The 52,880-nt window shown below is 70.2% G+C and carries 47 protein-coding genes and 1 pseudogene; 14 read left to right on the top strand and 34 right to left on the bottom strand.

The annotated features are described in order from the left end of the window. The 4 genes from ABFX54_RS23635 to ABFX54_RS23620 all read right to left on the bottom strand — a co-directional run. A partial coding sequence (locus ABFX54_RS23635) for an alpha-mannosidase (RefSeq protein WP_428834558.1) occupies positions 1-1,959 on the bottom strand: 1,959 nt, incomplete at its 3' end. Positions 1,960-1,990: 31 nt separating this feature from the next. Next, positions 1,991-2,767 carry a carbohydrate ABC transporter permease gene (locus tag ABFX54_RS23630; protein ID WP_346108087.1) on the bottom strand — a complete coding sequence of 259 codons (777 nt, stop codon included), beginning with the start codon at positions 2,765-2,767 and terminating at the stop codon, positions 1,991-1,993. A 55-nt stretch (positions 2,768-2,822) separates the two neighbouring features. Continuing rightward, positions 2,823-3,695 carry a carbohydrate ABC transporter permease gene (locus ABFX54_RS23625; RefSeq protein WP_346108085.1) on the bottom strand — a complete coding sequence of 291 codons (873 nt, stop codon included), beginning with the start codon at positions 3,693-3,695 and terminating at the stop codon, positions 2,823-2,825. Next, a complete protein-coding gene (locus ABFX54_RS23620) occupies positions 3,695-4,966 on the bottom strand; it encodes an ABC transporter substrate-binding protein (RefSeq protein WP_346108083.1) in 1,272 nt (423 codons plus the stop codon). Before ABFX54_RS23620 ends, ABFX54_RS23625 begins: the two co-directional genes overlap by 1 nt. 97 nt (positions 4,967-5,063) lie before the next feature. Here ABFX54_RS23620 and ABFX54_RS23615 point away from each other — a divergent pair, with 97 nt between their 5' ends. Beyond that, the gene (locus ABFX54_RS23615; protein ID WP_346108081.1) at positions 5,064-6,128 is read left to right on the top strand and encodes a LacI family DNA-binding transcriptional regulator; all 1,065 of its coding nucleotides are present in this window, start codon (positions 5,064-5,066) and stop codon (positions 6,126-6,128) included. Between the two features lie 62 nt (positions 6,129-6,190). Next, complete coding sequence (locus tag ABFX54_RS23610; protein WP_346108079.1) at positions 6,191-6,796, top strand: VOC family protein; 606 nt, start codon at positions 6,191-6,193, stop codon at positions 6,794-6,796. A 101-nt stretch (positions 6,797-6,897) separates the two neighbouring features. Here ABFX54_RS23610 and ABFX54_RS23605 read toward each other — a convergent pair whose 3' ends face one another. Then, positions 6,898-8,511 (bottom strand): endo-1,4-beta-xylanase, encoded by a 1,614-nt coding sequence (locus ABFX54_RS23605; RefSeq protein ID WP_346108077.1) that lies wholly within the window; start codon positions 8,509-8,511, stop codon positions 6,898-6,900. 307 nt (positions 8,512-8,818) lie between these two features. Between ABFX54_RS23605 and ABFX54_RS23600 the strand changes: the two genes are divergently transcribed. From ABFX54_RS23600 to ABFX54_RS23590, 3 genes are all read left to right on the top strand, one after another. After that, on the top strand, positions 8,819-10,480 hold the full coding sequence (locus ABFX54_RS23600) for a class I adenylate-forming enzyme family protein (RefSeq protein WP_346108075.1): 1,662 nt from the start codon (positions 8,819-8,821) through the stop codon (positions 10,478-10,480). A gap of 634 nt (positions 10,481-11,114) precedes the next feature. Then, the gene (locus ABFX54_RS23595) at positions 11,115-11,522 is read left to right on the top strand and encodes a hypothetical protein (protein WP_346108073.1); all 408 of its coding nucleotides are present in this window, start codon (positions 11,115-11,117) and stop codon (positions 11,520-11,522) included. Between the two features lie 15 nt (positions 11,523-11,537). Continuing rightward, positions 11,538-11,888: a nuclear transport factor 2 family protein gene (locus ABFX54_RS23590; RefSeq protein ID WP_346108071.1), complete on the top strand. Its 351-nt coding sequence runs from the start codon at positions 11,538-11,540 to the stop codon at positions 11,886-11,888. Positions 11,889-12,039: 151 nt separating this feature from the next. Here the strand turns inward: ABFX54_RS23590 and ABFX54_RS23585 are convergent, their stop codons facing one another. Next, on the bottom strand, positions 12,040-12,210 hold the full coding sequence (locus ABFX54_RS23585; protein ID WP_346108070.1) for a hypothetical protein: 171 nt from the start codon (positions 12,208-12,210) through the stop codon (positions 12,040-12,042). Positions 12,211-12,789: 579 nt separating this feature from the next. On the opposite strand from ABFX54_RS23585, the gene ABFX54_RS23580 reads away from it, so the two are divergent. Both ABFX54_RS23580 and ABFX54_RS23575 read left to right on the top strand, forming a co-directional pair. Continuing rightward, positions 12,790-13,728, top strand: coding sequence for a cyclase family protein (locus ABFX54_RS23580; protein ID WP_346108068.1), 939 nt, complete (start codon positions 12,790-12,792; stop codon positions 13,726-13,728). A 290-nt stretch (positions 13,729-14,018) separates the two neighbouring features. Further along, on the top strand, positions 14,019-15,341 hold the full coding sequence (locus ABFX54_RS23575) for an MFS transporter (RefSeq protein WP_346108066.1): 1,323 nt from the start codon (positions 14,019-14,021) through the stop codon (positions 15,339-15,341). Positions 15,342-15,569: 228 nt separating this feature from the next. On the opposite strand, the gene ABFX54_RS23570 is transcribed toward ABFX54_RS23575, so the two are convergent. Both ABFX54_RS23570 and ABFX54_RS23565 read right to left on the bottom strand, forming a co-directional pair. Then, entirely contained in the window at positions 15,570-16,310 is a 741-nt protein-coding gene (locus tag ABFX54_RS23570) for a metallophosphoesterase family protein (protein WP_346108064.1), read from the bottom strand. 84 nt (positions 16,311-16,394) lie between these two features. Then, entirely contained in the window at positions 16,395-16,628 is a 234-nt protein-coding gene (locus tag ABFX54_RS23565; RefSeq protein WP_346108062.1) for a hypothetical protein, read from the bottom strand. 120 nt (positions 16,629-16,748) lie between these two features. On the opposite strand from ABFX54_RS23565, the gene ABFX54_RS23560 reads away from it, so the two are divergent. After that, complete coding sequence (locus ABFX54_RS23560) at positions 16,749-17,321, top strand: Uma2 family endonuclease (RefSeq protein ID WP_346108102.1); 573 nt, start codon at positions 16,749-16,751, stop codon at positions 17,319-17,321. Between the two features lie 44 nt (positions 17,322-17,365). On the opposite strand, the gene ABFX54_RS23555 is transcribed toward ABFX54_RS23560, so the two are convergent. The 17 genes from ABFX54_RS23555 to ABFX54_RS23475 all read right to left on the bottom strand — a co-directional run bounded on the left by ABFX54_RS23555 (position 17,366) and on the right by ABFX54_RS23475 (position 35,702). After that, the gene (locus tag ABFX54_RS23555) at positions 17,366-19,918 is read right to left on the bottom strand and encodes a phenylalanine--tRNA ligase subunit beta (RefSeq protein ID WP_346108061.1); all 2,553 of its coding nucleotides are present in this window, start codon (positions 19,916-19,918) and stop codon (positions 17,366-17,368) included. Then, the gene (gene pheS / locus ABFX54_RS23550) at positions 19,918-20,958 is read right to left on the bottom strand and encodes a phenylalanine--tRNA ligase subunit alpha (protein WP_346108100.1); all 1,041 of its coding nucleotides are present in this window, start codon (positions 20,956-20,958) and stop codon (positions 19,918-19,920) included. Before pheS ends, ABFX54_RS23555 begins: the two co-directional genes overlap by 1 nt. Before the next feature lie 130 nt (positions 20,959-21,088). Further along, a complete protein-coding gene (locus ABFX54_RS23545; RefSeq protein WP_346108059.1) occupies positions 21,089-22,180 on the bottom strand; it encodes a sensor histidine kinase in 1,092 nt (363 codons plus the stop codon). Positions 22,181-22,230: 50 nt separating this feature from the next. After that, complete coding sequence (locus tag ABFX54_RS23540) at positions 22,231-23,034, bottom strand: TrmH family RNA methyltransferase (RefSeq protein WP_346108098.1); 804 nt, start codon at positions 23,032-23,034, stop codon at positions 22,231-22,233. A 97-nt stretch (positions 23,035-23,131) separates the two neighbouring features. Continuing rightward, positions 23,132-23,515, bottom strand: a complete 384-nt coding sequence (rplT, locus tag ABFX54_RS23535) for a 50S ribosomal protein L20 (RefSeq protein ID WP_346108058.1) — start codon at positions 23,513-23,515, stop codon at positions 23,132-23,134. Between the two features lie 24 nt (positions 23,516-23,539). Next, positions 23,540-23,734, bottom strand: a complete 195-nt coding sequence (rpmI, locus tag ABFX54_RS23530; RefSeq protein ID WP_090761693.1) for a 50S ribosomal protein L35 — start codon at positions 23,732-23,734, stop codon at positions 23,540-23,542. A 120-nt stretch (positions 23,735-23,854) separates the two neighbouring features. After that, complete coding sequence (infC, locus tag ABFX54_RS23525; protein WP_326639456.1) at positions 23,855-24,532, bottom strand: translation initiation factor IF-3; 678 nt, start codon at positions 24,530-24,532, stop codon at positions 23,855-23,857. A 237-nt stretch (positions 24,533-24,769) separates the two neighbouring features. Further along, positions 24,770-25,627 carry a shikimate dehydrogenase gene (locus ABFX54_RS23520; protein WP_346108056.1) on the bottom strand — a complete coding sequence of 286 codons (858 nt, stop codon included), beginning with the start codon at positions 25,625-25,627 and terminating at the stop codon, positions 24,770-24,772. 152 nt (positions 25,628-25,779) lie between these two features. Beyond that, positions 25,780-26,931, bottom strand: coding sequence for an endolytic transglycosylase MltG (gene mltG / locus ABFX54_RS23515; protein ID WP_346108054.1), 1,152 nt, complete (start codon positions 26,929-26,931; stop codon positions 25,780-25,782). 211 nt (positions 26,932-27,142) lie between these two features. Then, positions 27,143-28,534 (bottom strand): endolytic transglycosylase MltG, encoded by a 1,392-nt coding sequence (mltG, locus tag ABFX54_RS23510; RefSeq protein WP_346108052.1) that lies wholly within the window; start codon positions 28,532-28,534, stop codon positions 27,143-27,145. A gap of 298 nt (positions 28,535-28,832) precedes the next feature. Beyond that, positions 28,833-29,312 carry a Holliday junction resolvase RuvX gene (ruvX, locus tag ABFX54_RS23505; protein WP_346108050.1) on the bottom strand — a complete coding sequence of 160 codons (480 nt, stop codon included), beginning with the start codon at positions 29,310-29,312 and terminating at the stop codon, positions 28,833-28,835. A gap of 1 nt (position 29,313) precedes the next feature. Beyond that, positions 29,314-31,986 (bottom strand): alanine--tRNA ligase, encoded by a 2,673-nt coding sequence (gene alaS, locus ABFX54_RS23500; RefSeq protein WP_346108048.1) that lies wholly within the window; start codon positions 31,984-31,986, stop codon positions 29,314-29,316. 22 nt (positions 31,987-32,008) lie between these two features. Beyond that, positions 32,009-32,239: a hypothetical protein gene (locus ABFX54_RS23495; RefSeq protein WP_346108046.1), complete on the bottom strand. Its 231-nt coding sequence runs from the start codon at positions 32,237-32,239 to the stop codon at positions 32,009-32,011. After that, on the bottom strand, positions 32,236-32,625 hold the full coding sequence (locus tag ABFX54_RS23490; RefSeq protein ID WP_346108044.1) for a DUF948 domain-containing protein: 390 nt from the start codon (positions 32,623-32,625) through the stop codon (positions 32,236-32,238). The genes ABFX54_RS23495 and ABFX54_RS23490 overlap by 4 nt, the downstream gene beginning before the upstream one ends. Positions 32,626-32,710: 85 nt before the next feature. Then, entirely contained in the window at positions 32,711-33,685 is a 975-nt protein-coding gene (locus ABFX54_RS23485) for an oxygenase MpaB family protein (RefSeq protein ID WP_346108042.1), read from the bottom strand. A 179-nt stretch (positions 33,686-33,864) separates the two neighbouring features. Beyond that, entirely contained in the window at positions 33,865-35,106 is a 1,242-nt protein-coding gene (locus ABFX54_RS23480) for a replication-associated recombination protein A (protein WP_487047320.1), read from the bottom strand. A gap of 116 nt (positions 35,107-35,222) precedes the next feature. Then, complete coding sequence (locus tag ABFX54_RS23475; RefSeq protein WP_346108038.1) at positions 35,223-35,702, bottom strand: DUF2231 domain-containing protein; 480 nt, start codon at positions 35,700-35,702, stop codon at positions 35,223-35,225. Positions 35,703-35,870: 168 nt separating this feature from the next. Between ABFX54_RS23475 and ABFX54_RS23470 the strand changes: the two genes are divergently transcribed. Then, complete coding sequence (locus ABFX54_RS23470) at positions 35,871-36,785, top strand: peptidylprolyl isomerase (RefSeq protein ID WP_346108037.1); 915 nt, start codon at positions 35,871-35,873, stop codon at positions 36,783-36,785. Positions 36,786-36,922: 137 nt separating this feature from the next. On the opposite strand, the gene aspS is transcribed toward ABFX54_RS23470, so the two are convergent. Genes aspS through ABFX54_RS23455 form a run of 3 tightly spaced genes read right to left on the bottom strand, consistent with a single transcriptional unit; the run spans position 36,923 to position 40,663 of the window. Further along, positions 36,923-38,665: an aspartate--tRNA ligase gene (gene aspS / locus ABFX54_RS23465; RefSeq protein ID WP_346108036.1), complete on the bottom strand. Its 1,743-nt coding sequence runs from the start codon at positions 38,663-38,665 to the stop codon at positions 36,923-36,925. Between the two features lie 55 nt (positions 38,666-38,720). Further along, a complete protein-coding gene (gene hisS / locus ABFX54_RS23460) occupies positions 38,721-39,983 on the bottom strand; it encodes a histidine--tRNA ligase (protein ID WP_346108034.1) in 1,263 nt (420 codons plus the stop codon). After that, positions 39,983-40,663, bottom strand: a complete 681-nt coding sequence (locus ABFX54_RS23455; RefSeq protein ID WP_346108032.1) for an MBL fold metallo-hydrolase — start codon at positions 40,661-40,663, stop codon at positions 39,983-39,985. The genes hisS and ABFX54_RS23455 overlap by 1 nt, the downstream gene beginning before the upstream one ends. Positions 40,664-40,801: 138 nt before the next feature. Here ABFX54_RS23455 and ABFX54_RS23450 point away from each other — a divergent pair, with 138 nt between their 5' ends. The 4 genes from ABFX54_RS23450 (at position 40,802) to ABFX54_RS23435 (ending at position 44,190) form a co-directional block, all read left to right on the top strand. After that, positions 40,802-41,671: a peptidylprolyl isomerase gene (locus ABFX54_RS23450; protein ID WP_346108031.1), complete on the top strand. Its 870-nt coding sequence runs from the start codon at positions 40,802-40,804 to the stop codon at positions 41,669-41,671. 62 nt (positions 41,672-41,733) lie between these two features. Next, on the top strand, positions 41,734-42,963 hold the full coding sequence (locus tag ABFX54_RS23445) for a DUF349 domain-containing protein (protein ID WP_346108029.1): 1,230 nt from the start codon (positions 41,734-41,736) through the stop codon (positions 42,961-42,963). Positions 42,964-43,117: 154 nt separating this feature from the next. Further along, positions 43,118-43,600: a nucleotidyltransferase domain-containing protein gene (locus ABFX54_RS23440; protein WP_346108028.1), complete on the top strand. Its 483-nt coding sequence runs from the start codon at positions 43,118-43,120 to the stop codon at positions 43,598-43,600. Further along, positions 43,498-44,190: a cupin domain-containing protein gene (locus ABFX54_RS23435; protein ID WP_346108027.1), complete on the top strand. Its 693-nt coding sequence runs from the start codon at positions 43,498-43,500 to the stop codon at positions 44,188-44,190. The genes ABFX54_RS23440 and ABFX54_RS23435 overlap by 103 nt, the downstream gene beginning before the upstream one ends. Positions 44,191-44,334: 144 nt before the next feature. Here the strand turns inward: ABFX54_RS23435 and ABFX54_RS23430 are convergent, their stop codons facing one another. From ABFX54_RS23430 to ruvB, 6 genes are all read right to left on the bottom strand, one after another. Continuing rightward, positions 44,335-46,527 carry a RelA/SpoT family protein gene (locus tag ABFX54_RS23430; protein WP_346108096.1) on the bottom strand — a complete coding sequence of 731 codons (2,193 nt, stop codon included), beginning with the start codon at positions 46,525-46,527 and terminating at the stop codon, positions 44,335-44,337. 187 nt (positions 46,528-46,714) lie between these two features. Further along, positions 46,715-47,233 carry an adenine phosphoribosyltransferase gene (locus ABFX54_RS23425; protein ID WP_346108025.1) on the bottom strand — a complete coding sequence of 173 codons (519 nt, stop codon included), beginning with the start codon at positions 47,231-47,233 and terminating at the stop codon, positions 46,715-46,717. Positions 47,234-47,576: 343 nt separating this feature from the next. Next, positions 47,577-48,572: a protein translocase subunit SecF gene (gene secF, locus ABFX54_RS23420; RefSeq protein WP_346108024.1), complete on the bottom strand. Its 996-nt coding sequence runs from the start codon at positions 48,570-48,572 to the stop codon at positions 47,577-47,579. Between the two features lies 1 nt (position 48,573). Further along, positions 48,574-50,421, bottom strand: a complete 1,848-nt coding sequence (gene secD / locus ABFX54_RS23415) for a protein translocase subunit SecD (RefSeq protein WP_346108022.1) — start codon at positions 50,419-50,421, stop codon at positions 48,574-48,576. Between the two features lie 43 nt (positions 50,422-50,464). Beyond that, the gene (gene yajC, locus ABFX54_RS23410) at positions 50,465-50,851 is read right to left on the bottom strand and encodes a preprotein translocase subunit YajC (RefSeq protein WP_346108020.1); all 387 of its coding nucleotides are present in this window, start codon (positions 50,849-50,851) and stop codon (positions 50,465-50,467) included. A gap of 217 nt (positions 50,852-51,068) precedes the next feature. Next, a complete protein-coding gene (ruvB, locus tag ABFX54_RS23405) occupies positions 51,069-52,100 on the bottom strand; it encodes a Holliday junction branch migration DNA helicase RuvB (protein WP_326639418.1) in 1,032 nt (343 codons plus the stop codon). A 559-nt stretch (positions 52,101-52,659) separates the two neighbouring features. Between ruvB and ABFX54_RS23400 the strand changes: the two are divergent. After that, positions 52,660-52,880 (top strand): annotated as a pseudogene (locus ABFX54_RS23400) (hypothetical protein); the annotation flags it as partial.

The following is a 52,880-nucleotide window of genomic DNA, read 5'->3' as shown; positions in this document are numbered from 1 at the left end:
CTCCGCCCGGGTGCCCGCGCCGGTGACCGCCGGCGCGGCGCCGCCCGCGGGCACGCCGCCGCGGGTGTGCGGGGCGCCGTTGAAGACCAGGGTGCCGCCGGCCGAGCCGCCCGCCAGGGCCCGCTGGGCGCCGTCGATGATCGCGTCGAGCTCTTCGGCCACCAGCTCGTACGTCCTGCGCGCCTCCCGGTGCACCCACGCGATCGACGAGCCCGGCAGGATGTCGTGGAACTGGTGCAGCAGCACCGTCTTCCAGAGCCGGTCCAGCGCCTGGTAGGGATACTCGGCCCCGCCGCGCACGGCCGCCGTGGCCGCCCACAGCTCGGCCTCGCGCAGCAGCGCCTCACTGCGCCGGTTGCCCTGCTTGGTCTTGGCCTGGCTGGTCAGCGTGGCCCGGTGCAGCTCCAGGTAGAGCTCGCCCACCCACACCGGCGGGTTCGGGTACTCGGCCTCGGCCGCGGCGAAGAAGTGGTCGGGCGTGTTCCACTCGACCTGGGGCGAGCCCTCCAGGTCGCGGACCCTGGCCGCCTTGGCCACCATCTCCCGCGTCGTGCCGCCGCCGCCGTCGCCGTACCCGGTCGGGGCCAGGGAGTGGCGCGCCACGCCCTTGTCCTTGAAGTTGCGCGCGGCGTGCGCGAGCTCGTGGCCGGTCATCGAGCAGTTGTAGGAGTCGACCGGCGGGAAGTGGGTGAAGACGCGGCTGCCGTCGATGCCCTCCCACAGGAACGTGTGGTGCGGGAACGTGTTCGTCTGGCTCCACGAGATCTTCTGCGTGAGCAGCCGCTTGGCCCCCGCGGCCCTGATGATCTGCGGCAGCCCGGCGGCGAACCCGAACGTGTCCGGCAGCCACACCTCCTCGTTGTCGACCCCGAACTCGTCGATGAAGAAGCGCTTGCCGTGCACGAACTGCCTGGCCATGGCCTCGGAGCCGGGCATGTTGGTGTCGGACTCCACCCACATGCCGCCCGTCGGGACGAACCGCCCGGCCGCCACCGCCTTGGTCACCTTCGCCCACACCTCGGGCCGGTGCTCCTTGATCCACGCCCACTGCTGCGCCTGCGACATGGCGAAGACGAAGTCCGGCTCGTCCTCCAGCAGCGCGGTCATGTTGGAGGCGGTGCGGGCCACCTTGCGCACGGTCTCGCGCAGCGGCCACAGCCAGGCCGAGTCGATGTGGGCGTGCCCGACGGCGGTGACCCGGTGCGCGGATGGCACGGCGGGCGACGACAGCACCCCGGTCAGCTCGGCCCTGGCGGCCGCCGCGCTGCCGCCCACGTCCTGGAGGTCGACCGCGTCCAGCGCCCGGTTCACCGCGCGCAGGATCTCGTGCCGCCTGCCGCTGTCGGCGGGCAGCTCCAGCATGAGCTCGCCGAGCACCTCCAGGTCCATGACCAGCTCCCACACCGTCTTGTCGAAGACGGCCAGCTCCATCCGGCCCAGCCGGTAGAGCGGGTCGGAGCCGGCCGTCTCCTTGTCGCCGAGCTGGGTCGGCAGGAAGGGGTGGTAGTCGAGGATGACCGGGTTGGAGGCGGCCTCGATGTGCAGGCGTACCTCCTCGCCGCCCCCGGCCGGGGAGCCGATCCGCACCCACGGCGTGCGCGGGTTGAGCGACTTCACCGGCGTGCCGTCGGGGCGATAGACCAGGCCCTCACACTGGAAGCCGACCTTCCCCGGATCGAAGCCCAGGTCGAGGATGGCCTCCACGATCTTCCCGCTCCACTCACGCGGCACGGTGCCGGTCACGGTGAACCAGCTCGTGCTCCACGGCGGGCCCCACGGGTCTCCGACCGCGATCGGGCCGGGCGTCGCGGCCAGGCCCTCCGCCACCGGTACGGGCTCGCCGGGCGCGTGCCACACGGAGATCTCCAGCGGTATGGACTCGGGGTAGATCGCCGGGCGGATCCGCTCGTCAAGGACACGCTTCAGACGGGCTTCGACCAGGTCACGGTCGTCATGCATCAGGAAAAACCTCTCCGCAGATGGTGATTTATCAGCCTTTAATGGCGCCTTCCTCCACGCCCTTGAAGAAGAAGCGCTGGAGGACGGCGAACACGATCACGATCGGCAGGAACGAGATCATCGTCCCCGCGGCGATCAGGCGCGGGTTGGCGCTGAACGTGCCGTTCAAATACTGCAGGCCGACGGTGAGTGTGTAGTTGTCGGGGTCGGTCAGGACGATCAGCGGCCACAGGAAGTCGTCCCATGCGCCGATGAACGCGAAGATCGTGACCACGCTGAGCATGCCACGCACGTTCGGCAGGCCGACGTGGCGCAGCCGCTGCCACGCCGTCGCCCCATCGATGATCGCGGCTTCGTCCATTTCGGGAGGAATCGCCTGAAACGCGGTACGCATCAACAGCACGTTAAGCATCCCGATCGCGCCGGGCAACGCCACCCCCAGGAGGGTGTCGGCCAGACCGAGTGAGCGGACGGTCACGTACTGGGAGATGATCGTCACCTCGGCGGGCAGCACGAGCGTCGCCAGGAACAGCCCGAGCAGCAGCTTCACGCCCCTGAAGCGGAGCTTGGCCAGGGCGAAACCGGCGAGCGTGGCCCCGGCGGCGTTGCCCGCCACCACGATGGCGGCCACCATCAGCGAGTTGACCGCGTACGACCAGACCGGGATCGTCTCGGCGACCTCGGCGTAGTTGGACAGCGTCGGCTGCTCCGGCCAGAAGCTGGGCGTGCCGGTGTAGATGTCCTCCTGGAGGCTCTTCAGCGAGGTGGACAGCTGCCACAGGAACGGCGAGACGGTGATGACCAGCACGAGCAGGAGCAGGACGTAGCGGAGAGCCTTCTCACGGGCGCTGACTCTGGTGATGTCAGGCCGCCTTCCTGTTGAGCCGCAGCAGCGCCAGCATCGGCCCGATCGTGACGACGAGCAGCAGCAGGCTGAGCGCCGAGGCGTAGCCGAGATGGCCGGTGAAGCCGCGGCCGTAGAGCTGGATGAGCATCACCAGCGACATGTCCCGGCCGCCAGGGCCGCCGGTGCCGTTCGAGAGCACGTACAGCTCGGAGAACACGCGCAGCGCCGAGACCGAAACCAGCACCGAGACCAGCAGCATCGTGTTGCGCACGCCGGGCACGGTGACGCTCCAGAAGCGGCGCACCGGGCCCGCGCCGTCCACGGCGGCGGCCTCGTGCAGCTCGCGCCGGACGTTCCCGAGCGCCGACAGGTAGATGATCATGTAGTAGCCGAGGCCCTTCCAGACGGTCAGGCTGATCGCGCTGAACAGCAGCAGCCACCGCTCGGTCAGGAACGGCACCGGCGCCGCCACCACCCCCAGCCACTGCGCCAGGCCGTTCACCAGGCCCCGGTCGTCCAGCAGCCAGCCCCAGATCAGCGCCACCACCACCGCCGAGGCCACCACGGGGGTGTAGAAGGCCGTGCGGAAGAACGTGATGCCGGGCAGCTTCTTCTCCACCAGGATCGCGATCAGCAGCGGCAGCATGGTCAGCAACGGCAGGCAGACCAGCATGAACACGATGCTGTTGATCAGCGCGTCCACGAGCTGGGCGTCGCTCAGCGCGCGCTCGAAGTTGGCCAGGCCGGTGAAGTGGCCGCCGCCCAGCGGCTTGGCGTTGGTGAACGCCAGCACCACCGTGTTGATCGCCGGCCACACAGAGAACACGAACAACCAGACCGCCGCGGGCGCCACCAGCACCCACGGCGTGAACCAGCGGTGATGGGTCATCAGCTCTTGAGCAGCTCGTCGCACTTGGCCACGGCGGCGTCCAGCGCCTCCCGCGACGTGGCCTCGCCGCTGATCGCCAGCGAGAACTGCTGCCTGACCAGCTTCTTCATCGCCTCGGTGACCTGGACGGGCTCCAGCACCTTCGCCCGCGCCAGCGACTCGAACGCGATCACCTTCGCGTCGCCGGAGTTGCTGCCGTCGCTCTTGCTGAAGAACGGGTCGTTCGCCGAGGCCGTGGTGCTGGGGAAGATGTTCACCAGATGGGCGAACGCGGCCTGGTTCTCGGCGCTGGTCACCCAGCGGGCCAGGGCGAGCGCGGCGGGCGCGTTCTTCGTCGCCTTGGAGATCGACAGGCCCTGCACGTAGAGGGGCGGCGTGCCCATCGCCTTCGACGGCACGACCTTGGGCGCCAGGCTCGGGTTGTCGGTGGCCAGGCTCGTGATGTAGTTGCCGCCGCCGGTCGTCCAGGCGACCGTGCCCTCGTTGAAGAGCTTGGCGTTGCCCGCGTAGGTGTCGGTGAGCACGTCGCGGGGCAGCAGCCCCTCCTTGAACGCGTCGCGGTACTTGTCGAGCAGCGCCACCGCCTCGGGGGTGTTGAAGGTGAACCGGGTGCCGTCGGGCGACATGATCGGCACGCCCGCGTTCGTCAGGTCGCCCAGCTCGGGGCGGCGGCTCATCAGATAGACCTTGCCGCCCGACTTCTCCTTGAGCGTCCTGGCCTGGGCGATGAGCTCGTCCAGTGTCGCCGGCAGTTTCTCCGGGTCGAGCCCGTTCTTCGTGAGCAACTCGGTGTTCCAGTAGTTGACGTCGGTGTTGAGGTACCAGGGGTAGCCGTAGGCGCCCTGGACTCCCGGGTAGCGGTAGGCGTCGAGGGCGCCGGGGACGTATTCGGCGGCCAGCTTCTGGTCGGCCTGGGCGACGTCGAGCAGGATGCCCTGCCGGATGAGCGGGACGGCGAAGTCGGGCGGCAGGTTGACGACGTCGGGCAGGGTGCCGCCGGCCGCCTGGCTGAGGACCTTGTCGGAGTAGCCCTCCGCCGGCTGGTCGAGCCATTCGACCTCGGTGCCCGGATACCGCTTCTCGAAGCCGTCGATGACGCCCTGGACGTAGTCGGTGAACTTCGGCTTCAGCGCCCACGTCTGCAGGCTCACCTTGCCCTTCACCTCGCCGCCCGCGCTCGGGGCCGGCGCCGCCTCCTCCGCGGTCCCGCCGAGCCCGCAGCCCGCGATCGTGACGACCAGTAAGGCCAGTCCTGCCCAGTACCTTCGCATCGCGCTCTCCTTAGGGCACTAAACCGCTCTAGTTGCCGGACTATTACCGGGCTAGACTCCGCTGTCAATAGGTGCCAGGAGACCGAGGGAGCGCGCGTTGGCCCGACCCACGATCGCCGACATCGCCCAGCGGGTGGGGGTGTCCAAGGGCGCGGTGTCGTTCGCGCTGAACGGCCGCCCCGGGGTCAGCGAGGCGACCAGGGCGCGCATCCTGGAGGCGGCCAGGGAGATGAACTGGCGGCCCCACAGCGCCGCCAGGGCGCTCGGCGGGGCCAGGGCGGAGGCCGTCGGGCTGGTGATCGCCCGGCCGGCCAGCACACTGGGCGTGGAGCCGTTCTTCGCCCAGCTCCTGTCGGGGCTGCAGGCCCGGCTCTCGCGCCAGCAGGTGGCCATGCACCTGCTCGTCGTCGAGGACTCCGCGGCCGAGATCGAGGTCTACCGCGAGTGGACGTCGGCGCACCGGGTGGACGGGTTCATCCTGGTCGACCCGCAGGTCCGCGATCCGCGCCCGGCGGCATTGGAGGAGCTGGGGGCGCCGGCCGTGGTGCTCGGCGGGTCGGGCGGGCCAGGGCCGCTGTCCAGCGTATGGGCCGACGACAGGGAGGCGATGCTGTCGGTCGTCGACTACCTGGCCGCGCTCGGGCACCGGCGGATCGCGCACGTCGCGGGCCTGCCCGGGTTCCGGCACACCCAGCGGCGCATCCGCGCGCTGCGCGACTCGGCCAGGCGGCTCGGCCTGACCGGCGCGGTGTCGCTGCCCACCGACTACAGCGACGCCGAGGGCGCGGCGGCGACGCGGACGCTGCTCTCACGCGGACGGGCCGGGGCCTCTCGGCCGAACCCCCGTCCGGCCGCCCGTCCGGCCGCCCGTCCGACCGCGATCGTGTACGACAGCGACGTGATGGCCCTGGCCGGCCTCGGGGTCGCGATGGAGATGGGCGTGCGCGTGCCGGACGAGCTGTCCGTCGTGGCCTTCGACGACTCCGTGCTGACCCGGGTGACCCATCCGGCCATCACCTCCCTGTCGCGCGACACGTTCGCGCTCGGCGGGCAGGTGGCCGAGGTCGTGCTGGAGGTGATCGCCGACCCCGGCACCCGGCGGAACGTCAAGACCGCCACGCCCCGCCTCGTCATCAGGGGGAGCACGGCCGCACCTCACTAAAGCGGTTTAGATGCTCTGAGCCGCCTCTTACCGGGAGTAGTTGAAAGGCGTACGTTTGAGGCATGGCTGCGACCCCGGAAACGGTGCACTGGCGCGGTGTGCACCATCTCGCCCTCGTGACCTCGGACATGGACGCCACCGTGCGCTTCTGGCACGGCGTGCTCGACGCCCGGCTCGTCACCACCCTCGCCGTCCCCGCGTTCAAGCACTACTTCTTCGAGGTCGGCACGGGCAACACCGTCGCCTTCTTCGAGTACACCGGCCAGGACCTCGACAGCTTCGCCAAGCCGGCCGGCGTCCCGTACGCGAAGGCGGCCCAGTTCGACCACCTCTCGCTGCACCTGCCGGACGAGGACGCGCTCAACCGGCTGCGCGACCGGCTCAAGGAGCACGGCTGCGAGGTCACCGACGTCATCGACCACGGATTCCTGCGCTCGATCTACTTCAGCGACCCCAACGGCATCGCGATGGAGGCGTCCTGGTGGACCGTCGACCCGACGGGGCGCCCGGTGGACTACGCCGACGAGCGGCTCTTCGCCGACCCCGACCCCGTTCCGGCCGTGCGTGAGCTGCGCGAGGAGGGACGCCTGCGCCACACGGTCGCCACCCGCCTGGTGGACGGCATCGTGGAGGACCTCCGCCGCGAGGGGATCACCCTGGAGCGGTGACACCTCCTCGGGGAGGCTGTCCGGACGCCGAGAGGATCCCCCGGGGTGGTCACCACATGCCGGGCGGGCAGGCGGGCAGGTCCACCCCGGGGGATCCCCGCTCATGCGCAGGCGTAGCCGGAGGGCGTCTGCGTGTCGCCGTTCGGCCGGCTGACCTGGAAGCCGAAGCTGGTGCTCGCCCCCGCGCCCAGGTTGCCGTTGTAGTTCGCGTTCCTGGCCGTGACGTTCTGGCCGCTGACGGTCACGGCGGCGTTCCACGAGCCGGTCAGGGTGTGGCCGGCGGGCAGGGTGAAGGTGACGGTCCAGCCGGTGATCGCGGACGAGCCGCTGTTGGTGACCGTCACGGGCTGCACGACGTAGCCGGTGCTCCACTGGGTCTGCACGGTCGCCGCGGCCGTGCAGCCGCCGCCGACGGGCCCGGTCGTGGTGGTGAACGTGGCCGCCGCCGAGTTGCCGGAGAGGTTCCCCGCCCCGTCCCGCGCCCGTACGTAGACCTGGTACTGCGTGCTCGGGGTCAGCCCGGTCAGGTTGATCGACGCGGTGGTGCTGCGCCCGAGCAGCGTGTCCGTCGCCCCCTGCTCGCGGTAGACGTCGTACCCGGCCAGCCCGCTGCCGCCGCTGTCGGTCGAGGCGGACCAGGTCAGGGTGGCGGAGTTGGAGGTGACGTTGCTCGACGCGGGCGTGCCCGGCGTGGTCGGCGGCGTGGTGTCGGTGGAGGTGCCGCCGGAGAGCGCGTCGTGCACGGCGGTGTACGAGGGCTTCTGCTGGTAGCTCTCGTCGTAGATCAGCGCGGCGCCCTCACCGGAGAACGTGTCCGGCACCCACGAGTACTTGTCGGTGAAGCCCCAGATCGTCACCCCGGCGCAGGCGGTGACCGCGTTGCAGGCGTTGACGACGTTGCGGTAGTAGGTGGCCTGGGTGGTGTCCTTGCTGCTGTTCCTGGGCATCTGCATGCGGACGTCCAGTTCGGTGATCCGCACCTGCACGCCGAGGTCGGCGAAGCGCTGCAGGTTCTGCTGCAGGTCGTTCGGGAAGCCGTACTGGATGGCGAGGTGACCCTGGAAGCCCACGCAGTCGACCGGGACGCCCTGCTGGCGCAGCGACGAGACCAGGTTGTACATCGCGGTGCTCTTGGCGTTGATCCCCTCGACGTTGTAGTCGTTGATGCACAGACGCGCGTTGGAGTCGGCGGCGCGGGCGGCGCGGAAGGCGTCGGCGATGTAGCTCTGGCCCAGCGTGTTGTACCAGAACGAGGTGCGCATGTTGCCGTTGTCGTCGAAGACCTCGTTCACCACGTCCCACGACACCACGGCCGGATTGTCGGCGTAGCGGCCGACGACCTGGCTGATGTGGTTCTGGATCGCCGTGCGCATGGCACTGGCGCCGAGGCCCTGCACCCAGCCGGGCGTCTGCTGGTGCCAGATCAGCGTGTGGCCGTGGACCTGCTGGTTGTTCTGCGTGGCGAAGTTGACGATGGCGTCGGCGCCGGAGAAGTTGAACTGGCCCTGGCTGGGCTGGGTGGAGTCCCACTTCATCGCGTTCTCGGCGGTCACCTGGCTGAACTCGGTAGCCGCGATGTTGCGGTAGGAGGTCTCGCCGGACAGCGGGCTGGTGGCGAGCGCCGCGCCGATGAACTTGCCGCGCGCGGCGGCGTGCGTGCGCAGGGGACCCGACGCTTCGGCCGCGGTAGCGGGCAGGAGGAAGGCTGCGAGCATCCCCACCAGCGTGAGGACTCTGAGGAGCGAGGACGAATGCACGGGCATCTACCTCCGGAGGCAGGCACTCGGTTCCGAAAGTTTCGGCCTGAGTCAGACCGCATCGCCGACGGTATTGATCTGCCCATGGGTGGTCAACAGCGCGCTGACCACCGCGCCAAAGCAGCAGATGACCGTCAGAAACTATCGGCCTGTTTATGAAACTTTCATGCCGGGTTGGGCGCGACACGCGTATCTAGCGCCACGTACCTACCGGTCGGTACTGTGAATTTATCCGGAATTAACGTCCACTGCGGGAGTTCGCGGTATGTCTCTTTCGCACGCCCAGGTCCAGGCTCAGCTCACCGGTCCCGGCCAGCTGTTCGAGATGCAGGAGATCGGCGACACCGGCGTACGCACCTGGAAGCACGCGCCGGCGCACTTCCGGGCGCTGCTGGAGATGAGCAGGTTCCACGGCGAGAAGGTCTTCCTCGTGTACGAGGACGAGCACATCACGTTCGAGGACCACTTCCGCCGCGCCGCCACCCTGGCCAACCGCCTGGTCGAGGAGTACGGCGTGGGCAAGGGCGATCGGGTGGCCGTGGCGATGCGCAACTATCCGGAGTGGGTGATCTCGTTCTCGGCCGTGCTGGCGACGGGGGCGATCGCCGTACCGCTCAACGCCTGGTGGACGGAGGCCGAGCTGGCCTACGGCGTGAGCGACTCCGGCGCCAAGGTGCTGATCGCGGACGGTGAGCGGGCGCTCAAGCTGGCCTCGACGGGCGTGCCGCTGATCGTCACCCGCGGCGAGGCCCCGGCGGGGGCGCGCACGTTCGAGGACGTGCTGGGCGAGGTCGTCGCCGACGTGAAGCTTCCCGACGTCGAACTCCTCCCCGACGACCCGGCCACGATCTTCTACACCTCGGGCACGACCGGCCACCCCAAGGGCGCCCTGGGCAGCCACCGCAACCTCGGACAGTCGCCGATGACGGTCGCGTACGGGCTGATGCGCGCGGTCGCCCTGGCCGGCAAGGACGTCGCGGCGGCGGCCGGCAGCCGCAGGATCACCCTGCTGACCGTCCCGCTCTTCCACGTCACCGGCTGCTTCTCCGCCATGACCACCACCATGTTCAGCGGCGGCGGCCTGGTGCTGATGTACAAGTGGGATCCCGAGCAGGCGCTGCGCCTCATCGAGCGTGAGCGCGTTTCCGCGATGATCGGCGTGCCCACCAACGCCTGGCAGCTCATGTCCCACCCCGACTTCGGCAAGTACGACCTGTCGTCCCTGACCACCCTCGGCTACGGTGGCGCGCCCGCCCCGCCCAAGCTCCTGGAACGCATCACCACGAACCTCCCCGACCGCGCCCCCTCCAACGGCTACGGCATGACCGAGACCACCGCCCTGGCCGTCGGCAACGGCGGCGCCGACTACCAGGCCAGACCCGACAGCATCGGCCGTCCCTCGCCCGTCGTGGACGTACGCGTGGTCGACCCGCTGGGCGCCGAACTCCCGCCCGGCGAGGTCGGCGAACTGTGCGTCCGCGGCCCGAACGTCATCCTCGGCTACTGGAACAAGCCGGAGGCGACCGCGCAGACGTTCGTCGACGGCTGGCTGCACACGGGCGACCTGGCCAAGATCGACGAAGAGGGCTTCGTCTACATCGTGGACCGGGCCAAGGACATGGTGATCAGGGGCGGCGAGAACGTCTACTGCGCCGAGGTGGAGGCCGCCCTGTTCGAACACCCGGCGGTGGACGACGCCGCCGTGATCGGCGTACCGCATGACGAGCTGGGCGAGGAGGTCGGGGCGGTCATCCGCACGGCACCCGGGGCGTCGGTCACGGGGGACGAACTGCGCACGTTCCTGACGGACCGGATCGCCAAGTTCAAGATCCCCGCGCACTTCTGGTTCCGGGACGGCGAACTCCCCCGCAACCCCGGCGGCAAGATCCTCAAAACCCATCTCCGTCGCGAAGTCCTGGGCCTCTGACCCACCCGCAAAGCCCCGGCCTCCGACCCAGCCCACGAAGCCCTGGGCTCTGACCCGCCCCGCACGACCTCGACCCCGCCGCACCCGGCGCCCCCCGCCCACCCCGCCGTGGCGCGCGGGCCCACCCACCCCACCCTGGCACCACCACACCCATCACCGGCGACGCTGAGCCCCAGCCGACAGCACTGAGCCCGATACCGAGCCCTTGGCCCGGCACGCCACCCTCAACACCGGACGCACCACCCACGTACGGCACCAGCGGGCCCCGCCACCCGGCGCGCTTGCGACACCCAGCCCACCCTCCGCCCGGCACGCGCTACCCGGGCTTCCGGCGCGCTCGATCCAACGCTCCCGGCCCCAATCCGCGCCACACCAGCGGCCGCAACCCTTCCGAGCCCCCGCGCGAAGAACTCTGCCGGAAAGCCCCCGAGCCCCGAGCCCCGAGCCCCGAGCCCCGACGGCAGACTCGTGCCGCGGGCCGCAGCCCTTGTGACGACGGCCACAATCTTCGCCGCGTCTCCCCTGGTCAACGCGGGTGCAGACACCATCACTTACCTGGCGCGTAATCGCGGCCCCTACCCCCGGCCTGACATCTTTCAGGTGTTCGCACTGAGGCCCGACGAAGGAGCCCGAGATGACCGCCGTACCCGTCACCACCGACCGGATGAAGTTCCTGCGCCTGGCGCTGGCCACCGATGCCGTCGTCACCGGCGGCAACGGGCTGATCTACCTCGCGTTCGCCGGCCCGGTGAGCACCCTGCTCGGCCCGGACGCCGGCCTGCTGCGCGCGATCGGCGGCTTCCTGCTCGCGTACGGCGCCGCCGTCGCCCTCGTGGCCGGCCACCGCACGATCAGCCCCGCCGCCACCAAGGCGGTGATCGCCGCGAACGTCATCTGGACCCTGGGCAGCGTCGCGTCCGTCGTCACGGGCGCGATCGGGTTCACCACGATGGGCGCCGTCTGGGCCATCGCCCAGGCCCTGGTGGTGGCCGGGTTCGCCGAGCTCCAGATCATCGGCCTGCGCAGAAGCCGCACCAACTAGGACAGGAGACACCCCATGACCCTCATCGACCGCTACATCGACTGCTGGAACCAGACCGACCCCGAAGCCCGCGCCAAGGCCGTGGCCGACCTCTGGACCGAGGACGCCACCTACACCGACCCCCTCGCGGACGTCACCGGCCACGCCGGGATCGCCGCGGTGATCGAGGCCGCACAGGGCATGTTCCCCGGCCTGGTCTTCTCCGCGGGCGAGGTGTACGACGCCCACCACCACATCGCCCGCTTCACCTGGCACCTGGGCCCCGAGGGCGGAGAGCCGGTCGCCATCGGCTTCGACGTAGCCGAACTGACCGAGGACGGCCGCATCCGCAAGGTCCTCGGCTTCCTGGACAAGGTCCCGTCCTGACCCCAGAAGAAGCCACCCCGGGCCGAGCTCCCGGACACTCTGAACGAAGAGCGCCCGGGACAACCCCCCGGGCGCTCTGGAGGAAGCTCCTCCGGGACAACCTCCCGGGCGCCCTGGAGGAAGCTCCTCCGGGACAACCCGCCCGGGGCCTCTAAGGGCCGGGCCGGGGCTTGCGGCATCTCGCGCGTCCGGGGATCGGCCACAGCGCAGGCACGATCATCGGCACGACCGCGCCGATGACCACCACCGTCAGGACCACCGGCCACATGCCCACCGTCCCGCCGATCAGCCTGGCCACCAGCACGCCGATCGGCGCGGGCACCAGAACGAGCTCTTCCGGAACAGCTTCCCGGCGCTCTGGACGGAGCCCCCGAAGAGACCCACCCTCCCAAAGAGACCCCCGAAGACCCGCCCCCGGAAAAGAGGGCCACTCTCCAGAAGAACCCCACTCCCTGGAAGAAGCCCGCCCCTGGAAGGGGCCCACCGCGAAAAGGCCGACCCCAGGAAGGAAACAGCTACCCGGCAAGGACCGGTCCCAGGCGACGCCCCCCGGAAAGAACGGCCTCGAAAGAGGGCTACCTCCCGGAAACGGACATCCTCGGAAAGAGGACGGCCACCCGGACGAGAACGATCGTCGGACGAGAACGAGGACGATCCACCTGACAAGAACGATCGCCCGGACGAGACCGATCCCCTGAAGGACCTCGGGATCCGGATCTCCCCCGGAAGACCTCGGGATCCGGACCGAGGTCCCCCGCGCCATCTCTCCAGGCTCGACCACCTCTCCAGCCCGTACACGCAAGCTCCTCTCGAAGGAGAGAGATCGGGATACCCTGCCTGCGGTGCCTAGAACCACGTGACCGGAGGAGTCGACGCTGAGATGACGACGACAGGGCGACCGATGCCAACCCAGGACGACATACTCGGCTACTTCGACACGCTGTCGAACTGGGGCCGGTGGGGCGAAGCCGACGAACTCGGCACGCTGAACCACGTCACCGACGACGTCCGGCTGGCGGCGGCACGCGCCGTACGCCACGGCAGGAGCGTGTCGTGCGCGTGGGAGATCGCCGTACCGGAGGACATGGAGCGATCGACGACGTCGTGCCCGTGCGCCGCCGACATGCCGGGGGCCGAGAACATGCCGGTGGCCGCGTTCCACAAGGACCGGCGCTGGGGCTTCTCCTCCGAACGGCTCGGCATCACGTTCCACGGCAACACCGTCACCCATATCGACTCGCCGTGCCACATCTTCTGGGACGGCGAGATGTACAACGGCCGGCCGCACTCGCTGGTCGACCCCGCGACGGGATCGGCGTGGGCGACCGTCACGGCGGCGGCGAACGGGATCGTCACGCGCGGCGTCCTGCTGGACATCGCGGCCGCGCGGGGCGTGCCGTGGCTCGAACCGGGCGAAGGAGTCTTTCCGGACGACCTCGAGGAGGCCGAACGCCGTCAGGGCGTACGGGTGCGCTCCGGCGACGCGGTGCTCCTGCGGACCGGCTACGGCCGCGCCCGGCACGAGGCCGCCGCGACCGCCGGTTTCACGCAGACCGGCTGGCACGCGTCGTGCCTGCCGTGGCTGCGTGAGCGCGAGGTCGCACTGATCGGCGCCGACTCGCCGCAGGAGGTTCTGCCGTCGGGGTACGACGACGTGCTGATGCCGGTTCACGCCGTGGGCCTGGTCGCGATGGGTCTGTGGCTGCTCGACAACTGCGACCTGGAGGCGTGCGCGGCGACGGCCACCGAGCTCGGCCAGTGGGACTTCCAGCTCGCGATCGCACCGATCCGCCTCGCCGGCACCTCCGGCAGCCCCGTCAACCCGATCGCCACCTTCTGACCCCGCTTCGCGAGGCGCCCGCCGCCTGACTGCGGCCCGTGAGATGAGCCCAATCCGCCCACTGCCGCAAAGTGCCCGCCGCCCGACCCGCAGCTCCCGCGATGCCCGCCAGGCTGCGAAACACCCGTTCCGTACGGGAAGTTCGGCACCTGAAGTTCCAAACCCTGGAACACGGTCGCGAGCGGCGAGGGCACACCGTCTCCCGTGTACAACACATCAGCCAGGACCCAGCCGCCACGCACAAGAATCCATTTGCCCCGGCCAGCACCTTGGCCGGACAATCTAGACTCGTGCTTGCCGCTGTCAGACGTCTTCTCCGTCACCTTTCGCTGGATCTGAGCCCGCTACGCGATTCGCGCGACTACCGGCTGCTCTTCGGGTCCGGCGTCATCACGATGTTCGGCACGATGATCTCCATGGTCGCGGTGCCGTACCAGATGAAGGAGCTGACGGACTCCTACCTGGCGGTCGGGCTGGTGAGCCTGGCGGAGTTCGTGCCGATGGTGGTGTGCGGCCTGTGGGGCGGCGCCATCGCCGACGCGCTCGATCGCCGCCGGATCATCTGGCTGAGCGAGCTGGGGCTGCTGGTCACCTCCGCGGCGCTCATGATCAACGCGATGCTGCCCGACCCGCAGGTCTGGGTCCTGTACGTGATGGGCGCGCTGGCCACCGGCGTGGGCTCGTTGCAGCGGCCCAGCCTGGAGGCGGTGATCCAGCAGGTGGTCAAGCACGAGCAGCAGAGCGCGGCCGCGGTGCTGTCGAGCCTGCGCTGGAACTTCGGCGCCATCGTGGCCCCGGCGCTGGGCGGCCTGATGCTGACGGCCTGGGGCACGGCCTCCGCCTACGCCCTCGACACGCTGACGTTCGTGCTCTCCCTGGTGCTGCTGTGGCGGGTCAGGGCCATCCCGCCCGCCGACGACGCCGCCCCTGCCTCGATCAGGTCGCTGATCGAGGGCGTCCGTTACGCCGTGAGCCGCAAGGATCTGATGGGCACCTACCTGGTGGACATCGCCGCCATGGTGTTCGCGATGTCGACGGCGCTCTACCCGTTCCTGGCCGAGGAGCTGAGGGCGCCCGAGGCGCTCGGGTTGCTCTACTCGGCGGCCGCGGTGGGCGCTCTGATCGCCTCGCTCACCGGCCGCTGGACGGCCCGCGTCCAGCGGCAGGGTGTGGGCGTGATCGTCGCCGCCGCGGCCTGGGGCGTGGCCGTGACCCTGACCGCTTTCGCGCCGGACGTTTGGATGATCTTCGTCTGCCTCGCCTTGGCCGGCGCGGCAGACATGATCAGCGGCATCTTCCGCCTGACGATGTGGAACCAGACCATCCCGCCGGAGCTGCGCGGCCGCCTGGCCGGCATCGAACTGCTCTCCTACGCCAGCGGGCCGATGCTGGGCAACGCGCGGGCCGGCCTCATGGCCAACTTCGGCGGCACCCGCTTCTCCCTCGGCGCGGGCGGCGCGCTGTGCGTGGCCGCCGTCCTCGCGCTGGCCGCCGCCCTGCCGAGATTCCGCGCGTACGACGCCAGGACCGACGAGCACGCCCTGGCGGAGAAGGCCCGCAGGCAGGCCACGACCGACCAGGCTCCCACCGACCCGGCCCAGGCCCCCGCCTGACAACCACCTCGTGATCTCCTCAAGGAGCCACCACCCCACAAACCAGCCGCCGACAAGCCACCACCGCTCAAGCCCTCCACCCGCGAACCGTTACCCCACCACCCACCTGCCGGCGAGCCATCACCTCGCCAGCCACCGATCACTCGCCCAGCAGCCCCAGAGCGCCTGACCAACCGCCAGGGCGCACCACCGAGCCGTGACCCTGCCAATCACTCCTGTCACCGCTCATCACCGGCCCTCGGCGGCGGCGAATGTCGTCAGGGCCTCGGCGTCGGAGTAGACGCTGGTGACGTATTCGTCCACCCACTCCCTGATGCCCTCGTATCCGCTCTCGGCGAGCAGCCGCTCCCGCACCGTCCGCGCGTCCAGCGGCGTGGTCCGCAACGTCACCGCCCCGCTCTTCCCGTCGAGCAGCGCCCACTGCGCGCCGTAGCGCCCGTACGGCATGCCGACCGACCCCGGGTTGACCACCAGCACCCGATCCGCCAGCCGGACGAACGGCATGTGCGTGTTGCCCAGCACCACGGTGTCGGCCTTCTCCCCGGCCAGCACCTCGCCCCATCGCGCCAGGGAGCTGTCCACGAGGATCGTCTCCTCGTCGCTGCGCGGCGTGGCGTGCACGAACAGCGTCCGCCCCAGCCGCCCCAGCTCGATCTCCTGCCGGGCGGGAAGGCCGGCCAGGAACTCGACCTGCTCCTCCCTGAGCTGACCCGCCGCCCACACCGACGACGGGTAGGGGCAGTCCTTGCCCGCCGCCACCTCCACGAGCTCACGGTCGGCGTTGCCGTTAACCCAGGACGCGCGCTCTCCCAGCGAGGTGAGCAGGTCGAGCGTCTCCACGGGCATCGGCCCCGCGGCCACGTCACCGGTGAGCACGATCCGGTCGGCGGACTTCACCTCGGGCTCGGCCAGCACGGCCTCCAGCGCGGGCAGCACACCATGGATGTCGGAGAGAACGGCGATTCGCATAGGGCAACTCTGCCGTGTCGCACGACCGCCGGAGCCGATGTTCGCTACCCGGCGAACGACTCAGCCGATCGCGAACCGTACGGCTCACTCCGCCTCGCGCCACCCGTCGTACCGGTCGATCAGCTCGTCGACCTTGGCCAGGTGACCGGCGTCCAGTCCCTCAACGACGACCAGCCACTGCGCGTCCTCGGCGTCGTCCTCGCCGGCGAGGGTCTCCCGTACGACGCGCGGCACCCCCAGCTCGGGAAACCACTCCCCCAGCGTCTCGGCGACCTCCTCGGCGTCGTCCCGCTCCGCGAACACCAGCAAGTACTTCATGGACCAATCTTCTTATCTTCCGCTTCCGTGTCTTGACGTTCACCGGGCGTGAGCGCAATAGATCGGTAGCGTTGAGCCATGACTGCCGAAGCGATGATCACCAGGATGACGTCTCCATAGCTGCCCGACTGGATCTTCCCGCCCCCCGAGGGCTTCGTAGCGGAAGATCTCGATCACATTCCGGATTTGCCTGCGCACACAGAGTTGATCGATGGAAGCTTGGTCTTCGTGAGCCCGCAGAGACACTTCCGTCACGTAGTCATCCGCGAGTTGGAACACGCGCTGATGCAGTTCTTGCCCGCGGACCACGAAGTGGTGGGGCAGATGACCGTGAAGCTGGGTGCGCGTCAGCGACCGGAGCCCGACATCATCGTGGTCGGTCCCGACGCGCCCCACGGCCCCGACGTCGCCTGCTACGATGCCGCGGACGTCGTGCTCGCCGTCGAAGCGGTCTCCAAAGAGTCCGAAGTGCGAGACAGGCAGCGCAAGCCGGTCCTCTACGCCGAGGCCGGGATCCCCCGCTTCTGGCTGGTCGAAGAGATCAACGGCCGGCCCGCCGTCTATGTCTACGAACTCGACCCCACCACGCGCTCCTACGTCGCCACCGGCGTCCACCATGACCGGCTCAAGCTCGCGGTCCCCTTCGACCTCGACATCGACCTCACCACGCTCCACCCGAGCCGCACCCGCTAGACGCCAGAAGGGGCCGGCGTACCGGCCCCTCCATGACGACGAGTTCAGCCGCGCAGTTGCGCGCCCACCCGGTCGGCCGCCATCGCCACCGCCGCGTCACGGGCCGCCGTGGTCTCCTCGACCGTCAGCGTACGGTCGGCCGCGCGGAAGCGCATCGAGTAGGCCAGCGACTTGTTCCCCTCGCCCACCTGCTCCCCTGCGTACACGTCGAACAGCCGGATCGACTCCAGCAGCGCCCCGGCCCCGTCACGCAGCGCCGCCTCCACGTCGGCCACCGGCGTGAAGTCGGGCACGATCAGCGCGACGTCCTGCGTGGCCACCGGATAGGCGGACACCGAGGGCGCCTGCACCGGCCCGGGCATGGCCGCCTCAAGGCGCGACAGCTCCAGCTCCATCGCCACCGTACGCGGCGGCAGGCCGTAAGCCTCGACCACCCGCGGGTGCAGCTCACCGGCGTGGCCGACCAGCGTGTCGCCCGCGTAGAGGGCGGCGCACCGGCCGGGGTGCCAGGGCTCGTGCTGGTCGGCGCTGATGGACAGCTCGACCCGCGCCTCCGCCGCGACGAGCCGGGCAGCCTGCACCGCGTCGGCCCAGGTCGCGGGGCGGCCCGCGCCCCACCAGCCGGATGGTTCGAACTCGCCGGCCAGCACCACCGCGACCCGCAGCGGCTGGTCGGGCAGCGCCGACTCGATCGAGGCCAGCTCTTCGGCGGTGGGCCGGCGCTCGACGCCGAGCACGGGGGCCACGCCTGGCGCTCCCGCGCGCGGGCGGTAGACCGAGCCGGTCTCGAACAGGGCCACGTCGGTGAAGCCGCGGCCGACGTTGCGTACGAGGGTCTTGAGCAGGCCCGGCAGCAGCGTCGTCCGCATCAGCGGCTCGTCCTCCGACAGCGGGTTGGCCAGTCGCGCGGCCACCCGGCGGGCGTCGTCGGCGGGCAGCTGCAGCCGGTCGAAGTCGTCGGGGCTGATGAACGGGTAGCTGAGCACCTCGACATGGCCGCCCTCGGCCAGGGCCCGGCCGACCCGCCGCCGTAGCCGCTGCGCCTCGGTGAGCCCGGCGCCGGCCGGGGCGGAGGGCAGCACCGACGGGAGGTCCTCGTAGCCCTCCAGCCGGATGACCTCCTCGGCCAGGTCGTTGGGGTCGGTGAGGTCGGGCCGCCACGACGGCGGCGTGACCGTGATCATGTCGTCGCCGGTGACGGCCAGCCTGGCGGCCAGCGCGCCGCCGGTCACCACCCCGGTCGGATCGACGCCGCCCCGGCGCACGGCCGGGTCGTCGCCGTCGGTGACGACGCAGCCGACCTGCTCCAGCCGGGCGATCACGGTGTCTCTGGAGTAGGTCATGCCGGCGACCCGGCCCGGGTAGCCGGACGGGATCGCGATGCGCGCGGGCGACACCTCGACCTCGGCGTGCGTGACGCCGGGCTGGACGCTCGCGCCACCCAGCTCGGCCAGCATCTGGACCGCCCGCCACGAGGCGACCAGCGGCAGCTCGCGGTCGACGCCGCGTTCGAACCGCTTGGACGCCTCCGACACCAGCCCGTGCCTGCGCGACTCGCGGGAGATGCCGGTCGCGGAGAAGTGGGCGGCCTCGATGACGATGTCGGTGGAGGCGTCGGAGATCTCGGTCTCCAGGCCGCCCATCGTGCCGGCCATCGAGATCGGCCCCGACTGGTCGGTGATGAGGATGTCGTCGGGGTCGAGGTCGCGTACGACGTGGTCGAGCGTCTCCAGCCGCTCGCCCGCCGCGGCCCTGCGGACGACGATCTCGCCCTGCAGCTTGGCCCGGTCGAACGCGTGCAGCGGCTGCCCGAGCTCCAGCATCAGGTAGTTGGTGACGTCGACGGCCAGCGACACGGGACGCACGCCCGCACGTGTGAGGCGTACCCGCATCCACAGCGGGCTCTCGGCGGCCGGGTCGAAGCCCCGCACCTCGCGCAGCACGAACCGGTCGCACGCCGTCGGGTCGGCGATGGAGGCCGGCCACGACGTGCCGCTCTCAGCGGGCAGCTCGACGTCGGCGGGGTCGCGGAAGGCCACCCCGAACGCCGTCGCCGCCTCGCGCGCCACGCCCCTGATCGACAGGGCGTAGCCGATGTCGGGCGTGATCTCCAGCTCGATCACGTCGTCGCGCAGCCCGAGCAGCTCGACCACGTCGGTGCCGATGGGCGTGCCGGCGGCCAGGACCATGATGCCGTTGTGGTCGTCGCCCAGCCCGAGCTCACGCTCGGAGCAGATCATGCCCTCGGACATGCGCCCGTACGTCTTGCGCGCGCCGACCTCGAACCCGCCGGGCAGCACGCCGCCGGGCAGCACGACCGGCACCCGGTCGCCGACGGCGAAGTTGGTGGCGCCGCAGACGATCTCGCGCGGGGTCGCCTCGCCGACCTCGACCTTGCAGTGCCTGATCGGCTTCTTGAAACCGGTCAGCTCCTCGATCTCGAGCACCTCGCCGACCACGACGTTCTTGACGTCGTGCCCGTGGGAGGCGATCGCCTCGAGCTTGAGACCGGCCGCGGTCAGCTTGTCGGCCACCTCGTGGGCGGTGACCGCCGGGAGATCGACATACTCCCGCAGCCAGGAAAGCGGGACCTTCATCAGATCTCCATTCCGAACGGGAGGGTGAAGCGCACGTCTCCCTCGACCATGTCACGCATGTCCTCGGCGTTGTGGCGGAACATCAGCGTCCGCTCGATGCCCATGCCGAAGGCGAACCCGGAGTAGCGCGCCGGGTCGACCCCGCACGCGATGAGCACGCGCGGGTTGACCATGCCGCAGCCGCCCCACTCGATCCAGCCCTCCGACTTGCAGGTGCGGCAGGGCGGGTTGCCGGGGACCGCCGAGGCGCCGCGGCAGACGAAGCACTTGAGGTCCATCTCGGCGGACGGCTCGGTGAACGGGAAGTAGTTGGGCCGGAACCGGGTCGTGATGCCCTTGCCGAACATGACCTCGGCGAACCGGTCGAGCGTGCCCTTGAGGTGGGCCATCGTCAGGCCCTCGTCGACGGCCAGGCCCTCGGTCTGGTGGAAGACCGGGGTGTGGGTGGCGTCGAGCTCGTCGGTGCGGAACGTCTTGCCCGGCGAGATCACGTAGACCGGCAGCTCGCGCTGGAGCAGCGCGCGGACCTGCACCGGCGAGGTCTGCGTGCGCAGCACCATGCCGGAGTCGGTGGAGCCGACGAAGAACGTGTCGTGGTCGGACCTGGCCGGATGGTCCTTGGCGATGTTGAGCGCGTCGAAGTTGAACCATTCGCCTTCGAGCTCGGGGCCTTCTGCCACTTCGTAGCCCATGGCGACGAAGGCGTCGGCGATGCGCTCCTGCAGCGTGGTCATCGGGTGGCGGGCGCCGCGGGGCCGCCGGTCCCAGGGCAGGGAGACGTCGACGGCCTCCTCGACGAGCACCCGCGCGTCGCGCTCGGCCTCCAGCTCGGCCTGGCGGGCTGCCAGCGCCTCGTTGATCGCCTTGCGGGCGCCGCCGACGCGCTTGCCGGCCTCGGCGCGGGCGGCCGGCGGCAGGGCGCCGATCTCGCGGTTGGCCAGGGCGACGGGCGAGCGGTCACCCGCGTGCGCCAGCCTGGCCTGCTTGAGTGCGTCGAGGTCGGCGGCGGCCTTGATCGCCTCGATGGCGTCGGCCTCCATGCGGGACACCTCGTCGGCATGCAACGGTGTCACCTCGACGGGGTCGTAGTCAGACAAGAGTGAGCTCCGTATCCAGGGCTTGAGCGGAAATGAGTCTAGTGGGAGCCGCCCACCGGGCCCGAATTCCGCCTCAGACGGCGGCGAAGTCGGGTGTGCCGGTGGGCAGGGTAAATCGGAACTCCGCCCCGCCCTCGGGCGCCCGCTGCACGATGATCGTGCCGCCGTGTGCTTCGACCAGGCCCTTGACGATGAAGAGCCCGAGCCCGGTGCCACCGCGGCGGCGGCTGTTGCCGCCCCGCCAGAACTGCCTGAAGACGCGCGGAGCCAGCTCGGGCTCGACGCCCTCGCCCTCGTCGCGCACCGACACGGCAACTCCCCATTCGACGGACTCGATCTCTATGGTGACGGTGCCGCGTCCGTGGCGCACCGCGTTTTCCACCAGGTTACCCAGGATCTGGTCGATCTTGTCCTGGTCGAGCCACATCTCGGGCAGGTGCTCGTCCACCACGAGCCGGTAGCGGTTTTCGCTGTCGCCCGCCGCCACCCGGCCCGCGATGAGCCGGCGCGCCCTGGCGGGCAGATCGACGACCTGGCGGCGCACCTCCAGCCGCCCCGACTCGATCCGCGAGACGTCGAGCAGCTCGGTGATGAGCCGGGTGACGCGGTCGGCGTCGTTGTTGACGGTCTCCAGCATGACGCGCTTCTGCTCGTCGGTGAACCGGGTCCACTTGGCCAGCAGTGTCGCGGTGAACCCCTTGACGCTGGTCAGCGGCGAGCGCAGCTCGTGGGCCACGGTGGAGACCAGGTCGGCCCGGCTGCGCTCCAGGCGTGCGCGGGCGCCGCCGTCGCGCAGGGTGATCGCCACCCGGTCGACCTCGCCGCCGCGCTCCGGCTCGCGGACGAGCCTCGCGGCTACGTAGAGTTCCTGCCCGCCGGGCAGGTGCAGCGGACGCTCGGGCACCCGCGTCCTGATGCGCAGGCCGCCCTCGGGGTCGAGCGCCTTCCACCAGTCGCGCCCGTCATGGTCGCGGAAGGGGAACACGTCGTTCATGTGCCGGCCGACGGCGCGCTCCATGGCGACGCCGGTGAGGCGGGAGGCGGCCCGGTTGACGGCCCGCACGCACCCGTATCGGTCGGTCACGATGAGGCCGTCAGGAAGATCGTCGATGGCTATCGTGCACGCGGCGGCCACAACTCGCCCGTCGGTGTCTGCGCCGTGCACGACCTCGCCTCCTCCGCCTACAACGCCGACAATAGCGGGTTTCCAGCCACCTAGGGCACTCGCTGCGCCCTGGCGGAGGAGTAAAGGCATACCGCCGCGGCAGTGGCCAGGTTGAGACTTTCAGCCTGTCCGTAGATGGGCACTCTGACCACATCGTCCGCCTCGGCGAGTATCTCCTCCGGTAGTCCCCATGCCTCGTTGCCGAAGATCCACGCGGTGGGTCCCGCGAGATCGACATCGTCGAGCGTGTGCTTGCCCGCGCCGTCGGCCGCCAGCACGCGCAGGCCCCGCTCCCTTAGGTGACGCACGGCGGCGCCGACCGGTGCACCGATGGTGACGGGAAGATGGAACAGGCTACCGGCGCTGGCGCGCACGCACTTGCCGTTGTACGGATCCACGGAGGCGTCGGTGAGCACCACCGCGTCGGCCCCTGCGGCGTCGGCCGCCCGCATGACGGTCCCGGCGTTGCCCGGGTCACGCACGTGCGCGAGCACCGCGACCAGGCGCGGCTGCCCGCTCAGGGCGCGCTCCAGCGGCACGTGCACGAGCCCGCAGACGGCCACCAGCCCCTGCGGCGTCACGGTCTGGGACAGCTCCGACATGACCTCGCCGCTGGCCCGGTGCACGGGTATGCCCTGCAACATGGCCTGGGTGATGAGCTCGGGGTGACGCAACTCGGCCTCCGCCGTGCTGAACAGTTCCAGCGTCACGCCGTCGAGCTTGAGGGCCTCGCGGACCGCCTGCGGCCCCTCGGCCAGGAACTTCCTGTCCTGCTCCCTGAAGGCCCGCTTGGTGAGCCGCCTGGCGGCCTTCACCCGCGGCGACCTCACGTTGGTCAGCTCGGACCCGCCCATCCACATCCCCCAGTCGTGCGAGCAACGGCCGTACGGATGACAGCCCTTGAACAACAAAGGGCCCACCGTCATCGGTGGGCCCCTCAGAACAATTGCCTCAGCTCGCGGCCGGAGCGTTCACGTTGGCCGGAAGGGCCTTCTTGGCGGCTTCGACGAGCGTGGCGAAGGTCTGGCTGTCGTTGACCGCGAGGTCAGCGAGGATCTTACGGTCGACCTCGATGTTCGCCAGACGCAGACCCTGGATCAGGCGGTTGTAGGTCATGCCGTTCTGTCGAGCCGCGGCGTTGATGCGCTGGATCCACAGACGACGGAAGGTGCCCTTGCGGTCCTTGCGGTCCCGGTAGGCGTACGTCATCGAGTGGAGCATCTGCTCCTTGGCCTTGCGGTACAGCCGTGACCGCTGGCCACGGTAACCGCTCGCCCTGTCGAGGACGACCTTGCGCTTCTTCTTGGCGTTGAGCGCCCGCTTCACGCGTGCCATGTTGTATCTCCCCGGGGGTTCGCGCTACTTGGCGAGCAGCTTCTTGATCTTCTTGGAGTCGGCGTCGGAAAGGACGACCTCGTTCTTGAGACGGCGCGTCAGCGTGGACGACTTCCACTCGTTGTAGTGCGCGCGGTTGGCACGGCGACGCTTGATCTTGCCGGTGCCGGTGACCCGGAACCGCTTCTTCGCACCGCTGTGCGTCTTCATCTTCGGCATGTCGCCGTCTCTCCTCGTTTCGGTCGTGCCGGTGGCCGGGCCGGTGCTGGCCGGCCCGGTCGTGGCGTCTTCTTCTGCCGGTGGCTGCTGGGGTGCTGTAAGGCTAACCCCAACCGCGGGTCACTCTTCCGGTGGGGAAGGCTCCTCGCCGCCACGCTGTGCCTTGGCTGCGGCCTTCTCCGCCTTCGCCTCGGCCTTCTTCTTGTGCGGACCGATCACCATGATCATGTTACGGCCGTCCTGCTTGGCGTGGGACTCGACGAATCCCAGCTCCTGAACGTCGTCCGCCAGCCGCTGCAGCAGCCGGAAGCCGAGCTCCGGGCGGGACTGCTCGCGTCCGCGGAACATGATCGTGACTTTGACCTTGTCTCCCGCCTTGAGGAACCGCACCACGTGACCCTTCTTGGTCTCGTAGTCGTGCGGGTCGATCTTCGGCCGGAGCTTGATCTCCTTGATGATCGTGTGCGCCTGATTCTTGCGCGCCTCGCGCGCCTTCATCGCGGACTCGTACTTGAACTTGCCGTAGTCCATGAGCTTGCACACGGGCGGTCGAGCCGTGGCCGCGACCTCGACAAGGTCGAGGTCGGCCTCCTGGGCGAGCTTCAGCGCGTCATGTATGGAGACGATGCCGACCTGCTCGCCGTTCGGGCCCACGAGGCGAACCTCGGGAACTCGGATACGCTCGTTGATGCGGGGCTCAGTGCTGATGGGGCCTCCTAGGTTTGCGATCCCTACGTGCTCGTCGTGACGGGAGCTCAACGCGCTCGCAGAACGCGAAAAGCCCCGCACGTCGCGCATGCGGGGCCACTGAGCTCTGTGGCTTCGTGGCCTTGAGCTCCCCGGAGTAGTCCGGCGTGATCCTGGACCCGGCCACCTCGCGGTGACTCAGGTGGGAGGGAGACCTCCGCTTGCGCGTCCAGCAAGGCATGCCGGACCGATCAGAGAGCTACACTACCACAACGACGAGACGTTCTCGATTCATCCCACCGGCGCATCCCGACGCACCGGCGCGGTACGTGGATCGGGGCGGCCGGTTCAGCGTGCTCGTGCGGCCGTGCGGCGGAGGATCTCGGACTCCCCCGCGGCGCGCATCGCCTCGACCGGCACGTCCGCGACGCCCGTCATCAGCCGCACCTGCCGCACCGCCTGGTGCAGCAGCATCTCGAAGCCGCCGATCACGGTGCCGCCCGCCGCCTGGACCGCCGCCGCCGCGCCGGTCGGCCACGGCGAGTAGACCACGTCGAACAGCGCGGGCACGCGCGCCAGCCGGTCGGCGAAGACGTCGGCCGCGCCGCCCGGCAGCGTGGAGACCACCAGGTCCACCTGTGTGCGCGCGTCGAGCTTGTCGAACGTCTCCACCGCCAGCGCCACGCCCAGCCGCTCGGCCACCGCCACCGTCTCCCCCGCCCGCGCGGGATCGCGCACCAGCAGGGTCGCCGAGTGGAGCCCGAGGTTGCGCAGCGCCGCCAGCGTCGAGGCCGCCGTGGCCCCGCCGCCCAGCACGGTCGCCGACCGTGGGGCGGGCACCCCCGCCTCGGCCAGGGCCCGCTCGATGCCGTAGACGTCGGTGTTGTCTCCGTGGCGCCGCCCGTCCTGGAAGATCACGGTGTTGGCCCCGCCCACCTCGACGGCCGTCTCGGAGACCGTGTCGAGCAGGGGCAGCACGGCCCGCTTGAGCGGCATCGTCAGTGACAGCCCGGCCCAGGTGTCGTCGCCGGCGCCCGCCTGGCCGCGTACGGGCCCGAGCCCGGCCAGCAGCTCGGGCAGGCGCGCCTCGTCGCACTCGAACGCCTCGTAGCTCCACCCGCCGAGCCCCATCGCCTGATAGGCGGCCCGGTGCAGGTACGGCGAGAGCGAATGGCCGATGGGCGAACCCATCACCGCAGCCCGCATCCCCCACTCCTTCCGAACAGCACGACCCTACCGTCAACGCGGCACGTGACCATCCAAGGCGGCACAGGAGCGGCACAGGAAACGCGCACGGCCGCCCGGAGTGGTCCGGGCGGCCGTGGCGAGATGCTTCGGCGAGCGTGCGTACGTGCGGGTCAGCCGCCGTTGCGCTTGAACTCCGCAAGCAGTTCGTTGAACTCCGCCTCCGTGGTGGCGAACTTGGTGACGCTGCTCTTGGGGTCGGTGGCGACGAAGTAGCGCCACGTGCCCTTGGCCGGGTTGAGCGCCGCCTCGATGGCGTGGTCGCCGGGGTTGGTGATGGCTCCGGGCGGCAGGCCCAGGTTCGCGTACGTGTTGTACGGGTGCTTGATCTTCGTCTCGGCGAAGGTGGCGGTGGTGCGGTACTTCTTGAGCGCGTACATCACCGTGCTGTCCATCTGCAGCTTCATCGGCGGGTTGAGCTCAAGCCGGTTGTAGATGACGCGCGCGATCTTCGCCATGTCCTCCTGCCGGCCCGCTTCGGCCTGCACGATGCTGGCGATGACGACGATCTCGTGCGGCGTGCGGCCGAGGGCCTTGGCGCCGCCCTCGATGTCCATCTGCTCGGCCGTCTGGTTGAACCGGTCGACCATCGCCGTCAGCATCTGCTTCGGCGTGGTCTTGGGCTGGAACTCGTACGTGGCCGGGAAGGCGTACCCTTCGAGCCTGCCCTTCGCGTACGACGGCAGGTCCAGGTCCTTGGTGTTCTTCGCCGCGGCGGTGAACTCCTTGACCGGCTTGCCGGTCTCCTTCGCGAGGGTGGAGAGGGTGTCGGACAGCCGCAGCCCCTCCTTGATCGTCACCTTGGCGAGCAGCCGGTTGTCCGCGCCGAGGCGCTGGACCGCGGCGGCCGCGGACATCTTCTTGGCCATCTTGTACTCGCCCGGCTGCAGCTTGTCGCTCATCCCGGCGTTGGCGATGGCGTTGGTGAACGCCCTGGCGCTGGCGACGACCCCCTGCTTCTCCAGCTCCGTGGCCACTTCTGACGCGCTCTGGCCGCTCTTGATCTCGATGACGACCTCGCCACTGCCCTGACCGGTGTAGTCGTCGGGCACGAGGGCGTCGCTGAGCCACAGGTAGCCGTAGTAGCCTCCGCCGCCGATGATGCCCGCCAGGACGATGAAGGCGAGCAGCGGCGCGATGAAGCCACCCCGATTGCGGCGACGGCGGCGCCTGCGGCCGCGTCTGGCGGCGCCGCGGCCTCCACGGCGGCCGGAACCTTCGTCGTCCTCGGGGCCGAGCAGAGTGTTCAGATCGAGATCGTTCATAGGTGCGCTGGCCAATCTCCCGGTACTGCCTGCCGGGCGTCAAGCGGAAGTGCCCAACCGGCTGGAGTCACCGAGCGAAACTGGGGGACCCGCCGCACGTGCTGCCACGGACGGCGGAGATCACTCTGGGTAGCCATGCTAAGGGACGGAAAGAGGGCGCATGCCCCGTTTTGGGGCTTTTGCGCGGAGAGAGCGGCGGCCCTGGCGAACATCAGCTCGTCCCGAGGTTCTTGTTCAACTCTTCCCGGTATCTCACGAACTCGCTCTCTTTGTTGGTGAATTTGGTGATTCTATGGCCCGGATCCGTCGTGACAAACCAGTGCCAATCACCTTCGGCAGGGTTCAGGGCTGCCATCAGCGCCTTCTCGCCCGGATTGGCGATGGGCCCCGGCGGCAGTCCCTTGTGGCGGTACGTGTTGTAGGGAGAGTTCACCTTGGTGTCACTCTCCGTTACTTTGAGTGTCCGCCGGTTCTGGGCGTAGAGCACGGTGCTGTCGATCTCCAGCGGGGTGCCCTTCTGGAGCCGGTTGTAGATCACCCGGGAGATCTTCGGGTAATCCTCGTCCGTCCCGCCCTCCGCCTGGATCATGCTGGCCACCGTGACGACCTGCAGCGGGGTGAGGTTCACCTTCGCCGCCTGCTCCTCCAGGCCCACGTGCCTGGCCGCGGTGGCGAACCGCTCGGCCATCGCGGCCAGCACGTCCACGGCTGTGTCGCCGGGCTCGATCTCGTACGTGGCGGGGAACAGGAAGCCTTCGAGCCCGTTGGCGTACTCGGGGAGCCCGACGAGGTCCTTGTCCACGCCGCGCAGCTCCTCCAGCGGCAGCCCGGACAGCTTGGCCACGCGGGTCAGCACCTCCGACACCCGCATGCCCTCGGGCACGGTCACCCGCCGCACGATCCTGGACGCCGGGGCGAGGAGCAGGTCGAGCGCCGCCGTCGCCGCCATGCCCTTGCGCAGCCGGTAGTGGCCGGGCCGCAGCCGGTCGCTCATCGCGCGGTCCTCCGTCACGTTCACGAACGACTGCACGCTCGCCACCACCCCGGCGTCGGCCAGCGCCGAGCCGATGTCCGCCGCGCTGGAGCCGGGCGGGATGCGCACCGTCACGGCGCCGCTGCCCGTCCCCTCGAAGTCGTCGGGGCTGAGGTACGGCTTGAGCATCACGATCGCGCCGAGCCCGACGGCCAGCACGCCCGCCAGCAGCCCGGCGGACAGGAGCCCGACCTTCCGCATCGCCTGCCCCCGCCCGGCCGGCACCTCTTCCTCAGCCCCAGGGCCAGGCTCGTCCCGCCCGCCAGTGGCCCCGGAATCATCCCGCTCAACCCCAGGCTCAGGGCTGTCCAACCCGGTGGAGTGCTCAGGCTCGCTCTGCCCGGTCCGGCGCTCAGGATCGCCCTGCGCGGCCCGAAGCCCGGGGTCGTCGTGTCCGGCCCGAAGCTCGGGATCATCCTGCGCGACCCCGAATTCGGGGTCGCCCTGTCCGGCGCGGTGCTCGGCGTCGTCCTGCTCCGCCCGCGGTTCCGGCTCTTCGGCCGGGCTCTGCGCGGGCTGGAACGGGATCACGTCGTCGGCGTCGTCCTCGTTCTCAGGCGTCCTGTTCACGCGATCACCTCACCGGCGACCGTCGTTCCCAGACCTGCATCCGATGCCTCGGGCACACCTGTTGTACGCGCCGAAGACCGGCCAGGATCACATCCTCCCGGCAAGAACCCCATCACCCCGGGCGAGGAACCAGCCGTGAGCCGAAGACATGCTCGCCGCTGCGGATGAAGCGCCGCACAAGAGCCGTGGCCCACCCTCAAACGGACAGGCCGCGGCCCGGCGTGCCCGCACCATGAGCGGACGAGCAGCCGGGCGGACGGGTGAATCGTGGCAGGCCGAAGAGCCGGAGCGCGGCCGTTCATGAGGCAGGTCCGTCGGCCGCGGATGGCGGTTCGACGGGCCTGCCTGGTGGTCTTTCCGTGGCGCGCTCGGAGTCGAGCGCGTCTTGCAGCAGCACCACGGCCGCCGCCTGATCGACGACGCCGCGCTGCTTCTTGGCGCGTACGCCGCTGGCCCGCAGGCCCTGCTGCGCCGCGACCGTGGTCAGCCGCTCGTCGAACAGCCGCACAGGTGTGGGCGCCAGCCGGGCCGCGAGCTTGGCGGCGAACTCGCGGGCGAGCCCGGCCGCCTGTCCTTCGCGCCCCGACAGCGAGGTGGGCAACCCCACCACGACCTCGATCGCCTCGTGCTCCGCGACGATCGCCGCGATGCGGGCGAGGTCGCCCTTGCCTCGTCTGACAGTCTCCACCGGCGTGGCCAGCATCCCCGAGGGGTCACTGCGGGCCACGCCGATACGTACGGAGCCGACGTCCACGCCGATCCGTGCACCGAACCTCATGTCAGCCGAGCTGCCCAGAAATCGCCTCTTCGACCAGGCGCAGCGCGTCGCCGATCGCCTCCGGTCGCGTGCCGCCGCCTTGCGCGACATCGTCCTTGCCGCCACCGCCACCCCCAAGAGCCTTGGCGGCGACGCCGACCAGCCGTCCGGCCTTGAGCCCCAGCTCGCGCCCCGCCTCGTTGACCGTGGCAACCACCACCGGCCGGTCGGAGGGGGCACCGGCGATCACGACGACCGCCGGCCTGTCGGCCGGGAACCTGCCACGCACATCAAGCGCGAGCTTACGCAGGTCATCGGCGCCGGTGCCATCAGGCGCGCGGTGCGTCACGACGGAGACGCCGTGCAGGTCACGAGCCTGGGCGGTCAGGTCGCCCGCGACCTGGAGCACCTGAGCCGAGCGGACCTTCTCCAGCTCCTTCTCCGCCGCGCGCAGGCGGGTGACGATGCCGTCGATGCGCTCGGGCAGCTCTTCCCTGCGCGCCTTGAGCTGCTCGGTGAGCTGCGCGACCAGCACGCTCTCGCGCGCCAGGAAGCGGAAGGCGTCGATGCCGACGAGCGCCTCGACCCGGCGCACGCCCGCGCCGACCGATTGCTCGCCCAGCACCTTGACCAGGCCGAGCTGGCCGGAGCTGTGGACGTGGGTGCCGCCGCACAGCTCGCGCGAGTAGTCGCCGATCTCGACCACACGGACCTCGTCGCCGTATTTCTCGCCGAACATCGCCAGCGCGCCCATCGCCCTGGCCTCCGCCTGCGAGGTGTAGAAGGCGTTGACCTTGAGGTCGTTGATGAGCACGGCGTTGACCTCGTCCTCGACGTCACGCAGCACGCTGGGCGGGACCGCGCCCGCCGCGGTGAAGTCGAAGCGGAAGCGGCCGGGCGAGTTCTCCGAGCCGGCCTGCGCCGCCGTCTCGCCGAGCGCGTTCTTGAAGCCGCGGTGGACGAGGTGGGTGGCGCTGTGGCTGCGTGAGATCGCGCGCCGGCGCTCCAGGTCGATCTTCGCCTGCGCCTCGTCGCCGACCTTGAGCTCGCCGCTGCGGACCTTGCCGCGGTGCACGACGAGCCCGGCCAGCGGCGTCTGCACGTCGGTGATCTCGACCTCGGCCCCGCTGGTGCGGATCACGCCCTGGTCGGCGAGCTGACCGCCGCCCTCGGCGTAGAACGGGGTGCGCTGGAGCACGACCTCGACCGTGTCGCCCTCGCTCGCCGTGGGGACGGACACGCCGTCCACGAGGATGCCGACCACGCTGGTGTCGGCCTGGTTGTGGTCGTAGCCGAGGAACTCGACCTTGCCGCCCGCCTCCAGCAGCTGCCCGAAGACGGAGATGTCGGCGTTGCCGGTCTTCTTCGCCGCCGCGTCGGCCTTGGCGCGCTGCCGCTGCTCCTTCATGAGGCGGCGGAAGCCCTCTTCGTCGACCTTGAGCCCGTGCTCGGCCGCCATCTCCAGGGTCAGGTCGATCGGGAAGCCGTAGGTGTCGTGCAACTGGAACGCCTGGTCGCCGCTGATCGACTTGCCGGACTTGCGCTTGGTCTCCTCGACGGCCACGTCGAAGATCGCGGTGCCGGTGCGGAGCGTGCCGAGGAAGCTCGCCTCCTCGGCGTCGACGACCGCGTGGATCTGCGGCGCGTCGACCTTGAGCTCGGGATACTGCTCGCCCATGACGTTGATCGCCACGTCGGTCAGCTCGTGCATGTAGCGCTGGTCGCCCGAGCCGAGCAGGCGCAGGTTGCGGATCGAGCGGCGCAGGATGCGGCGCAGCACGTAGCCGCGGCCCTCGTTGCCGGGCATGACGCCGTCGGCGACCAGCATGGTGCCGGTGCGCACGTGGTCGGCGATGACGCGCAGGCTGACGTCGGAACGCGCGTCGCGGCCGTAGCGGGTCCTGGTGAGCTCGGCCGCCCGGTCGAGGATCTTGTACGTGGTGTCGATCTCGTAGATGTTGTCGACGCCCTGCAGGATCGCCGCCATGCGCTCCAGGCCCATGCCGGTGTCGATGTTCTTGCTCGGCAGCTCGCCGGAGACGTCGAAGTCGACCTTGGAGCGGACCTGGCTCAGCTGGTACTGCATGAACACCAGGTTCCAGACTTCGAGGTAGCGGTCCTCGTCGGCGACGGGCCCGCCCTCCCTGCCGTATTCGGGGCCGCGGTCGTAGTAGATCTCCGAGCAGGGGCCGCCGGGGCCTGGCACGCCCATGTGCCAGTAGTTGTCCTCCAGGCCGCGGCGCTGGATGCGGTGCTCGGGCAGGCCGACCTTGTTGCGCCAGAGGTCGTAGGCCTCGTCGTCCTCCAGGTAGACCGTCGCCCACAGCTTGTCTTCTGGGAAGCCGAAGCCGCCGTCGGACTCGGACTTCGTCAGCAGCTCCCACGCGAACGGGATCACTTCCGCCTTGAAGTAGTCGCCGACGGAGAAGTTGCCCAGCATCTGGAAGAACGTCGCGTGCCGGGTGGTCTTGCCCACCTCGTCGATGTCGGGGGTGCGCACGCACTTCTGCGCGGTGGCCAGCCGTGGCGCCGGAGGCTTGCGCTGCCCCAGGAAGTACGGCTTGAACGGCACCATACCCGCGTTGACCAGGAGAAGCGTCGGGTCCTCAGCGATCAGGCTGGCCGAGGGCACGACCTTGTGCCCACGCTCCTCGAAGAAGCGCAGGAAGCGGCGGGCGATCTCTGCCGACTCCATGGTGGCCATCCTTTACTTTGAGTCAGTTGTTGTCTTCAGCGTTGTCGAGCCCGAAGCGGGCTCGCAACCGGGTTTCGCGCTCCGCGGCCTCGCCGAGTGCGTCAGTAGTAAAGTCTCTCACCTGCCGGAGCATGCCCGCCGCGTTGTCGGCCGTCCTGCGGGCGACGTGGTCGGGGCGCAGCGCCTGCAGCCTGCGCATCACCCAGAACGCGAGGAACGCGCCGAGCGACAGGTAGAACAGCCGCCTGATCATCGCGAACGCCCTCCGGCACGGGCTCGCGAGCCGGGCCGGCGGCGGGCCTCGATGGCGCGGCGCACGCCGTAGCCGATCGAGGAGACCTTGATCAGCGGCCCGGTGAAGATGGTCTGGGTCACCGCGCTGAGTTTTGCGGCGTGCCCGCTGACCTGTTGCACGTCCTTGGTGATGGCCTCGACCGCGATCAGCTGCCTGTTGGTCTCGTTGACCGTGACGCTCATGTCGTCGAGCAGCGGCGCGAGGCGGTTGTTCAGGTCGGAGACCGCCTTGGTGGTCTCCTTGAGCAGTCTGGCGAGCTTGACGAGCACCATGACCATGACGCAGACCAGGACGATCCAGCCCGTGGCGGCGATCAGCCCGGCGACCTCTCCAGCGGTAAGCATCCGCGCATCTCCCTCGTACGCTGGGCCGGAACGGCAAGACCCTATCGCGTTCGAGTGACAACGTTAGTGCGGAAGCCCTCCGCGATCAGGCAGCCGCGTCGGCCCCTGACGCTTCCGTGACCGCGCGCATGAGGCCGCGGGCGGCGCTGATCTCCGGCGCCACCAGGCGTTCCGGCAGCGCCAGCAACGCCGCGCGCAAGGCTTTGAGCGCCGTGCCGGCAGCGTATCCGGCCGCGTGATCCGCCGCCGGGCCGCCGTGGCAGCCGTACATCCGCCGGGCCCAGCCGGGCAGCGTGGCGAAGGCCAGCGCGCCGGCGGCGGGCAGCGAGCCGAGCGCGAGCGACGACTCGCGAAGGGCGAGCCCGAGCACGAGCGACGGCTCCTGGAATGCGAGCCCGAGCGCGACGGACGGAGTCCGCAAGGCGAGCCTGAGCGCGAGGGCCGGGGTCCGTGAGGCGAGCTTGAGCGACAGCGGCGGGCTGACGCTGCGGCGCACGGCCTGGCGGGCCTCCTCGGTGGCGGCCAGGAGCGGGCGTGTCTCTTCGATGCGGGCCTCCAGCTCGGCCGTGTCTCCGGGCGCGTCGGCGAGCCCGGCGAGCAGGGCGGTGTGCCGCTGCTCGGCCACGTACGCGTCGCGCTCGGCCGCGGAGAGCCGCACGCCGGAGCGGCGGGCCAGCTCCAGGTGGGAGGAGACCTCGGCACAGTGGGCCCAGCACAGGTTCTCCCGCTCGTCCAGGCGGAACAGGGTGCCGGTGTCGGGGTCGAGGCCGACGAGGCGGGCGCGCACCCGGCGTACCCGCTCGTAGGCGTGCTCGGCCTGCTCACGAGTGCCGAACGTGCGTACGGCGAGGAGGTCGAGGTGGTGCCGCAGCCGGGCGTGGGCCACCTCGGGGTCGTCGAGGAGGCAGTTCTGGGCGAGGCCGCGGATCGTGCGGGGGTGCAGGGCCTGGAGCTGGAAGGCGCGCAGGGCGGCGGGCCAGGCCGGGGTCTCGGTGTGGACGCGCCAGGTGATCGACTGAGGGCCGAAGAGGCCGCCGCCGGGGGTAACGGTCGCCTTCACACGATGGTGATGCCCCAAGATCGGAAACTTAGTACGGCTTCACACGATTCGCCGGCGAACATCTCCCCGCCGTGCCCTGCCGAAAGCCGCAGCCACCAGCCGCAGTCGCCAGCCGCAGTCGCCGTGCCCGTACGAACGCCGCCGTCGTCCGCCCGCTCACCCCCTCCGGCACCCCGCGCTTACGAGCCCCGGAGGAAGTCGCGGATCTTGGCCCAGCGTTCGGCGATCGGCGCCTCGGCCCCGTGCCGGGTCGGCTCGTAGTAGCGCCGCTCCCGCACCTGCTCCGGCGCGTATTCCTGGCGGACGAGCCCGTGGTCGAAGTCGTGCGGGTAGCGGTAGCCCTCGCCGTGGCCGAGCTTGGCCGCGCCGGAGTAGTGGGCGTCGCGCAAATGGCCGGGCACCTGCCCGATCAGCCCCTTGCGCACGTCGCCGACGGCCGCCCCGATGGCCTTGACCACGGCGTTGGACTTGGGCGCGGTCGCACAGTGGATGACCGCGTGGGCCAGGTTGATCTGCCCCTCGGGCAGCCCGATCAGCTGCACGGCCTGGGCGGCGGCGACGGCGGTCTGCAGGCAGGTGGGGTCGGCCAGGCCGACGTCCTCGGAGGCGAAGATGACGATGCGGCGGGCGATGAAGCGCGGGTCCTCGCCCGCCTCGATCATGCGGGCCAGGTAGTGGAGCGCGGCGTCGGCGTCGGATCCGCGCATCGACTTGATGAACGCGCTGATCACGTCGTAGTGCTGGTCGCCCTGCCGGTCGTAGCGTACGGCGGCCTTGTCGACGGCCTTCTCCACCACCTCGACCGTGATGTCGTCGGCCAGCAGCGCCGCCGCTTCCAGGTAGGTCAGCGACCTGCGCGCGTCGCCGCCCGCGAGGCGTACGAGATGCTCCAGGGCCTCGTCGGCGAGCGTGGCGCGCCCGCCGAGGCCGCGCGGATCGGCCACGGCCCGCCTGAGCACGGCGCGCACGTCGTCCTCCGACAGCGACTCCAGCGTGAGCAGCAGCGAGCGGGACAGCAGCGGGGAGATGACCGAGAAGAACGGGTTTTCCGTGGTGGCGCCGATGAAGGTGACCCAGCGGTTTTCCACCGCGGGCAGCAGGGCGTCCTGCTGGGCCTTGTTGAAGCGGTGCACCTCGTCGACGAACAGCACGGTCTGGCGCCCGCTCATGCCCAGCTCGCGGCGGGCGTTGTCGATGGCGGCGCGCACGTCCTTCACGCCCGCCGAGACGGCGGAGACCTCGACGAAGCGGCGCTTGGTGACGTTGGAGACCACGTAGGCGAGCGTGGTCTTGCCGGTGCCCGGCGGCCCCCACAGGAACAGCGACATGGGCGCCTCGCTCTCGACCAGGCGCCGCAGCGGGGTGCCGGAACCGAGCAGGTGCCGCTGGCCGATCACCTCGTCGAGCGTGCGCGGGCGCATCCGCACCGCGAGGGGCTGCGGGGTGGCCTCCTCAGCCGCCGAGTCGAACAGGCTATCCACAACGCGAGATTACACGGTGAAACAGGCCCTCCGGGCCACACCGGACGGCTCTCGGGCTACGACCAGACGGCCCTGGCGCCGGAGTCGCCGGCCTGGAAGACGAACCAGCCGGCCACCGCGGCCAGCAGCACGGTCAGCGCCGACAGGAGCAGCGTGACGGAGCGGCCGAAGCGGTCGCGGCCGACGGAGTCGCGGGCCGGGCGGGTGGCGTACACGAGCAGCAGCGCGGCGACGCCCAGGCCGAGCACCGACAGCAGCAGCGGGTTGGCGAAGCTCTGATGGGTGGAGATGCGGGCGGCCATCTCGCCCTCCGCCGAGCCGAATCTGGCCGCCTTGAGGCTCTCGCCGCTCTGCCTGGCCGCGGCGACCGCCGCGGGCGCGGCCAGCGAGAGCAGCACCACCGCCCACGCCGTGGGAACCCGCCAGCGCGGCACGAGCGCGTACGCGACCGCGACGACGGCGAGCAGCGGGGTCAGGACGACGGCGAAGTGGATGACCAGCGGATGAGCCGGCAGGCCCAGGATCTCGTCGAACATGGGGGGCTCCTTAGTTCTCATTTCAACTACGAATCCCGACACCATATGGTTCGCGACCACAGCAGTCGCACATGCGGCTTTGGTCACTTACATCCGTCACATATCGGAGGCCGGTAGCATGCGCGGAGTTGTTTGGTCATCCGTTGGCAAAGACGAGAGGACATAGCGGTGAGCGGCGACGACCGCCAGAACGAAGAGGACCGCCAGAAAGAGCTGGCGCGGGAGCACAAGGAACGGCAGGCCCAGCGCGCTGCCGCGCAGACCGCCAAGGCAAGGCGGAACACCTTCATCGGCGCGGCGGTGGCCGTTGTCGTGGTCGCCGGCGGCATCTTCGCGGCGACCACCCTGGTCGACAAGGACGGCGCGACGGCCGCCGGGGCGCAGACCTCGGCCTCGCCCTCCGCCCCGGCCTCCCCCTCCGCCGGGCCGACCGAGCTGCCGACCACCACGCCGCCGAAGAAAGCGAGCGACATCACGTGCACGTACAAGCGGGACACCTCGGTGCCGCACAAGTACGTGGGCATGCCGGGCAAGCGGCCGAACCTGAAGCTCACGACGATGACGGTCCGCACCAACCGCGGCGACATCGTGATCGAGGTGGACCCCAACATCTCGCCGTGCTCGGTCAACTCGATGGCGTTCCTGGCGAAGAAGCGCTTCTACGAGAACACCAAGTGCCACCGGCTGGCCAAGCCGGAGACGTCGGGGGTGTTCCTGCTGCAGTGCGGCGACCCGCAGGCCAAGGCGGACGGCAAGAACCCGACCGACGGCCAGGGCAACGCCGGGTACGTCTTCGGTGACGAGGCTGTGGGCGTCGTCCCCTACACCAGGGGCGTGGTGTTCCTGACGCAGCCGGCGGACGCCGCCGGGCAGAACAGCAGCCAGTTCGCCATCTCGCTGTCGGACGAGAACTCCCAGATCGAGCCGGCCTACTCGGTCCTCGGCATGGTGAAGTCCGGCCTGGAGATCATCGACAAGGTCGCCGAGGAAGGCGTGATCGTCAACCCCGACGACGTCACGGGCGACGGCGGCTCGACCGCGCCGAAGAACCCGCTGATCATCAAGCGCGTCATCCTCAAGTAGCGGACGCGCGAAAAGCGGCAGGCCCCCGGAAAGGGGTGCCTGCCGCTTTCGTTGTCAGCCGCGGGGTGCCCGACGCCTGCGCAGAAGACTCAGAAGAGCGGCAGGCGCCGGCGCCTGCCGCTTCTGTGTCACCGGTGTCAGGCCGGCGCGTCGGCCTTGGGCTGGGCGTCCACGCCGGCCTCCTTGCGCTGGACCGCCGTGATCGGCGTGGGCGCGGAGGTCAGCGGGTCGAAGCCCGAGGCCGTCTTCGGGAACGCGATCACGTCACGGATCGAGTCGCCGCCGGACAGCAGCATGCAGATCCGGTCCCAGCCGTAGGCGATGCCGCCGTGCGGGGGCGGGCCGTACTTGAACGCCTCCAGCAGGAAGCCGAACTTGCTCTCCGCCTCCTCCTTGGAGATGCCGAGCACGTCGAAGACGCGCTGCTGCATCTCGGCCCGGTGGATACGGATCGAGCCGCCGCCGATCTCCATGCCGTTGCAGACCATGTCGTAGGCGTAGGCGAGGGCCTCGCCCGGGTGGTCCTGGAAGTTGTCGGCCCACTCCGGCTTCGGCCCGGTGAACGGGTGGTGCACGGCCGTCCAGCCGCCCTCACCGTCCTCCTCGAACATGGGCGCGTCGACGACCCACAGGAACGACCACTGCGACTCGTCGATGAGGTCGCAGCGCCGCCCGATCTCCAGGCGGGCCGCGCCGAGCAGGTCGCGCGAGGCGGACCTGGCCCCGGCGGCGAAGAAGATCGCGTCGCCCGGCCTGGCGCCGACCTTCTCGGCCAGCCCGGACAGCTCCGCCTCCGACAGGTTCTTGGCGACCGGGCCGCCGAGCGTGCCGTCGTCCTGCACGAGCACGTAGGCCAGGCCCTTGGCGCCGCGCGAGCGGGCCCACTCCTGCCAGCCGTCGAGCTCCTTGCGGGTCTGCGAGGCGCCGCCCGGCATGACCACCGCGCCCACGTAGTCGGCCTGGAAGACGCGGAACGTGGTGCCGGCGAAGTAGTCGGTCATCTCGACCAGCTCCTGGCCGAAGCGCAGGTCGGGCTTGTCGGAGCCGTAGCGGGCCATGGCGTCGGCGTACGTCATGCGCGGCAGCGGCAGCGGCAGCTCGTAGCCGGCGATCTCCCGCCACAGCCGGCTGATCAGCTTCTCGCCGACCTCGATGACGTCTTCCTGGTCCACGAACGACATCTCGACGTCGATCTGGGTGAACTCCGGCTGACGGTCGGCCCGCAGGTCCTCGTCGCGGTAGCACTTGGCGAGCTGGTAGTAGCGCTCAAGACCGGCCACCTGGAGCAGCTGCTTGAACAGCTGCGGCGACTGCGGCAGCGCGTACCAGTTGCCGGGCTGCAGCCGCACCGGCACCAGGAAGTCACGCGCGCCCTCGGGCGTGGAGCGGGTCAGCGTGGGCGTCTCGACGTAGACGAAGCCGAGCTCGTGCATCACCTCGTTGGCCAGGTAGGTGGCCTTGGAACGGGTGCGCATGGCGTTGGCCACCTGCTGGCGGCGGATGTCGAGGTAGCGGTATTTGAGCCTGGCCTCCTCCGACACCCCGACGTTGCCCTCGATCGGGAACGGCAGCGGCGCGGACTCGCTCAGCACCTCGACCCGGTCGGCCACGACCTCGATGGCGCCGGTGGGCAGGTCGGGGTTCTCGTTGCCCTCGGGGCGCACCCTGACCTGGCCGACGACCTGCACGCAGTATTCGGCGCGCAGGTCGTGGGCGTGGTCCTCCTCGCGGAAGACCACCTGCGCCGAGCCCGAGGCGTCGCGCAGGTCGATGAAGACGACGCCGCCGTGGTCACGGCGGCGCGCCACCCATCCTGCGAGCGTCACCTGATGCCCGGCGTGCTCCTCGCGGAGCGACCCGGCGGTATGCGTGCGGATCACTGCACTTTCCCTTCTTGCGGAGAGGAGAGGGGCGGCAGCGGCCCTGGCTCGCCGGTCACTGCACCTTCCCCTTCAAGACGTCGACGACCTTGGCCAGCGGCACCTCAGTCTGCTCGGCGGTGGCCAGGTCCTTCACTTGCACGGCCTCGGCCGCGAGGTCACGCTCGCCCAGGATCAGCGCGAACTCGGCGCCCGAGCGGCCGGCGCCCTTCATCGCGCCCTTGAGCCCCTTGCCGCCGAAAGCCATGTCGGCGCTGAGGCCCGCCTCGCGAAGCTCGTCCACGAGCAGGAACATGCGGCGGCGGGCGTCGTCACCCAGCGGGACACCGTACACCTGCACGCGCCTGTGCGTGGTGTCGTCGCCGAGCAGCCCCTCGGCCTCCATGGCCAGGAACGTGCGGTCGACGCCGAGCGCCCAGCCGACGCTGGGCAGCGCCGGCCCGTCGAGCATCTCGCTGAGGCCGTCGTAGCGGCCCCCGCCGCCCACCGCGGACTGCGAGCCCAGCCCGTCGTGGACGAACTCGAACGTGGTGCGCGTGTAGTAGTCGAGCCCGCGCACCAGCCGCGGATCGTCCACGAACGCGACGCCCGAGGCGGTCAGCAGGGCGCGGACCTCCTCGTGGTAGGCCCGGCAGTCGTCGCACAGGTGGTCGACGACCAGTGGCGCCCCTTCGAGCTGGGCCCGCACCTCCGGCCGGTTGTCGTCGAGCACCCGGAGCGGGTTGATCTCGATCCGGGCGCGGGTCTCCTCGTCGAGGTCGAGCCCGCGCAGGAAGTCCTGCAGGGCGGCGCGGTAGGCGGGCCGGCAGTTCTTGTCGCCGAGCGAGTTGAGCAGGAGCGTGACGTTCTTCAGCCCGAGCGAGGCGAAACCGCGCACCCCCAGCACGATCAGCTCGGCGTCGAGCGCCGGGTCCTCCGAGCCGAGCGCCTCGGCCCCGACCTGCCAGAAGTGCCGGTAGCGGCCGCGCTGGGCACGCTCGTAGCGGAACTGGCTGCCGGAATACCACAGCTTCACCGGGAGCTGGCCGGTGTGCAGGTTGTGCTGGAGCACGGCGCGCACGACCGAGGCGGTGCCCTCGGGACGCAGCGTCAGGGAGCGGCCCGCCTTGTCGGGGAAGGTGTACATCTCCTTGGAGACGATGTCCGTGGACTCGCCCACGCCCCTGGCGAACAGCTGGGTGTCCTCGAAGACGGGCGTCTCGATGTAGCCGTAGCCCGCCCGGCGCAGCGGCGCGGCCAGCGCCTCGCGTACGGCGAGCACCCGCTCGGAGCGGGGTGGCAGCCAGTCGAAGGTGCCCTTCGGTGCTTGGAAGCTCATTAGATCCCTCGTGTGGGACCGGCGTGCGGCGCTGCTTCCTTGAGGTAGGCGTTGGTCGCGCGCTCGCGGCCGATCGTGGTCTGTGGTCCGTGGCCCGGCAGGACGACCGTATCGTCAGGCAGCGGCAGACACTTGGCAGCCAGGCTGCGCAGAATCGTCGGATAGTCGCCGCCGGGAAGATCGGTGCGGCCGATGGAGCCGGCGAACAGCAGGTCGCCCGAGAACATGATCTCGTCATCGGGCAGCCGGAAGCTCACCGACCCCCTGGTATGGCCCGGGGTGTGGTCGACCACGAGCTCCAGCCCCGCGAGCGGCAGCACGGCGCCGTCGGACAGCTCGCGCACGTCGTCGGGCTCGCTCAGCGTCAGCCCGCCGAACAGCGACGCGCTGGTCTCCGACCAGCCGGCGGCGGGATCGCTCAGCAGATGGCGGTCGTCGGGGTGGATCCACGCGGGCACGTCGCGCGCGCCGCACACGGGGGCCACGGACCAGACGTGGTCGAGATGACCATGGGTGAGCAGGACCGCGACGGGCTTGAGCCGGTGCTCGCGCAGCAGCTCCTCGACGCCTTCGGTCGCGTCCTGGCCCGGGTCGACGATCACGCACTCCTCGCCGGCGGCGGGCGCGACGACGTAACAATTGGTCTGGAAGGCCCCTGCGGGGAAGCCGGCGATGAGCATCTGCCTCAGGTGATCTCGTCGAAAAGCCAATGGGAATGTAACCGAAGGGTACCGGTGCGGGTCGCCGGGCTGCGAATCATTACCCGTTGGCCGATACGATTCGCCCACCTCAGTTGATTGACTATGGGAGGCAAAGCGGTGGCCACGGGGAAGGACCGGCAGAAGCAGCTGGCGCGCGAGCACTACGAGCGGCAGATGCAACGCCGCATCGAGCGCGAGCAGAAGGCCAAGCGCACGGCGATCATCGGCTCCACCGTGGGCGTGGTGATCGTGGTGGGCGGCATCGTGGCCGCGGTCGCGCTGCTCGGCGGCGGCGACACGGGCACGGAGGCGGCCGCCTCGCCCTCGGCCTCGCCCGCCGACACCGCCCAGGCGTCGGCGGCCACGGGGCCCAAGCCGTACGACGCGGCGACGGGCACGTGCGACTACGTCAAGGACGCGGGGGGCGGTCAGGTCAAGGACGTCGGCATGCCGCCGGCGAAGGTCAAGACCGAGCCCGCCACGAAGAAGATGACGTTCAAGACGAACCTGGGCGACATCGTGGTCGAGCTGAACAACGCCAAGGCTCCGTGCGCGACCAACTCGCTGGAGTTCCTGGCGAAGAAGAAGTACTACGACGGCAGCAAGTGCCACCGGCTCGGCAGCGACAAGTTCCCCATGCTGCAGTGCGGCGACCCGAGCGCCAAGGCCGACGGCAAGAGCCAGGACGGCTCCGGCGGCCCCGGCTACGTCATGGCCGAGGAGAACCTGACCGGCGCCCAGTACAAGCGCGGGGTGATGGCCATGGCCAAGACCTCCGCGCCGGGCAGCACGGGCAGCCAGTTCTTCCTCGTTTACGGCGACATCGGACTCACCCCGGATTACACGCCGGTGGGTACGATCACCAAGGGGCTCGACATCCTGGACAAGGTGAACAAAGCAGGCGTCATCGCCGACATGGGAGATGGGACCGGAGCACCGAAGCAAACCGTCGAAATCAAAGACGTGACAATCGCCGGCAAGAGCTGACGTAATACAAACTAGGGACGAAGTAGTCCCGAAGGGTCTGATGGATAGTGCGGGAGGACACGGTGAGCACCGACCCGTGGGGCCGGGTAGACGACGACGGCACCGTCTACGTGCGTACGGCTGAGGGAGAGCGGGCCGTCGGCTCCTGGCAGGCCGGTGAACCTGAAGAGGCACTGGCCTACTTCCATCGCAAGTACGACGAGCTGGCCGGCCAGGTGCAGCTCCTCGAGCAGCGCGTCAGGGGCACCGACCTGGCTCCGGCCCAGGCCGAGGCCAGCATCGGCAAGCTGCGCGAGGCCGTCGCCGACGCGCACGCCATCGGTGACCTGGCGGCGCTGACGGCCAGGCTCGACGGCCTGACGGAGCTGGTCGCCCAGCGCCGCGAGGAGGTCAAGGCCGCTCGCGAGCAGGCGCGGGTAGAGGCCAGGGGGGTCAAGGAGCGCATCGTCGCCGAGGCCGAGCGCATCGCGGAGGAGACCACCCACTGGAAGTCGGGTGGCGAGCGGCTGCGCGAGCTCGTCGAGGAGTGGAAGGCCGCCGATCGCATCGACCGGGTCACCGAGGCCGCGCTGTGGAAGCGGCTGTCGGCCGCGCGCACGGCGTTCGCCAAGCGGCGCAAGCAGTACTTCGCGGGGCTCGACGAGCAGCGCGAGGGCGTGCGGGCGGCCAAGGAGCGCATCGTCGCCGAGGCCGAGGCCATCGCCGGCTCGACCGACTGGGGCCAGACCGCGGCCGTCTACCGCGACCTGATGCAGCAGTGGAAGAACGCCGGGCGCGCCTCACGCGAGGCCGAGGACGAGCTGTGGGCCCGCTTCAAGGGCGCCCAGGACCAGTTCTTCCAGGCCCGTTCGGCGGTCTTCGCCGAGCGTGACGCCTCGCTGGCGGCCAACGCCGAGGTCAAGGAGGTGCTGCTGGCCGAGGCGGAGAAGATCCTGCCGGTCACCGACGTACGCACCGCCAGGGCCGCGCTGCGGCACATCCTGGAGCGGTGGGAGGCTGCCGGGCCGGTGCCGCGCGAGCAGCGCGACCGGCTGGAGGGCGGGCTGCGCAAGGTCGACGAGGCCGTGCGCAAGGCCGAGGACGCGGAGTGGAAGCGCTCCAACCCCGAGGCCAGGGCCCGCGCCCAGAGCACCGTCGACCAGCTGCGCACCTCGATCGAGCAGCTGGAGAAGCGGCTGGCCAAGGCGCAGGCGGCCGGGCGCGCCAAGGACGTCAAGGAGGCCGAGGAGGCCCTGACCGCCCGCCGTTCGTGGCTGGCGGAGGCCGAGCGCACGCTCACCGAGTTCAGTTAGTCCGGCGCGGGGCGGCGCACTCCCCTGCCCTCGCCCTCGCCGGATCACTCGGGCCTTTCTCCGCTTTCCCGCTGTTCACGGGCCTTTTACGGCCTTCCGGGGGCCGTCGCCGAATCGGGCGGCGAGCGACGGCTCCTGATCTAGGCTGTGCGGCATGGACCCCGTCGCCGCCGCGCGCGCCCTCGTCGAAGAGATGTTCCCCGGCGCCCTGTACGCCTTCGTCGGCGGCAGCGTGCTCACCGAGCGCCGCACCAGCACCTCCGATCTCGACATCGTGGTGGTGCTCGACGGCCTCGACCGCCCCTACCGCGAGGCGTTGCGCTGGCACGGATGGCCGGTCGAGCTGTTCGCGCACAGCGAGACGAGCCTCGCCGCCTACATCGAGCGGGGCTTCGAGTCGCGTCAGCCCACGCTGGCGCGCATCTGCGCCGAGGGCGCCGTGCTGACCGACAGGACCGGCGGGCGGGCCAGCGACCTGCAGAGCGTGCTGGGCGAGCGCGTCTCGGCCGGTCCCGGCGGGCAGAAGCCCGCTACGTGCTCTCCGACCTGCTCGACGACCTGGCCGGGGCGAGCGATCCCGGCGAGCTGGCGTTCATCGGCTGGGAGGTCGTGCAGGCCACCGCCAGGGCGGCGCTGAGCGTGGGCGGCAGGTGGCAGGGCAGCGGCAAGTGGCTGCTGCGCGAGCTGCGCGCGCACGATCCGGCACTGGCCGACGCGCTGCTTTCCGCTCACGACGATCCCGTACGGCTGACCGCCGTCGCCACGGATGTGCTCGAGCGGGCCGGAGGACGCCTCTGGGAGGGTTACCGGTCCCAGGGTGACCCCTTCCACCAGAGCCTGCGTCACGTCGCCGCAGGAGAGCTCTCGGGAGAGACGGCGCAGAGCTCCGGCATGCGCCGGCTGGCGGCCGTGAGCGGCGCCACCACCGGGTCGTCGCGGCTGTGGATGGGGCAGACCCACGTCGCGCCCTCCACCCGCTCCTCCGATCACCATCACGGGGCGTCGGAGACGGCGATCTACGTGGTCAGCGGGCGGCCGGCGTTCGTGTTCATGGAGGACGACGAGGAGGTGCGGATCGAGGCGGGGCCGGGCGACTACGTGTTCGTGCCGCCGTACGTGCCTCACCGCGAGGAGAACCCCGACCCTGCGCAGGAGGCGGTGGTGGTGATCTCCCGCAGCACCCAGGAGGCGATCGTGGTCAACCTCCCGGACCTGCGGCAACGCTGACCCCCGCCTCCGGCCCGCTCCTGGCGCGGCCTGACGCGCCCTGAACGCCGCCTGACGGGCTCTGAGCGCCGCCTGACAGGCTCAGAGCGGCGCCGCCCGCCGCCCATCGGCCGGGGGCTGATGGCGGCCGGCCGGGCGCGCGTGTCAGCCGCCGGCGCCGCTCACGCGGTAGACGTCGAAGACGCCCTGGATGCTGCGCACGGCCTTGAGCACGTGGCCCAGGTGCTTGGGGTCGCCCATCTCGAAGGTGAACTTGCTGATCGCCACCCGGTCGCGCGAGGTCGTCACCGACGCGCTCAGGATGTTGACGTGCTGGTCGGACAGCGTACGGGTGACGTCGGAGAGCAGGCGCGGCCGGTCGAGCGCCTCCACCTGGATGGCCACCAGGAACACGCTGTCGTCGCTCGGCGACCAGCTCACCTCCACCAGCCGGTCGGGCTGGGTCTTGAGCTGCTCGATGTTGGTGCAGTCGGCCCGGTGGACGGACACGCCGTGCCCCCGGGTGACGAAGCCGACGATGTCGTCGCCGGGCACCGGGGTGCAGCACTTCGACAGGCGCACCCAAACGTCGGCGTCGCCCGCCACCACCACGCCCGCGCCGCCACCGCCACGGGGGCGGCCGCGCAGCCGGGTCGGTAGCGAGGTCTCGGCGATGTCCTCCTCGGCGCTGTCGACGCCGCCGATCGAGGAGACGAGCTTCTGCACGACGGTCTGCGCCGCGACGTGCCCCTCGCCCACGGCCGCGTAAAGCGCGGACACGTCGGGGTAGCGCAGGTCGCGGGCCAGCGCCAGCAGCGCCTCGCCGGACATGAGCCGCTGCAGCGGCAGGCCCTGCTTGCGCATGGCCCGGCCGATGGCCTCCTTGCCCGCCTCGATCGCGGTCTCGCGGCGCTCCTTGGAGAACCACTGCCGGATCTTGTTACGGGCCCGGCCCGACTTGACGAACTTCAGCCAGTCGCGCGACGGCCCGGCGTCCGGCGACTTGGAGGTGAAGATCTCGACCGTGTCGCCGTTGCCGAGCCGCGACTCCAGCGGCACCAGCCGCCCGTTGACCCGGGCGCCGATGCAGCGGTGGCCCACCTCGGTGTGCACCGCGTACGCGAAGTCGACCGGCGTGGCCCCCTCGGGCAGGGCGATGACCGAGCCCTTCGGGGTGAACACGTAGACCTCGGAGACCGACAGGTCGAAGCGCAGCGACTCCAGGAACTCGCCCGGGTCGGAGGTCTCCTTCTGCCAGTCGAGGAGCTGGCGCAGCCAGGCCATGTCGCTGCCCGGCTTGACCTTGCCGGTGGGGCCGGGGGCGCCGACCTCCTCCTTGTACTTCCAGTGCGCGGCCACGCCGTATTCGGCCCTGTGGTGCATCGCGTGGGTGCGGATCTGCAGCTCCACCGGCTTGCCCTCGGGACCGATCACCGTCGTGTGCAGCGACTGGTACATGTTGAACTTGGGCATCGCGATGTAGTCCTTGAACCGGCCCGGCACCGGGTTCCACCTGGCGTGGATGGTGCCGAGCGCGGCGTAGCAGTCGCGCACGCTGTCGACCAGCACGCGGATGCCCACGAGGTCGTAGATGTCGTCGAACGCGACGTCTCTCGCGATCATCTTCTGGTAGACCGAGTAGTAGTGCTTCGGCCGGCCCTTGACCACGGCGCGGATCTTCGCCTCGCGCAGGTCGCCTGAGACCTTCTCGATGACCTCTTGCAGGAACAGGTCGCGGCGCGGCGCCCGCTCCGACACCATGCGCGCGATCTCGTCGTAGCGCTTGGGGTAGAGCATGGCGAACGCGAGGTCCTCCAGCTCCCACTTGATCGTGTTCATGCCCAGGCGGTGGGCCAGCGGGGCGAAGATCTCCAGCGTCTCGCGCGACTTCTGGTGGCGCTTGTGCTCCGGGAGGTAGCGCATGGTGCGCATGTTGTGCAGGCGGTCGGCCAGCTTGATGATCAGCACCCGGATGTCGCGCGACATCGCGACGACCATCTTGCGCACGGTCTCGGCCTGCGCCGCGTCGCCGAACTTCACCTTGTCGAGCTTGGTGACGCCGTCGACCAGGGACCCGATGGTGTCGCCGAAGTCGCCGCGCAGCTCGTCGAGGCTGTAGGCGGTGTCCTCGACCGTGTCGTGCAGCAGCGCCGCGCACAGCGTCTCGTCGTCGGTGCCGAGCTCGGCCAGGATCGTCGCCACGGCGAGCGGATGGGTGATGTAGGGGTCGCCGGACTTCCGTTTCTGGTCGCGGTGATGATAGGCGGCGACGTCGTAGGCGCGCTCGATCAGGCGCAGGTCGGCCTTGGGGTGGGTGGCGCGGACCGTACGGAACAGCGGCTCCAGCACCGGATTCATGGCCCCACCCCCGAACCGCCTGCGACGCACCGACGGAACGCCGGGCGCCTCGGCGTTGCCTGAGTCGGTCACGTCGGGCGCGACCACATCACGGGGCACACAGACTCCTCACGCAGTCACTCCTCACGTTCGAGTCCAGATCCCCCAGTGTATCCAGGTGACGAACCTGGGCCGCCTCGGGCCGGGCTCAGACGATCACGAGGGAGTGCAGGTCCACTCCCGTCAGCCGGTCACGGCCTTTCAGGAAGGCGAGCTCCATCAGCACGGCGAGGCCGGCGACCGTGGCTCCGGCCCTCTCCACGAGCTCGACGGCGGCCTTCGCGGTGCCTCCCGTGGCCAGCACGTCATCGACGATGAGCACCCGGTCGCCGGGCGTGAAGGCGTCACGGTGGACCTCGATGGTCGCGGAGCCGTACTCCAGATCGTAGGACTCTTCCAGGGTCGCGGCGGGCAGTTTCCCCTTCTTGCGCACCGGCACGAACCCGGCGCCCGCCCGGTAGGCCACCGGAGCGGCGAGGATGAACCCGCGGGCCTCGATCCCCACGATCTTGTCGACCTGGTGCAGCCCCGCCAGCTCGTCCACGACGGCCGCCATCGCGACCGGGTCGGCCAGCAGCGGGGTGATGTCCTTGAACATCACGCCCGGTTGGGGATAGTCGGGCACGTCCCTGATGCGGTCCAGGATCATCGCGCTCAGCTCGGTCATCGTCGTCCTTCGCCTCTCTCCACCGGCCCTGTGCCGGTCACATGCCGGTCACATGCCGGGCACCATGCCGGGCACCATGATGGTGCATTCCGGGCCCCACCCCGAACCCGAGCACCTCTCAGAACGCCCTGAGCGCCCGCGAGGGCCCCCGAAGGCGCGCCATGGACTCGAAGTCCCGCGGCGCGAGTGCCGGAGTACAGCGCGCCCGGTGAGGATCCGGGCCCCGTCCCTCGGCGCACCCGGCCTGGCGGACGAGCCACCCGGGCCCGCGGCTCGAACCGGCCGGGGACACGACGACGCCCTCACCCTTGCGCGGGGTGAGGGCGTCCTACGGGAGCTGCGGCTATCCCTTGGCTACGGCCGCGCTTTTGGAACTTTTGGACCCCTTGCCACCGCCGCTCGTGGAGGCGATCCTCCTGGCGATGGCCTGGTACTTCGGCTCGCGCTCCTTCAGCGTCACCAGCAGCGGCGTCGCCACGCACAGCGAGGAGTACGTACCGACGATCATGCCGACGAACAGGGCGAGCGACAGGTCCTTCAGCGTGCCCGCGCCGAGCAACGTGGTGCCGATGAACAGGATCGCCGCCACCGGCAGGATCGCGACCAGCGAGGTGTTCAGCGACCGGATCAGCGTGTGGTTGAGCGCGTTGTTGGCCGCCATCGAGTACGTCTGCTTGGACGTGTGTCCCAGCTTGGCCGTGACTTCCTTGATCATGTCGAACACCACGACCGCGTCGTAGAGCGAATAACCGAGGATGGTCAGGAAGCCCAGCAGCGTCGCGGGCGTGACCTCGAAGCCCGACCAAGCGTAGATGCCGGCCGTGATGACGAGGTCGTGGACGAGCGCGACGATGGCGGCCAGGGCCATCTTCGGCTCGAACGCCATCGACAGGTACAAGATGATCGCCAGCATGAACACGGCCAGACCGATCCAGGCCTTCTGCGAGACCTCACCACCCCAGGACGCGCCGATCGACTGGATGTCGACCTGGTCGGTGGGGACGCTGTAGTCCTTCGCGATGGCGGTCTGCACCTGGTTCATGGTGCCTTCCGACAGGGTCTCGGTGGTGACCCGCCAGCGGTCGCCGGCCGTCTGCACGATCGGCTGGTGCACGCCCTCCTCCTGGAAGGTCTCGCGCACCTGCTCGATGTTCGCGGTCGGCGCCTTGAAGGAGAAGACCGAGCCGCCCCTGAACTCGACGCCCAGGTTGAGCCCGTTGATCAGGATTCCGGCCAGCGAGACGGCCAGCAGCAGGCCGGAGAGGCTGTACCACAGCCTCCACTTGCCGACGAAGTCGACATCGATCTCGCCGCGGTAGAGGCGACGCCCCAGTCCCATCTCAGGCCTCCTGCGGAGTGGTCGTGCGGCCGGTCGAGCCCGCCTCGCTCATGCGCTCGGCGTCGAGCCCGGACAGCGGGTGCCCCTTGGCGAAGAACTTCACCTTGGCCAGCAGGGCGATGAACGGCTTGGTGAACAGGAACACCACCACGATGTCGATCAGCGTGGTCAGGCCCATCGCGAACGCGAACCCGGCCACACCGCCCACCGCCAGGAAGTACAGCACGATGGCGGCGATGAACATGACGGCGTCGGCGATCAGGATCGTGCGCCGGGCACGGACCCAGGCCACCTCGACGGCCGCCCTGAGCGTCCGCCTGCCCTCCTTCATCTCATCACGTATGCGTTCGAAGTACACGATGAAGGAGTCGGCGGTGATGCCGATCGAGACCACGAGGCCGATGATGTGCGGCAGCGAGAGCCGGAATCCGGCGTTGTGCCCGAGCACGACCACCGACGTGTACGTGATGATCGTGGCGACCACGAGGCTCAGCACCGCCACGATGCCCAGGCCCCGGTAGTAGAGCAGGCAGTAGACGACCACGAGCCCGAGGCCGATGAGGCCCGCGACCAGGCCGCCCTCAAGCTGGTCCTGGCCGAGCGTCGAGGAGACCGTGTCGATCGAGCTGCGGTTGAACTTCAGCGGCAGCGCGCCGTACTTGAGCTGGTCGGCCAGGGTGGTGGCGGTCGCCTGGTTGAAGCCGCCGGTGATCTCGGCCCGGCCGCCGGGGATCGGGCCCTGGATGACCGGCGCGGTGATGACGACGCCGTCGAGCACGACCGCGACCTGGTTGCGCGGCTCGGGCGAGTTGAACGCGGTGGTGGTGAGCTTGCCCCACTCGCCCGCGCCCTTGCTCTTGAAGTCGAGCTGGACGACCCACTCGGTGGTGCCCTGGCGGACGCCCGCGGAGGCGGTGTCGATGTCGGTGCCGACGACCTTGGCGACGTCGAGGACGTACTTGTAGGAGCCGTCGGCCTCACAGCCGGCGAACTGCTTGTTGGGGTCGTCCTGGACGCCCTGGCCGCGGTTCTTCGGGTCGGCGCAGTCGAGCTTGTTGAACTGCGCCAGCACCGCGGGGTCGATCCCGGAGGTGTCGATTCCGGCGGCGTTGGGGTCTTGCGGCGGCGGCGTGGCGGTCTGACCGGTCGGGCTGGCCGTCGGCTTGCTGTCCTGGCCCTTCTTGTCCTGCTTCTGCCCGTTCTGTGTGCCCGTCGGCTCGGCCGACGGCTGCGCGGAGCTCTGCGCGGACGGCTGGGCCGGGGGCGAGGTCGCGGGCGAAGGAGCGGTCAGAGCCGAAGACAGCGCCCTGCCTGTGGGCGAGGCGCTGGGTGTCGACGCGGACTGCGAGCTGGAGGGCTTCCTGGCCGGCTGCGAGCCCGTGGCCCCAGCGGATGGGCTGGCCGACGGGCTCGCGGAGGACGAGGCGCTCGGCGTCGGCGCGTTGGTGGCCAGTTCCTGCGGAACCTGAGTGGCCGCAACGGCGAGCACCTGACGGAAGCGCAGCTCCGCGGTGGTCGCGACCAGTTTGATGGCCTCGTTCTGACCCACGCCCGGAATGGAGATGATGATGTTGTCGCCGGACTTGGCGACCTCTGCGTCGGAGATCCCGGTGCCGTTGACCCGATCGCGAATGATGTTGACCGCGCGATCGAGGATCTCCTCGGGCGGCGACGCGTTGTTCAAGGTCACGGGCGACAGAGTCACCGTCGTACCGCCGGCGAGGTCGAGCCCCAGCTTGGGCGTGAACGCCTGCTGCAGGAACATCGTCCCGCCCAGGGCGAGGATGAGCGCCAGCAGCACCAGGAGCGTACGCCCCGGTCGGCTGTGGCGGCTGGTCGGTCGGGCCACTGGTCGTCGATTCTTTCAGATAGGGGTTTGTCGCAGAGCTTAGTCAGGACTGCTTGGTACTGGAGTCCTGGTCGCCGTTGCGCTCTACGGTGGCCTCGGACTCCTTCTTGCCCTCCTCGTCGAGCGCGCTCTCCTGCTCGACCGGCTCGTCATCGCCGGCCGGGGCGTCGCCAGGAGTGACGACGCGGCCGATGGCCGCCTTCACCCAACGGGTCTCGATCCCCGGCGCGACCTCGAGGATGACATCCTCATTGTCCACCGCGACGACGGTGGCGAACAGCCCGGTCGTGGTCATGACCCGCGCACCCGGAGTCAGCGAGTTCTGCATCTGGACCGCCTCTTGCTGCCGCTTGCGCTGAGGGCGGATCAGCAGGAAGTAGAACACCACCACCAGAAGAATCAGCGGCAGGATGCTTCCGAGTTGTCCCATGTCCATAAGGGGCGACCTTCCATTGTCGTACAAGAAGTTGACACCGGCCTCGCGCCGGAAATTCCGTGCGTTGCGTCGGGCCGCGCCGCTCAGCCCGTCAGCCTACACAGCCAGCCAAGCCACGGAGTGTAGGCGCTTGTTGCGAAACGCGGCAACGAGGCAGCGTTTCGGCGCGCGGGGAAGTTCCCAATTTGAAACGGTTGCAACCGTTCTGTAATCAGTCGAAAAGCGTAGCTCCGAACGCATCCGGCGGGGGTGTCATCCCGAGATGTGTCCAGGCCGCAGCGGTGGCCACCCGGCCGCGCGGCGTCCTGGCCAGCAGACCTTGCCGGACGAGGAACGGCTCGGCCACCACCTCGACCGTCTCCGGCTCCTCCCCCACGGCCACGGCCAGCGTCGACAGCCCTACCGGGCCGCCGCCGAACTTCCGCAGCAGCACGCCGAGCACCGCCCGGTCGAGCCGGTCGAGCCCTTCGGCGTCGACTTCGTACAGGTTGAGCGCCGCCGAGGCCACGTCGCGGTCGATGACGCCGTCCGCGCGCACGTCCGCGAAGTCGCGCACCCGGCGCAGCAGCCGGTTGGCGATGCGGGGCGTGCCGCGCGAACGCCTGGCGATCTCGTGGGCGGCCTCGTCGGGGAGCACGACGCCGAGCAGCTTGGCCGAGCGGCGCAGCACCTGCTCAAGTTCGGCCGCCTCGTAGAAGTCCATGTGGGCGGTGAAGCCGAAACGGTCGCGCAGCGGCGCCGGCAGCAGCCCGGCCCTGGTCGTGGCACCGACCAGCGTGAAGGGCGCGATCTCCAGCGGGATGGCGGTCGCCCCCGGGCCCTTGCCGACCACGATGTCGACCCGGAAGTCCTCCATGGCCAGGTAGAGCATCTCCTCGGCGGGCCTGGCCATCCGGTGGATCTCGTCGATGAACAGCACCTCGCCCTCGGTCAGCGTGGACAGGATCGCCGCGAGGTCTCCGGCCCGTTCGAGCGCGGGACCCGAGGTGATTCTCAGGGGCGCGTTCAGCTCGGCCGCGATGATCATGGCCAGCGTCGTCTTGCCCAGGCCCGGGGCGCCGCTCATGAGCACGTGGTCAGGCGGGCTCTCGCGGCGCAGGGCGCTTTCGAGCACGAGGGACAGTTGCTCGCGCACCCGGCCCTGGCCGATGAACTCACTCAGGCGCTTGGGGCGCAGCGCGGCCTCGATCTGCAACTCGTCGCCTCCGGCTGCGGGCGAAAGAATCTCCCTCTCAAAGTCCATCGCGCCCCACCCTCCCCTTCGGCTCGGACCGGCCCTCAGCCGCCACGACACCCAGCTCGGCAACCCGGCCGACCCGACCGAGGGCAGGCGTGACGCTGGAGTGGGGGGCGCGGTGGAAAGCGGTGCCCACGGAGGCTGTGTGGGCGCATGTGACTCGCCCGCTCGCGACTGGTCGCCGGGTGAAGGCGGCTCGCCCCGTGGAGACGGCTCGCCCGGTGCGAATGGCTTGTCCAGCTGCGACGACTCGCCCAGTGGCAGCGCCTTGCCTGGTGGAAGAAGCGGCTGGCCGGATGGCGCCGGCTCTCCCGGCAAAGGCGGCCAGCCCAATGGCGGTAACTCCCCCGGCGGGAACGGCTTGCCCGGTGAGGATGGCCAGTCCAGTAGCGGTGACTCGCCCGATGGGAACGGCTTGCGCAGTAGCGGCGACCTGCGCAGTGGCAGCGGTTCGCCGACTGTCGGTGACATGCCCGGTGGGGGCCGATCGCCGGGTCACGGTGACTCGTCTGCCGGAAATGGCACTCCCAGCGAGAGTGGCAGTGGCACTCCCAGCGAGGGTGGCTTGCCCGATGGCGCTGACCCGTCCAGCAGACGCGGCACGCCCACTAGCCGAGACCTGCCCGATGGCGCTGACTCGCCCGGTAGACGCGACACGCTCGCTGGCGGGGACCTGCCCGGGGGCGAGGACCTGCCCGGGGGCGAGGACCTGCCCGGGGGCGAGGACCTGGCCGGGGGCGAGGACCTGGCCGGGGGCGAGGACCTGGCCGGGGGCGAGGACCTGGC

The sequence above is a fragment of the Nonomuraea maheshkhaliensis genome (genome assembly GCF_039529435.1).
GTDB classification, from domain to species: Bacteria; Actinomycetota; Actinomycetes; order Streptosporangiales; family Streptosporangiaceae; genus Nonomuraea; species Nonomuraea maheshkhaliensis.
The sequence above is the reverse complement of the archived record's forward strand: the minus strand, read 5'-3'. Positions and strand labels throughout refer to the sequence as shown.

Coding starts and splice junctions, on each gene's coding strand:
- hisS (WP_346108034.1), bottom strand. CDS start 39,983: ATGAGCTTCCAAGCACCGAAGGGCACCTTCGACTGGCTGCCACCCCGC.
- yajC (WP_346108020.1), bottom strand. CDS start 50,851: ATGGGACAACTCGGAAGCATCCTGCCGCTGATTCTTCTGGTGGTGGTG.
- ABFX54_RS23610 (WP_346108079.1), top strand. CDS start 6,191: ATGGCTGCGACCCCGGAAACGGTGCACTGGCGCGGTGTGCACCATCTC.
- ABFX54_RS23605 (WP_346108077.1), bottom strand. CDS start 8,511: ATGCTCGCAGCCTTCCTCCTGCCCGCTACCGCGGCCGAAGCGTCGGGT.
- ABFX54_RS23570 (WP_346108064.1), bottom strand. CDS start 16,310: ATGCGAATCGCCGTTCTCTCCGACATCCATGGTGTGCTGCCCGCGCTG.
- mltG (WP_346108054.1), bottom strand. CDS start 26,931: ATGAACGATCTCGATCTGAACACTCTGCTCGGCCCCGAGGACGACGAA.
- pheS (WP_346108100.1), bottom strand. CDS start 20,958: ATGGAGGCCGACGCCATCGAGGCGATCAAGGCCGCCGCCGACCTCGAC.
- ABFX54_RS23555 (WP_346108061.1), bottom strand. CDS start 19,918: ATGAAGGTCCCGCTTTCCTGGCTGCGGGAGTATGTCGATCTCCCGGCG.
- rpmI (WP_090761693.1), bottom strand. CDS start 23,734: ATGCCGAAGATGAAGACGCACAGCGGTGCGAAGAAGCGGTTCCGGGTC.
- ruvX (WP_346108050.1), bottom strand. CDS start 29,312: ATGAGGTTCGGTGCACGGATCGGCGTGGACGTCGGCTCCGTACGTATC.
- infC (WP_326639456.1), bottom strand. CDS start 24,532: ATGCGCGACGTGCGGGGCTTTTCGCGTTCTGCGAGCGCGTTGAGCTCC.
- ABFX54_RS23495 (WP_346108046.1), bottom strand. CDS start 32,239: ATGATCAGGCGGCTGTTCTACCTGTCGCTCGGCGCGTTCCTCGCGTTC.
- ABFX54_RS23490 (WP_346108044.1), bottom strand. CDS start 32,625: ATGCTTACCGCTGGAGAGGTCGCCGGGCTGATCGCCGCCACGGGCTGG.
- ABFX54_RS23520 (WP_346108056.1), bottom strand. CDS start 25,627: ATGCGGGCTGCGGTGATGGGTTCGCCCATCGGCCATTCGCTCTCGCCG.
- alaS (WP_346108048.1), bottom strand. CDS start 31,986: ATGGAGTCGGCAGAGATCGCCCGCCGCTTCCTGCGCTTCTTCGAGGAG.
- ABFX54_RS23595 (WP_346108073.1), top strand. CDS start 11,115: ATGACCGCCGTACCCGTCACCACCGACCGGATGAAGTTCCTGCGCCTG.
- ABFX54_RS23590 (WP_346108071.1), top strand. CDS start 11,538: ATGACCCTCATCGACCGCTACATCGACTGCTGGAACCAGACCGACCCC.
- ABFX54_RS23580 (WP_346108068.1), top strand. CDS start 12,790: ATGCCAACCCAGGACGACATACTCGGCTACTTCGACACGCTGTCGAAC.
- ABFX54_RS23620 (WP_346108083.1), bottom strand. CDS start 4,966: ATGCGAAGGTACTGGGCAGGACTGGCCTTACTGGTCGTCACGATCGCG.
- ABFX54_RS23430 (WP_346108096.1), bottom strand. CDS start 46,527: ATGAATCCGGTGCTGGAGCCGCTGTTCCGTACGGTCCGCGCCACCCAC.
- ABFX54_RS23625 (WP_346108085.1), bottom strand. CDS start 3,695: ATGACCCATCACCGCTGGTTCACGCCGTGGGTGCTGGTGGCGCCCGCG.
- rplT (WP_346108058.1), bottom strand. CDS start 23,515: ATGGCACGCGTGAAGCGGGCGCTCAACGCCAAGAAGAAGCGCAAGGTC.
- ruvB (WP_326639418.1), bottom strand. CDS start 52,100: ATGGACTTTGAGAGGGAGATTCTTTCGCCCGCAGCCGGAGGCGACGAG.
- ABFX54_RS23475 (WP_346108038.1), bottom strand. CDS start 35,702: ATGTTCGACGAGATCCTGGGCCTGCCGGCTCATCCGCTGGTCATCCAC.
- secF (WP_346108024.1), bottom strand. CDS start 48,572: ATGGGACTGGGGCGTCGCCTCTACCGCGGCGAGATCGATGTCGACTTC.
- ABFX54_RS23540 (WP_346108098.1), bottom strand. CDS start 23,034: ATGGGCGGGTCCGAGCTGACCAACGTGAGGTCGCCGCGGGTGAAGGCC.
- ABFX54_RS23565 (WP_346108062.1), bottom strand. CDS start 16,628: ATGAAGTACTTGCTGGTGTTCGCGGAGCGGGACGACGCCGAGGAGGTC.
- ABFX54_RS23440 (WP_346108028.1), top strand. CDS start 43,118: ATGGACCCCGTCGCCGCCGCGCGCGCCCTCGTCGAAGAGATGTTCCCC.
- ABFX54_RS23455 (WP_346108032.1), bottom strand. CDS start 40,663: ATGCTCATCGCCGGCTTCCCCGCAGGGGCCTTCCAGACCAATTGTTAC.
- ABFX54_RS23600 (WP_346108075.1), top strand. CDS start 8,819: ATGTCTCTTTCGCACGCCCAGGTCCAGGCTCAGCTCACCGGTCCCGGC.
- ABFX54_RS23480 (WP_487047320.1), bottom strand. CDS start 35,106: ATGCGCCCGCGCACGCTCGACGAGGTGATCGGCCAGCGGCACCTGCTC.
- ABFX54_RS23425 (WP_346108025.1), bottom strand. CDS start 47,233: ATGACCGAGCTGAGCGCGATGATCCTGGACCGCATCAGGGACGTGCCC.